At 57.5% G+C, this 57,181-nt stretch carries 53 protein-coding genes and 1 pseudogene; 31 read left to right on the top strand and 23 right to left on the bottom strand.

Annotated features, from left to right (window positions below; genetic code table 11):
• Positions 1-102 precede the first annotated feature (102 nt).
• Positions 103-2,496: a phosphoketolase gene (locus IAE48_RS18885; protein WP_200135259.1), complete on the bottom strand. Its 2,394-nt coding sequence runs from the start codon at positions 2,494-2,496 to the stop codon at positions 103-105.
• 106 nt (positions 2,497-2,602) lie between these two features.
• Between IAE48_RS18885 and IAE48_RS18890 the strand changes: the two genes are divergently transcribed.
• Entirely contained in the window at positions 2,603-4,426 is a 1,824-nt protein-coding gene (locus IAE48_RS18890; protein WP_200135260.1) for a glycoside hydrolase family 15 protein, read from the top strand.
• 9 nt (positions 4,427-4,435) lie between these two features.
• On the opposite strand, the gene IAE48_RS18895 is transcribed toward IAE48_RS18890, so the two are convergent.
• Positions 4,436-5,170, bottom strand: coding sequence for a MerR family transcriptional regulator (locus tag IAE48_RS18895; RefSeq protein ID WP_094419713.1), 735 nt, complete (start codon positions 5,168-5,170; stop codon positions 4,436-4,438).
• A 91-nt stretch (positions 5,171-5,261) separates the two neighbouring features.
• The gene (locus tag IAE48_RS18900; RefSeq protein WP_200135261.1) at positions 5,262-6,482 is read right to left on the bottom strand and encodes a diguanylate phosphodiesterase; all 1,221 of its coding nucleotides are present in this window, start codon (positions 6,480-6,482) and stop codon (positions 5,262-5,264) included.
• A gap of 298 nt (positions 6,483-6,780) precedes the next feature.
• Between IAE48_RS18900 and ycgZ the strand changes: the two genes are divergently transcribed.
• The 4 genes from ycgZ (at position 6,781) to IAE48_RS18920 (ending at position 8,231) form a co-directional block, all read left to right on the top strand.
• Positions 6,781-7,020, top strand: a complete 240-nt coding sequence (gene ycgZ, locus IAE48_RS18905) for a regulatory protein YcgZ (RefSeq protein WP_023478790.1) — start codon at positions 6,781-6,783, stop codon at positions 7,018-7,020.
• Positions 7,021-7,224: 204 nt separating this feature from the next.
• The gene (locus tag IAE48_RS18910; RefSeq protein ID WP_232045435.1) at positions 7,225-7,488 is read left to right on the top strand and encodes a hypothetical protein; all 264 of its coding nucleotides are present in this window, start codon (positions 7,225-7,227) and stop codon (positions 7,486-7,488) included.
• A gap of 37 nt (positions 7,489-7,525) precedes the next feature.
• Positions 7,526-7,801, top strand: a complete 276-nt coding sequence (locus IAE48_RS18915; RefSeq protein WP_023478767.1) for a biofilm development regulator YmgB/AriR family protein — start codon at positions 7,526-7,528, stop codon at positions 7,799-7,801.
• Positions 7,802-7,922: 121 nt separating this feature from the next.
• Entirely contained in the window at positions 7,923-8,231 is a 309-nt protein-coding gene (locus IAE48_RS18920; RefSeq protein WP_200135262.1) for a monooxygenase, read from the top strand.
• A gap of 58 nt (positions 8,232-8,289) precedes the next feature.
• Here the strand turns inward: IAE48_RS18920 and IAE48_RS18925 are convergent, their stop codons facing one another.
• Both IAE48_RS18925 and IAE48_RS18930 read right to left on the bottom strand, forming a co-directional pair.
• Complete coding sequence (locus IAE48_RS18925; protein WP_200135263.1) at positions 8,290-8,811, bottom strand: SMI1/KNR4 family protein; 522 nt, start codon at positions 8,809-8,811, stop codon at positions 8,290-8,292.
• A gap of 57 nt (positions 8,812-8,868) precedes the next feature.
• Positions 8,869-9,348 carry a hypothetical protein gene (locus IAE48_RS18930; protein WP_200135264.1) on the bottom strand — a complete coding sequence of 160 codons (480 nt, stop codon included), beginning with the start codon at positions 9,346-9,348 and terminating at the stop codon, positions 8,869-8,871.
• Positions 9,349-9,605: 257 nt separating this feature from the next.
• Here IAE48_RS18930 and IAE48_RS18935 point away from each other — a divergent pair, with 257 nt between their 5' ends.
• The 3 genes from IAE48_RS18935 (at position 9,606) to IAE48_RS18945 (ending at position 14,487) form a co-directional block, all read left to right on the top strand.
• Positions 9,606-10,220 carry a TetR/AcrR family transcriptional regulator gene (locus tag IAE48_RS18935; RefSeq protein ID WP_200135265.1) on the top strand — a complete coding sequence of 205 codons (615 nt, stop codon included), beginning with the start codon at positions 9,606-9,608 and terminating at the stop codon, positions 10,218-10,220.
• Positions 10,221-10,294: 74 nt separating this feature from the next.
• The gene (locus tag IAE48_RS18940) at positions 10,295-11,404 is read left to right on the top strand and encodes an efflux RND transporter periplasmic adaptor subunit (RefSeq protein ID WP_200135266.1); all 1,110 of its coding nucleotides are present in this window, start codon (positions 10,295-10,297) and stop codon (positions 11,402-11,404) included.
• The gene (locus tag IAE48_RS18945; protein WP_200135267.1) at positions 11,401-14,487 is read left to right on the top strand and encodes an efflux RND transporter permease subunit; all 3,087 of its coding nucleotides are present in this window, start codon (positions 11,401-11,403) and stop codon (positions 14,485-14,487) included. The genes IAE48_RS18940 and IAE48_RS18945 overlap by 4 nt, the downstream gene beginning before the upstream one ends.
• Here IAE48_RS18945 and IAE48_RS18950 read toward each other — a convergent pair.
• Positions 14,484-15,491, bottom strand: a complete 1,008-nt coding sequence (locus IAE48_RS18950) for a LacI family DNA-binding transcriptional regulator (protein ID WP_200135268.1) — start codon at positions 15,489-15,491, stop codon at positions 14,484-14,486. The two genes, IAE48_RS18945 and IAE48_RS18950, sit on opposite strands and share 4 nt — an antisense overlap.
• Before the next feature lie 224 nt (positions 15,492-15,715).
• Here IAE48_RS18950 and IAE48_RS18955 point away from each other — a divergent pair, with 224 nt between their 5' ends.
• From IAE48_RS18955 to IAE48_RS18965, 3 genes are all read left to right on the top strand, one after another.
• Entirely contained in the window at positions 15,716-16,957 is a 1,242-nt protein-coding gene (locus IAE48_RS18955) for an MFS transporter (RefSeq protein WP_200135269.1), read from the top strand.
• Between the two features lie 18 nt (positions 16,958-16,975).
• A complete protein-coding gene (locus IAE48_RS18960; RefSeq protein ID WP_200135270.1) occupies positions 16,976-18,409 on the top strand; it encodes a glycoside hydrolase family 32 protein in 1,434 nt (477 codons plus the stop codon).
• 211 nt (positions 18,410-18,620) lie between these two features.
• Positions 18,621-19,118 (top strand): hypothetical protein, encoded by a 498-nt coding sequence (locus IAE48_RS18965; RefSeq protein ID WP_200135271.1) that lies wholly within the window; start codon positions 18,621-18,623, stop codon positions 19,116-19,118.
• Positions 19,119-19,337: 219 nt separating this feature from the next.
• Here the strand turns inward: IAE48_RS18965 and IAE48_RS18970 are convergent, their stop codons facing one another.
• The 3 genes from IAE48_RS18970 to IAE48_RS18980 form a co-directional block, all read right to left on the bottom strand.
• Positions 19,338-19,961, bottom strand: coding sequence for a glutathione S-transferase family protein (locus tag IAE48_RS18970; protein ID WP_094419725.1), 624 nt, complete (start codon positions 19,959-19,961; stop codon positions 19,338-19,340).
• A gap of 66 nt (positions 19,962-20,027) precedes the next feature.
• Positions 20,028-20,945: a LysR substrate-binding domain-containing protein gene (locus tag IAE48_RS18975; RefSeq protein ID WP_200135272.1), complete on the bottom strand. Its 918-nt coding sequence runs from the start codon at positions 20,943-20,945 to the stop codon at positions 20,028-20,030.
• A 91-nt stretch (positions 20,946-21,036) separates the two neighbouring features.
• Positions 21,037-21,549: a MarR family winged helix-turn-helix transcriptional regulator gene (locus IAE48_RS18980; protein WP_200135273.1), complete on the bottom strand. Its 513-nt coding sequence runs from the start codon at positions 21,547-21,549 to the stop codon at positions 21,037-21,039.
• A gap of 130 nt (positions 21,550-21,679) precedes the next feature.
• Here IAE48_RS18980 and IAE48_RS18985 point away from each other — a divergent pair, with 130 nt between their 5' ends.
• The 4 genes from IAE48_RS18985 (at position 21,680) to IAE48_RS19000 (ending at position 27,046) form a co-directional block, all read left to right on the top strand.
• Positions 21,680-22,861, top strand: a complete 1,182-nt coding sequence (locus tag IAE48_RS18985) for an MFS transporter (RefSeq protein ID WP_200135274.1) — start codon at positions 21,680-21,682, stop codon at positions 22,859-22,861.
• 37 nt (positions 22,862-22,898) lie between these two features.
• Positions 22,899-23,336 (top strand): VOC family protein, encoded by a 438-nt coding sequence (locus IAE48_RS18990; protein ID WP_200135275.1) that lies wholly within the window; start codon positions 22,899-22,901, stop codon positions 23,334-23,336.
• A 547-nt stretch (positions 23,337-23,883) separates the two neighbouring features.
• On the top strand, positions 23,884-25,830 hold the full coding sequence (locus IAE48_RS18995) for a hypothetical protein (protein WP_200135276.1): 1,947 nt from the start codon (positions 23,884-23,886) through the stop codon (positions 25,828-25,830).
• A gap of 178 nt (positions 25,831-26,008) precedes the next feature.
• Positions 26,009-27,046, top strand: coding sequence for a lytic transglycosylase domain-containing protein (locus tag IAE48_RS19000; RefSeq protein ID WP_200135277.1), 1,038 nt, complete (start codon positions 26,009-26,011; stop codon positions 27,044-27,046).
• A gap of 56 nt (positions 27,047-27,102) precedes the next feature.
• Here IAE48_RS19000 and IAE48_RS19005 read toward each other — a convergent pair whose 3' ends face one another.
• Both IAE48_RS19005 and IAE48_RS19010 read right to left on the bottom strand, forming a co-directional pair.
• On the bottom strand, positions 27,103-28,158 hold the full coding sequence (locus IAE48_RS19005; protein WP_200135278.1) for a hypothetical protein: 1,056 nt from the start codon (positions 28,156-28,158) through the stop codon (positions 27,103-27,105).
• A 16-nt stretch (positions 28,159-28,174) separates the two neighbouring features.
• On the bottom strand, positions 28,175-28,870 hold the full coding sequence (locus tag IAE48_RS19010; protein WP_200135279.1) for a hypothetical protein: 696 nt from the start codon (positions 28,868-28,870) through the stop codon (positions 28,175-28,177).
• Positions 28,871-29,333: 463 nt separating this feature from the next.
• On the opposite strand from IAE48_RS19010, the gene IAE48_RS19015 reads away from it, so the two are divergent.
• From IAE48_RS19015 to IAE48_RS19065, 11 genes are all read left to right on the top strand, one after another.
• Positions 29,334-30,326 carry a sigma 54-interacting transcriptional regulator gene (locus IAE48_RS19015; protein ID WP_042711762.1) on the top strand — a complete coding sequence of 331 codons (993 nt, stop codon included), beginning with the start codon at positions 29,334-29,336 and terminating at the stop codon, positions 30,324-30,326.
• A gap of 141 nt (positions 30,327-30,467) precedes the next feature.
• Positions 30,468-30,707, top strand: a complete 240-nt coding sequence (locus IAE48_RS19020; RefSeq protein ID WP_094419734.1) for a hypothetical protein — start codon at positions 30,468-30,470, stop codon at positions 30,705-30,707.
• Between the two features lie 63 nt (positions 30,708-30,770).
• Positions 30,771-31,139 (top strand): EscI/YscI/HrpB family type III secretion system inner rod protein, encoded by a 369-nt coding sequence (locus IAE48_RS19025; protein WP_200135280.1) that lies wholly within the window; start codon positions 30,771-30,773, stop codon positions 31,137-31,139.
• Between the two features lie 5 nt (positions 31,140-31,144).
• Positions 31,145-31,909 (top strand): type III secretion system inner membrane ring lipoprotein SctJ, encoded by a 765-nt coding sequence (gene sctJ / locus IAE48_RS19030; protein WP_128482827.1) that lies wholly within the window; start codon positions 31,145-31,147, stop codon positions 31,907-31,909.
• Between the two features lie 5 nt (positions 31,910-31,914).
• The gene (locus tag IAE48_RS19035) at positions 31,915-32,496 is read left to right on the top strand and encodes a serine kinase (RefSeq protein WP_200135281.1); all 582 of its coding nucleotides are present in this window, start codon (positions 31,915-31,917) and stop codon (positions 32,494-32,496) included.
• Positions 32,483-33,079 (top strand): type III secretion system stator protein SctL, encoded by a 597-nt coding sequence (sctL, locus tag IAE48_RS19040; RefSeq protein ID WP_200135282.1) that lies wholly within the window; start codon positions 32,483-32,485, stop codon positions 33,077-33,079. The genes IAE48_RS19035 and sctL overlap by 14 nt, the downstream gene beginning before the upstream one ends.
• A 76-nt stretch (positions 33,080-33,155) precedes the next feature.
• Complete coding sequence (locus tag IAE48_RS19045; protein WP_042711770.1) at positions 33,156-33,383, top strand: HrpF protein; 228 nt, start codon at positions 33,156-33,158, stop codon at positions 33,381-33,383.
• Positions 33,384-33,407: 24 nt separating this feature from the next.
• Positions 33,408-35,453 carry a type III secretion system outer membrane ring subunit SctC gene (gene sctC / locus IAE48_RS19050; protein WP_200135283.1) on the top strand — a complete coding sequence of 682 codons (2,046 nt, stop codon included), beginning with the start codon at positions 33,408-33,410 and terminating at the stop codon, positions 35,451-35,453.
• A 19-nt stretch (positions 35,454-35,472) separates the two neighbouring features.
• Positions 35,473-35,658, top strand: a complete 186-nt coding sequence (gene hrpT / locus IAE48_RS19055) for an HrpT family type III secretion system protein (RefSeq protein ID WP_094419739.1) — start codon at positions 35,473-35,475, stop codon at positions 35,656-35,658.
• A gap of 62 nt (positions 35,659-35,720) precedes the next feature.
• The gene (locus IAE48_RS19060; protein ID WP_200135284.1) at positions 35,721-41,114 is read left to right on the top strand and encodes an AvrE-family type 3 secretion system effector; all 5,394 of its coding nucleotides are present in this window, start codon (positions 35,721-35,723) and stop codon (positions 41,112-41,114) included.
• Positions 41,115-41,146: 32 nt separating this feature from the next.
• Positions 41,147-41,560, top strand: a complete 414-nt coding sequence (locus IAE48_RS19065) for a type III secretion system chaperone (protein WP_200135285.1) — start codon at positions 41,147-41,149, stop codon at positions 41,558-41,560.
• Positions 41,561-41,578: 18 nt separating this feature from the next.
• On the opposite strand, the gene sctU is transcribed toward IAE48_RS19065, so the two are convergent.
• The 11 genes from sctU to sctW are packed head-to-tail and all read right to left on the bottom strand — an operon-like array spanning position 41,579 to position 51,924.
• Positions 41,579-42,664, bottom strand: a complete 1,086-nt coding sequence (sctU, locus tag IAE48_RS19070; protein WP_124968167.1) for a type III secretion system export apparatus subunit SctU — start codon at positions 42,662-42,664, stop codon at positions 41,579-41,581.
• Positions 42,661-43,476 (bottom strand): type III secretion system export apparatus subunit SctT, encoded by an 816-nt coding sequence (gene sctT / locus IAE48_RS19075; protein ID WP_200135286.1) that lies wholly within the window; start codon positions 43,474-43,476, stop codon positions 42,661-42,663. The genes sctU and sctT overlap by 4 nt, the downstream gene beginning before the upstream one ends.
• The gene (gene sctS / locus IAE48_RS19080) at positions 43,476-43,736 is read right to left on the bottom strand and encodes a type III secretion system export apparatus subunit SctS (protein WP_094419744.1); all 261 of its coding nucleotides are present in this window, start codon (positions 43,734-43,736) and stop codon (positions 43,476-43,478) included. The genes sctT and sctS overlap by 1 nt, the downstream gene beginning before the upstream one ends.
• A 7-nt stretch (positions 43,737-43,743) precedes the next feature.
• Positions 43,744-44,397, bottom strand: a complete 654-nt coding sequence (gene sctR / locus IAE48_RS19085) for a type III secretion system export apparatus subunit SctR (RefSeq protein WP_200135287.1) — start codon at positions 44,395-44,397, stop codon at positions 43,744-43,746.
• A gap of 5 nt (positions 44,398-44,402) precedes the next feature.
• Positions 44,403-45,446: a FliM/FliN family flagellar motor switch protein gene (locus IAE48_RS19090; protein ID WP_200135288.1), complete on the bottom strand. Its 1,044-nt coding sequence runs from the start codon at positions 45,444-45,446 to the stop codon at positions 44,403-44,405.
• Positions 45,443-45,982: a type III secretion system HrpP C-terminal domain-containing protein gene (locus IAE48_RS19095; RefSeq protein WP_200135289.1), complete on the bottom strand. Its 540-nt coding sequence runs from the start codon at positions 45,980-45,982 to the stop codon at positions 45,443-45,445. The genes IAE48_RS19090 and IAE48_RS19095 overlap by 4 nt, the downstream gene beginning before the upstream one ends.
• Positions 45,979-46,443, bottom strand: coding sequence for a type III secretion protein (locus tag IAE48_RS19100; protein ID WP_200135290.1), 465 nt, complete (start codon positions 46,441-46,443; stop codon positions 45,979-45,981). The genes IAE48_RS19095 and IAE48_RS19100 overlap by 4 nt, the downstream gene beginning before the upstream one ends.
• Positions 46,421-47,779 (bottom strand): type III secretion system ATPase SctN, encoded by a 1,359-nt coding sequence (gene sctN / locus IAE48_RS19105; RefSeq protein WP_200135291.1) that lies wholly within the window; start codon positions 47,777-47,779, stop codon positions 46,421-46,423. The genes IAE48_RS19100 and sctN overlap by 23 nt, the downstream gene beginning before the upstream one ends.
• On the bottom strand, positions 47,779-48,645 hold the full coding sequence (locus tag IAE48_RS19110; RefSeq protein ID WP_200135292.1) for an FHA domain-containing protein: 867 nt from the start codon (positions 48,643-48,645) through the stop codon (positions 47,779-47,781). Before IAE48_RS19110 ends, sctN begins: the two co-directional genes overlap by 1 nt.
• A 2-nt stretch (positions 48,646-48,647) precedes the next feature.
• Positions 48,648-50,771, bottom strand: a complete 2,124-nt coding sequence (gene sctV, locus IAE48_RS19115; protein ID WP_200135293.1) for a type III secretion system export apparatus subunit SctV — start codon at positions 50,769-50,771, stop codon at positions 48,648-48,650.
• 10 nt (positions 50,772-50,781) lie between these two features.
• Positions 50,782-51,924, bottom strand: a complete 1,143-nt coding sequence (sctW, locus tag IAE48_RS19120; RefSeq protein WP_200135294.1) for a type III secretion system gatekeeper subunit SctW — start codon at positions 51,922-51,924, stop codon at positions 50,782-50,784.
• A gap of 278 nt (positions 51,925-52,202) precedes the next feature.
• Here sctW and IAE48_RS19125 point away from each other — a divergent pair, with 278 nt between their 5' ends.
• The 3 genes from IAE48_RS19125 (at position 52,203) to IAE48_RS19135 (ending at position 54,988) form a co-directional block, all read left to right on the top strand.
• Complete coding sequence (locus IAE48_RS19125) at positions 52,203-52,748, top strand: RNA polymerase sigma factor (RefSeq protein ID WP_042713537.1); 546 nt, start codon at positions 52,203-52,205, stop codon at positions 52,746-52,748.
• A gap of 123 nt (positions 52,749-52,871) precedes the next feature.
• Positions 52,872-54,350, top strand: a complete 1,479-nt coding sequence (locus IAE48_RS19130) for a PAS domain S-box protein (protein WP_232045438.1) — start codon at positions 52,872-52,874, stop codon at positions 54,348-54,350.
• Complete coding sequence (locus IAE48_RS19135; RefSeq protein ID WP_076769950.1) at positions 54,347-54,988, top strand: response regulator transcription factor; 642 nt, start codon at positions 54,347-54,349, stop codon at positions 54,986-54,988. Before IAE48_RS19130 ends, IAE48_RS19135 begins: the two co-directional genes overlap by 4 nt.
• A gap of 180 nt (positions 54,989-55,168) precedes the next feature.
• Here IAE48_RS19135 and IAE48_RS19140 read toward each other — a convergent pair whose 3' ends face one another.
• Positions 55,169-56,377, bottom strand: a complete 1,209-nt coding sequence (locus IAE48_RS19140) for a hypothetical protein (RefSeq protein WP_232045439.1) — start codon at positions 56,375-56,377, stop codon at positions 55,169-55,171.
• 158 nt (positions 56,378-56,535) lie between these two features.
• Between IAE48_RS19140 and IAE48_RS24375 the strand changes: the two are divergent.
• Together IAE48_RS24375 and IAE48_RS24155 are read left to right on the top strand one after the other, a co-directional pair.
• Positions 56,536-56,816: pseudogene (locus IAE48_RS24375) on the top strand (RHS repeat-associated core domain-containing protein); the annotation flags it as partial.
• Entirely contained in the window at positions 56,796-57,068 is a 273-nt protein-coding gene (locus IAE48_RS24155; protein WP_309228092.1) for an HNH/ENDO VII family nuclease, read from the top strand. The pseudogene IAE48_RS24375 and the gene IAE48_RS24155, both read left to right, overlap by 21 nt.
• Positions 57,069-57,181: the final 113 nt, after the last annotated feature.

Consider the following 57,181-nt stretch of genomic DNA (forward strand, 5'->3'; position numbering starts at 1 on the left):
GGATGGCGGCTTCGCCTTATCCGGCCTACGGTAACGAAGCCGCTGGAACCGTGTAGGCCGGATAAGCGTTTACGCGCCATCCGGCAAGGGCGGTTGCAGAGGTTACTCGGGGGCGCCGCCGTCGCCCTGCGCGGAGGGCCATTTCCAGCCGCGGACTTCGGGTAAATCTTCCCCGTGTTCGCGCACGTAGCGGTGATGCTCGGCGATCTTCTCCGCCAGCTCATCCAGCACGGCGTCCGCTTTGCCTTGCAGGGAGGGGGTGCGCACAATCGCCTCTTGCGCCAGGTGAAAGCGGTCCAGCTCATTCATCACCGTCATATCGAACGGGGTGGTGGTAGTGCCTTCCTCCATAAACCCGCGCACGTGGAAATTGCCATGGTTATTGCGCGGGTAGGTGAGGCGATGGATCAGGCTCGGGTAGCCGTGGAAGGCGAAAATCACCGGTTTATCCGCGGTGAAGATGGCGTCAAACGCCTCGTCGCTCAGGCCGTGCGGGTGCTGCTCTGCCGTTTGCAGCGCCATCAAATCGACAACGTTCACCACCTGAATGCGCAGATCCGGGAAGTAGTCGCGCAGCAGATCGACCGCCGCCAGCGTCTCCATCGTCGGCACATCACCGGCACAGGCCATCACCACATCCGGCGCTTCGCCTTCGGCGACGGTGCCCGCCCAGGGCCAGATGCCCATACCCGCCGCGCAATGTTTCTGCGCCGCTTCAAGATTTAGCCACTGCGGGGCAGGCTGCTTACCGGCGACAATCACGTTAATGCGATCCCAGGTCTTCAGGCAGTGATCCGCTACGCAGAGCAGGGTGTTGGCATCCGGCGGCAGATAGACGCGTACAATATCGGCTTTCTTATTCACCACGTGGTCAATAAAACCGGGATCCTGGTGGCTGTAACCGTTGTGATCCTGGCGCCAGACGTGAGACGAGAGCAGGTAATTAAGGGATGAGATCGGCTCACGCCACGGCAATTTGCGCGTCACCTTCAGCCACTTGGCGTGCTGGTTAAACATTGAATCGACAATATGGATAAAGGCTTCATAGCAGTTAAACAGGCCATGACGCCCGGTGAGCAGATAACCTTCAAGCCAGCCCTGGCACTGATGTTCGCTGAGGATCTCCATCACCCGTCCATCGGCGGCAAGCTGCTCATCGTAGGGTTTGACCGGCTCCTGCCAGGTGCGGCTGGTGACATCAAACACTTTGCTTAAGCGGTTCGAGGCGGTCTCATCCGGGCCAAACAGACGGAAGTTATCGCGGTTGCGCTGGAAGATGCCAGCGAGATAAGCCCCGAGCGCGGCGGTCGATTCCGCCTGCGTCTCGCCGGGTGAGGTGACATCCACGGCGTAATCGGCAATCACTGGCGTGTTCAGCTCGCGGCGCAGACGGCCGCCGTTGGCCCACGGGGTGGCGCCCATACGTTTGTCGCCCTCCGGTGCCAGCGCGGCCAGCTCCGGGCGCAGCCGCCCCTGCTCATCAAACAGATCGTCAGGCTGATAGCTGCGCATCCACTCTTCGAGGATCTGCCGGTGGCCGTCATCTTCCCGGCAGGAGGAGACCGGCACCTGGTGCGCGCGCCAGAAGTCCTCCACTTTTTTACCATCCACCGTTTGCGGCCCGGTCCACCCTTTCGGGCTGCGCATAATAATCATCGGCCAGCGCGGTAAATCTTCAGCGGCTTCACCGCTGCGCGCCTGCTGCTGATAGTGGCGAATACGCTCCAGCGCCTGCTCCAGCGTCTGTGCCATCTGGCGGTGCATCTTCTCTGGCTCATGACCGCTGACAATCAGCGGCTCGTAGCCGTAGCCGCGAAACAGATGGAGCAGATCCTCATCGCTGCTGCGCCCAAGAATGGTCGGGTTAGCGATTTTATAACCGTTGAGATGGAGGATCGGCAGCACCGCGCCATCGCGTGCGGCGTTGAGGAATTTAATACCGAACCAGCTCGACGCCAGTGGGCCGGTCTCCGCTTCGCCGTCGCCAATCACGCAGGCGGCAATCAGCGACGGGTTATCAAACACCGCGCCAAAAGCGTGGGAGAGGGAGTACCCCAGCTCGCCGCCTTCGTTGATCGATCCCGGCGTTTCCGGTGCGGCGTGGCTTGGAATGCCGCCGGGAAAGGAGAACTGGCGAAAGAGGGTCTTCATCCCCTGCGCGTCCTGGCTCACCTGCGGATAGATTTCGCTGTAGCTCCCCTCAAGCCAGGTGTTCGCCACCATGCCCGGCCCGCCGTGCCCGGGGCCGCAGATGTAGATCATATCGAGATCGTGCTGGCGGATCGCCCGGTTGAGATGGGCATAGATAAAGTTCAGCCCCGGCGTGGTGCCCCAGTGGCCAAGCAGGCGCGGTTTGATATGTTCAGGCTTGAGCGGCTCGCGCAGCAGCGGGTTATCCATCAGGTAGATCTGCCCGACAGAGAGGTAGTTGGCCGCGCGCCAGTAGCGGTCGATTAGCTGTAGTTGATCATCGGGAAGTGAGGCGTATTGCGTCATGCGTTTCTCCGCGTCAGTGAAGTGAGTTCCTGTTAAGCCTGGCACAGATGCGGGAACCCTTTGCGTCACCTACGCTTAAAGCGTAACCGCACGCATAAGGATCCGAATGAAAACCGACACTCAGACCACCGCCGTGATTGATAAGCACGGCATTATCGGCAACCTGCGGACCTGCGCGCTGGTGACCGTTGAAGGGGCGATTGATTTTCTCTGCTGGCCCAATCTCGACAGCCCCTCCGTTTTTAGCTCGCTGCTCGATGCTAAACGGGGCGGCTACTTCTCCGTTGCGCCGTTGGGCGAGGGCTGGCGCGCCATTCAGCACTATTTGCCGGATACCAACGTGCTGCAAACCCGCTGGCTCTCGAATGAGACGATGGTGGAGCTGACGGACTTTATCGCCATCAACGAGGATGACGAAGCCAACCCGCTGATCGTGCGGCAAATCACCCTTGTGTATGGCGAGGCGACGATCAAGCTGCACTGCTCGCCGCGCTTCAATTACGCCAGCGACGTGCCGGAGGTGAAGGAGGATAAACGGGTTTATCACTTTAAGGGCAAGAAAGGCGCGGCGCTGACGCTGGCCTCATCCGAAACGTTGCAGGTGAAAAAAGGGCTCGTCGAAGGGGAGTTCAACCTGCGCGAGGGCGAAACGGCGACCTTTGTGCTCGGCGATAACAACCTGAAGCATGCGACGCTAAAACAGGTGGCGGCCCTGCGCCAGCGCACGCTCGCCTACTGGCAAAACTGGGTGGCGCAGAGCAAATACAGCGGCCGCTGGCGCGAAGCGGTAACCCGCTCTTCGCTGGTGCTGAAGCTGCTCACCTCTCAGCGCTACGGCTCGATTGCCGCGGCCGCGACTTTTGGCCTGCCGGAGCTACCCGGCGGTGAGCGTAACTGGGATTACCGCGCCACCTGGCTGCGCGACGCCTCGTTCAGCTGCTATGCACTGATCCGCTTAGGTTATGTCGAGGAGGCAAAGGCCTTCGGCGCGTGGATTGGCAGTTGTATGGAGAACAGTAAGTTCGACCCGAAAAAGTTGCAGGTGATGTACCGCCTCGACAGCGGAACCGATCTCACCGAAGAGGAGTTGCCGCACCTTGCTGGCTATCTCAACTCCAGGCCGGTGCGCAAAGGCAATGAAGCCTATAAACAGCTGCAACTCGATATCTATGGCGAACTGATGGACGCTGTCTATCTGACGACCAAATATGGCGACAACATCTCCCACCGCGCGTGGGGGCATGTTATGCGGTTGGTGGATTATGTCTGCGAAATCTGGGATTCACCCGATGCTGGTATCTGGGAGATGCGCGGCGAGCCGGAGAACTTTCTCTACTCGCGCCTGATGTGCTGGGTGGCGCTTGACCGCGCGCTGCGCCTGGGCGCCAAGCGGTCGCTCTCAATGCCGTTTGCCCGCTGGGAGGCGACGCGGCAGAAGATCCGCGACGATATCTGGAATAATTTCTGGAATGAGAAGCTCGGCCACTTCACCTCAACGCGCAACGGCAGCGATGTCGATGGCTCAATGCTGCTGATGCCGCTGTTTCGCTTTATCGGTGCCAAAGATCCGGACTGGCTGGCAACGCTTGACGCCATCCGCACAAAGTTAATGCGCGATGGCATGGTGCGGCGTTATTTGCAGGAGGAGACCCCGGCGGATTCATTGCAGGGGGAGGAGGGCTATTTTGCGCCATGCTCCTTCTGGTACGTCGAGTGCCTGGCGCGGGCAGATTTTGTCGATGAGGCGCGCATTGAGTTTGAGAAACTGCTGCACTACGCCAACCACCTTGGGCTGTACGCCGAAGAGTTTGATGAGCGCGGCTTCCCGCTCGGCAACTTCCCGCAGGCGTTGACGCATCTGGCGCTGATCAGCGCCGCGTTCTATTTGGATAAAAAGATGTCCGGGAATCAGCAAACCTGGCAGCCGTAAGGCTGCGGTTTACTGCGGGCCGTGAAAGGTGAGGGCGAAGCCCTGCTCCTGCCAGTGGGTAAACTGCTGCGACTGGCGCTGGGTCAGCGCTTTGCCCGTCCAGACCACCAGCTGCTTTCCCGGGAAAAACTCCGGGTGCGGTGAGTCAAGTGGGTCGGCAAGCACATCCAGCGCCCAGCCCTGCTGCGACAGCCGCCAGGCTTCCAGCCACAGGCGCGTACGATCGTCATTGTTCCAGGCGATAAACAGCGCCTCTCTGCTTCCCTGCGGGCGACTAAGCGCCAGCTGGGTGACGGCAAAGTCGATCAGCACGCCGTCAAGCAGGCTTAAGATCACCCGCGCGGTGTTCTGATCCCGCGCCAGCAGCAGGCGCACCGGCATAATCACCTCATCGATAAATTGATCGACGCTGTATTTACGCCCCATATCCAGCACCATGGCGCGCAGCCTGGCCGGGTTGACCTGGCGCAGGGTTGCCAGCAGATCCTCCTGCACCTTCGCCCAGCCTTGCTCATCGGCGGCGGGAGACTCATCCAGTAAGGCTTTTACTTTACTGACCGAGACGCCGCTTTCGATAAAGCGCTTGATCGCCTCAATGCGCAGAATGTCCGCCTCATCAAACTGACGATGGCCGCCCTCGCTGCGCTGGGGCTTTAGCAAACCGTAACGACGTTGCCATGCGCGAAGTGTGACGGGGTTAATTCCGCACCGTTCAGCCACTTCGCCAATACTGTAAAACGCCATGACTTCCTCGTAACCCCGATATACACCCGCAAAGCCTAGTTAAGCCTTGCAGGCTGTACAAGCACTTTGTACAGCTTTACTTAAGGAGCGATTAAGCATCGTCCTGTTTTTCTGGCCAGCAGACCGCTGGAATACCGTTGATATCCGGGCGCGCGAAGAGGTAGCCCTGGAACTGGGAGATACCCGCCGACTCCAGCCACATCCACTCTTCAGCTTTCTCGACACCGACGGCGGAGATCTGAATTTCAAGGGATGTACAACATTTGATGATCGCCTGCACAATCGCCTGGCGTGAGCCGCTCTTATGCACATCCTGAATCAGATCGCGGTTGATTTTGATGCGGTCCGGCTGGAACTGCGCCAGCAGCAGCAGGCCCGCAAAACCGGCGCCAAAGTGGTCAATCGCCACGCGGATCCCGGCACCTTTCAGCAACTTCACCGCTTTGGTGAACTCTTCCAGGCGCGAGATGATTTCGCTCTCGGTGAACTCAACGATGATCTGCTCCGGCACCAGGCCGTTAGCCTCAATCTCGCGCAGGATAAACTCGACCGCGCCGGGCACTTCAACCAGCGTCATCGGCAGCAGGTTGACCGAAAGGGTCTGCGCGCCAATATCCAGCGCGGTGGCCATCGCGAACGCCACTTTCTTACTCTCAAGATCGGCTTTATAGAGGGCATCACCCGTCAGGCCGTCAAAGTAGGCCTGCGGTGCATCGCCAGAAGGGGTACGCAGCAGGGCTTCAATCGCTACCACTTTGCGGGCGAAGGGATCGATCAGCGGCTGAAAGGCAAAGCGGCAGTCGGTGCTGGTGGCGGCAACGGACGCGGGCAGGGTGACGGCGCTACCGTCGGGCACGAACTCCCACTCGTCACCGACCGGGATCTCAAAGTAGTTCTCTTTCTCGCCCTCTTCGACAAAGGTCTGGAAGAACTGCAGCGCGCGGTCGTCATAAATAAGCTGGTATTTCGAGGTGCCTTTATCCAGCACCGTTTGCAGCACCTCTTCACGGTCGTAGGCGCGCAGATCAAACAGCTCCATCCCGGCTTTACCAAAGCGTCGTGACGGCGCGTAGTCGCGCAGCAGCTCCACAACGTTAAAGTGGCGCTCATCATTGCAGATGGCGTCGTAAATCGGATCCAGCGTCTCTTCCGGCCCTTCAAGCAGCTGGAAGAAGTGGGTGCCATTAAACAGCAGAATGCCGGTGACGTTGGCCTGGCTGTTTTTTTGATTGGCTGCTTCAACCATCCCTTCAAGCATCGAAAACGATACGTTGTCGCGAAAATGGCTGCGGTAAATAAGGGTGGTGAGCATAAGCGTTCCGAAAGGGATGAATGAGCGCTCACACTACCAGATGCAATCTGCCTCGTCTTCTTTGATTTAGCAGAGAATTATGCTGTTTATGCCTCTTGTACACGCGGCTTTTCAGCTTGTACAAGCTTGGTCAACCGCGTAAAAATTTTGCTGGTTATAATCACCTGATAAATATAAAGATTGTGAAATATTCATTAGATGGCTAACAAACTTGTACAATTACTATGTACAAATCGCCGTTTTTTGTATAACTTTAACGTTACTTTAACAAGTTAATGGATTATTTGAGGAGTGACATATGCAGCAGAACGGTTATTTTCCGAACACAGCTAATGCCATTACCCGCTATTTCAACAAGGCATCACTCCCGACTCAGCAGCAGACGCTGGGACAGATCGCTGTTGAAATCCTGAGCGAAGGACGCAACCTGAACCGCAAGGCAATTTGTACTAAATTGCTGAGCCGTCTGGAGCAGGCTTCTGGTCCGGAAGAGGAGAGCCACTATCACACGCTGATTGGCCTGCTCTTCGATCGCTAACAGAGTTTGACCAACGGCAATACTTTTGGCTTTTGAGTCAATTCTCGCGGGGTGATGAAGCGCTTCATGCGCGTGCAGAAAAGTTAATCGTCCCCAAGGGAGAATTGGCTTCATGCCGCAATTGCAGTTCGGCAAGTAGCGGCAACCCGAGATGCAGTTATGAATAGTAGTGAAATAGAGCAACTTACAGATGAACTTATCGGAGTGGCAGTATTGTCACTTCTGAAAGATAACTCACCCATCAGCACACGTGCGTTGATCAACCGGCTGCGGTCGATGGAGACCAGCGAGCAGGACGTTCAGCGGCGGCAGATGCTGGGGCGGATTATTGCTGAAATCAGCAACAATAATTTTGCCTCATTGAAGCGCGACAAAGGAAGCGATCGCGATGAGTGGGATGAGCAGAGCAGGGATAACGTTTTCCAGCTGTTTGGCGACAACACCGCCGGCAGTTCGAAAAAACATTAACAGACACGGTTATTATCACTAAAAAACGGGGTAAACGATGAGCCAGGTTTTGCTGGATTCACACGAATATGAAAATTTGCCTGATCTCTCGCTTGCTGAGTATTTTCGCAGCGGCGGCGAGACGCTCGCAGAGGAGTCTGTGGTACTGGGCGCGGCGATTCGTGGTGTTATGGCAGCCGGTGAACGTATTACCCATAAAGCCTTGATCCTGGAGTTGATCAAGATGATCGAGACCACAGAGGATGTGGTGAAAAGCGATATTGTACGCCACACCCTGGAAATCGTTGTACACCATACAACGGACGATATTTAACCGTACTGGCATCACCTGCTCTGACACAAAATCCACGCTCCGGCGTGGATTTTTTTTTGCTATTTCGCCATCGATGAAATAGTGTCGACAGGCTTATTAACATGCCATCACGGAGGATAGTATGGCCAGGAAAGTAGTGCAGATTCACTTCGATTTTAACGGCCCATTTGGCGATGAGATGTCGCAGCAGCTGGTGGAACTTGCCGAATCCATCAATCGGGAGCCGGGCTTTTTATGGAAAGTGTGGACCGAGAACGTGCTCGCTCAGGAAGCGGGAGGGATCTATCTCTTCGACAGCGAAGCGAACGCGCAGCGCTATATGGATAAACATATGGAGCGGTTAAAACAGTTTGGCGCCACCAACATCACCGTCAAACTCTTTGACGTCAATGAACCCCTGACACGGCTGAATCACGGCCAACTGGGGTAACGCTTTTCGCGCGCAGGCAGGCTTGTTGCCCGCGCGCTGTTTTAGCCTCTGCCAGCATTCAAAGGTCATCGAGGCAGATTTCGCCCTGTGTGCAGGTATGCTGGAGGATCATCTGGTAGAAGATGGTGAAATCAGGTGCCACTTTGTAGAGGTTGCCGCACTCTTGCTGTTCAGCAATATCAAATTGCTGGATATCATCTTCACAATGCAGATGCGTTCTGTCCCAGTAGTAAACGCCTTCACGACCCGCTCCATTCATCAACACGAAGTAGTTACCGCCTGGATCGTCGCCAATCAACAACGCGTCCGACAGATAGTCGAGCTCCTCCAGAAACTCATCATTGTTATACTTCAGGTCGTAGTACTTATTGCGCGTATCTATGCCAAACAGCGCTGAAAACGCCACTTCTCCTCGATCAACGCCGTGATAAGGCAGATTGCAGTAGTCGGGACTCTTTACTACCAGTCCGTTTTTCTGTTGCAGAAAATCCAGATAATCTTCGGGCGCGCTAAAGTTGAAGGTCGTCAGCAGTGGCAAGATGGCATTTTTTGCTGCCGGTTTTCCATATGAGAGAGGCATTGTTGCTCCTGGTATAGGTTTGCAATGTTTTATATGAGAGTAGATTCAGACTGCCGGTTAGCGACTGCCATCCATACGTGCTGGTGGTGGATCGGCGGAGACAAGAATGTAGTGTTTACGCGCAACCGGCCGCCAGATGCCGCGCGGATCGCCGACAAAGGGAAACCTGAAAAAGGGCCGCTCGGCGATTTCAACCCGCCATGTGGTATCGCCAATAAAGCTGAATTCAACCGCCTGCGCAAACAGTGTTAAATCTTCAAAGCTACCGGTGGTATACGCCCCGCCGAGCGTCAGGATCTCCTTCACGCCCTGCTGACGATCGATTAAGACAATCAGCAGCGCCTCTTCAAACGGGACATCATCGGTAAGAAGCAGTAACAGCCGGGATTCATCTACCCCGATAGCCGCTTCAATCCACTGCGCAGGCACTGTAAAGCCGGTTGCGCGACCATCAATCACCACCTCATGGGCGGCAGGCCTCGAGGTGGTTGCCGGGTGAATCAGATGCAGAGTGACGTTATGCAGCGGTTTAAACATAGTGGCCCTGAATGTGATTTATCCTGTTATATGCCAGTAAGATGCAAAGCCTGCGTCGGGCGCGGTTTCTTATGCGCAACCGTAACGATTATAATCGAGCATCAAATTGTGAGCTCAGGCTGGTGGCAGCACGCTGCCGGGCGAGAGTACTCCACTCTGACGGAAAAGAGATCGCCGTTGTGCCGAAAGAAATCGTGACTTAATTGTGTTTTGGTCACATTTTGTTGGTCAGGGTGAAATAAGGTGAGCGGAAAAAAATGCCAAAAGAGATGAACATCAATGCAGTACGCGGCCCGTCGGATCACTCGGTTCGCGATCAGGTTGTTGAGGCAGCCACCGAGCACTTCGGCCACTTTGGTTACGAAAAAACCACCGTTTCCGATCTCGCGAAAGCGATTGGTTTTTCCAAAGCCTATATCTATAAATTTTTCGATTCCAAGCAGGCGATAGGCGAAGTGATATGCGCGAACCGCCTGGCGATGATGATGGATATCGTCAACGCCGCTATTGCGGATGCGCCGAGCGCGTCGGAACAACTTCGCCGGCTGTTCAACGCCGTGGTGCAAGCAGGCAGCGATCTCTTCTTTCACGATCGCAAACTGTATGACATTGCTGCCGTTGCCGCGCGTGACAAATGGCCCTCCGCGCAGGCGCACGAGCAGCGTCTGCGCCAGCTCATTGAGCAGATCGTCAAAGCGGGACGCGAGGCAGGAGAGTTTGAGCGTAAAACACCTCTTGATGAAGCCGCGGATGCCATCTACCTGGTGATGCGTCCCTATATCAGCCCTGTTCAGTTGCAGTACAACCTGGAGACGGCACCGGCTGCCGCTGTTTTCCTCTCTTCGCTGATCCTGAGAAGCCTTGCGCCTTGAGTTGTGACTATTGACAAAATTGGTCACTAGTTTAAAAATGCGGTTCCACTCCTCTTCATTGTTTAAGGGAACCCATGCTCAGGCCCAATCCTGCCACCTTAGCTATTTGCCTCTTGCCGCTGGCGATTGTCGCCTGCGGTGACAATGGCAACAGCAACGATCCCCGAACCCAGCCGCCGCTGGTGAGAACAGCCCCTGTCATGAGTGCGGTCGATAACGCCCGCGCGTTTACGGGTACCGTCGTGGCGAGAATTCAAAGCGACCTTGGTTTTCGTGTGCCGGGCAAAGTTCTTGAGCGCCTTGTCGATACCGGCCAGACGGTCACGCGCGGCCAGCCGTTAATGCGTCTCGACCCCGCCGACTTAAGCCTGCAGGCGGTCAGCGCTGCCCAGGCGGTAAGTGCAGCTCAGGCCAGGGTCAGACAGGCGGCGAGTGATGAAGCGCGCTACCGCAGCCTGGTTACCACGGGCGCGGTGTCGGCCTCTGCCTACGATCAGGTCAAAGCGGCCGCAGAGACGGCGCGGGCCGATCTGAAAGCGGCGCAGGCGCAGGCCAGCGTGGCGCAAAATGCGATGCATTATGCCGTGCTGCTGGCGGATGGCGATGGGGTGGTGATGGCGACGCTGGCGGAGCCGGGCCAGGTGGTCAGCGCCGGGCAGGCGGTGGTCAGGCTGGCCCGTTCCGGGCAGCGTGAAGCGATTGTCCAGCTCCCGGAAACCCTACGCCCGTCGCTCGGCAGCCGGGCGCAGGCCACGCTGTATGGGCGTGCTGGTCAGGCTGTCCCGGCGACGTTGCGACTGCTGTCGGATGCGGCGGATCCGCTGACGCGCACCTTCGAGGCAAGGTATGTGCTGCAGGGCGCGCTGGCAAGCGCACCGCTTGGAGCCACCGTCACGCTCAACATTACCGAAGGTTTGTCAGCCAAGCCGTTACTGCAGGTGCCGCTGGCTGCCGTTTATGACGCGGGAAAAGGGCCGGGTGTCTGGGAAGTGTCAGGCAAACCCGCCCGGGTGAGCTGGCAGCCGGTAGAGGTGGTGAATATCACCGATGATGCCGCACGGGTGATGGGAAATTTGCAACCCGGCGAGCCTGTGGTCGCGCTGGGTGCGCATTTGCTGCATGAGGGTGAGGCGGTGCGACAGGCGAAGCAGAGCGACAGCGAAATCGCAGGGAGTCGCCCATGAGCGGCGGCAGTTTTAACCTCTCCGCGATTGCCGTGCGCGAGCGCGCTATTACGCTGTTTCTGATTATCCTCATTACTATCGCCGGGAGTGTCTCCTTCTTCAAAATGGGGCGGGCCGAGGATCCGCCGTTTACCGTCAAGCAGATGACCATTATCTCTGCCTGGCCCGGTGCGACAGCGCAGGAGATGCAGGATCAGGTAGCGGAACCGCTGGAAAAACGGCTGCAGGAGTTGCAATGGTATGACCGGACTGAGACCTATACGCGTCCCGGTCTTGCTTTCACCATGCTCTCCCTTCAGGACAGTACGCCACCTTCCCTGGTTCAGGAGGAGTTCTACCAGGCGCGTAAAAAAGTGGGCGATGAAGCTAAAAACCTGCCTGCCGGGGTAATCGGCCCGCTGGTCAATGATGAGTTCTCGGATGTCACGTTTGCGCTGTTTGCGCTGAAGGCCAAAGGCGAGCCGCAGCGCCTGCTGGTGCGGGATGCCGAGTCGCTGCGCCAGCGGTTGCTCCACGTTCCCGGCATCAAAAAGGTCAATATCATCGGCGAGCAGGCGGAACGCATCTTTATCTCCTTCTCTCACGACCGGCTGGCGACGCTCGGCATCTCCGCGCAGGATATTTTCGCCGCGCTCAACGACCAGAATGTGCTGACGCCGGCTGGCTCCATCGATACCCGCGGGCCGCAGGTCTTTATTCGCCTCGACGGCGCGTTTGATACGCTGGAGAAAATCCGGCAAACGCCGCTGGTGGCGCAGGGACGAACGCTGAAGCTTGCCGATGTCGCCACGGTTGAACGCGGTTATGAGGATCCGGCAACCTTTCTGGTGCGCAATCAGGGGGAACCCGCGCTGCTGCTGGGTGTGGTCATGCGCGAGGGCTGGAACGGCCTGGCGCTGGGCGAGGCGCTTGATAAAGAAGCCGCCAGCATTAATGCCGGGATGCCGCTTGGAATGTCATTGACCAAAGTAACCGATCAGTCAGTGAACATCAGTTCCGCCGTGGATGAGTTCATGATCAAGTTCTTTGTGGCGCTGCTGGTGGTGATGGTGGTCTGCTTCCTTAGCATGGGCTGGCGCGTAGGCGTCGTGGTGGCCGCCGCGGTGCCGCTGACGCTGGCCGTCGTCTTTGTGATCATGGAAGCGACGGGCAAGAACTTCGATCGCATTACGCTCGGCTCGCTGATTCTGGCCCTCGGTTTGCTGGTAGATGACGCCATTATCGCCATCGAGATGATGGTGGTGAAAATGGAGGAGGGCTACGACCGCATCAAGGCTTCCGCCTATGCCTGGAGCCATACCGCCGCGCCCATGCTGGCGGGCACGCTGGTAACGGCTATCGGCTTTATGCCCAACGGTTTTGCCCACTCCACCGCCGGGGAATATACCAGCAATATGTTCTGGATCGTCGGCATTGCATTGATTGCCTCGTGGGTGGTGGCGGTGGTCTTTACGCCCTACCTGGGCGTCAAAATGTTGCCCGCGATAAAACCGATTGAAGGGGGGCATGCGGCGATCTACAACACCCGTCGCTATAACCAGTTCCGTGGGCTGCTGGCACGTGTGATTGCTGCGAAATGGCTGGTGGCAGGCTCGGTGGTTGTACTGTTTACCGTTGCCATTCTGGGGATGGGGCTGGTGAAGAAACAGTTTTTCCCCACCTCCGATCGCCCGGAAGTGCTGGTGGAAGTGCAGATGCCTTACGCCACTTCCATTGCGCAAACCAGCGCCACAACGGCGAAAATCGAGGCGTGGCTCAGGCAGCAGAAAGAGGCGGAAATTGTCACTTCCTATATTGGCCAGGGCTCACCGCGCTTTTATCTGGCGATGGCGCCGGAGCTGCCCGATCCTTCGTTTGCCAAAATTGTGGTTCGCACCGGCAGCCAACAGGCGCGCGAAGCGCTTAAGTTTCGGCTTCGTCACGCCGTGGCGGATGGTCTGGCGCCGGAGGCGCGCGTTCGAGTCACCCAACTAGTGTTTGGACCCTATTCACCCTATCCGGTGGCCTTTCGCGTGATGGGACCGGATCCCCAGGTATTACGTGACATTGCCGATAAAGTGAAAACGGTGATGCAGGCCAGCCCGATGATGAGAACGGTTAATACGGACTGGGGCGCACGGGTGCCGACGCTACACTTCACGCTTGATCAGGATCGCCTGCAAGCGGTGGGGCTGACCTCCAGCGCCGCGGCCCGCCAGCTTCAGTTTCTGCTTACCGGCGTGCCGATTACTTCGGTGCGGGAGAATATCCGTGCCGTGGAGGTCATTGGCCGTGCGGCCGGGGATATTCGGCTTGATCCGGGTAAGATCGCCGGTTTCACGCTGGTCGGCTCGGCCGGTCAGCGCATTCCGCTGTCGCAGGTCGGGGAGGTTGAGGTGCGCATGGAAGAACCGCTGCTGCGCCGCCGCGATCGGGTGCCGACCATTACCGTGCGGGGTGATATTACTGAATCCCTGCAGCCGCCGGATGTCTCCACCGCCATGATGCAGCAACTGCAGCCAGTGATTGCCGCGCTGCCGGACGGGTATCAGATTGAACAGGCGGGCTCGATTGAGGAGTCCGGTAAAGCCACCAAAGCGATGGCACCGCTCTTTCCGATTATGATCGCCATGACGCTGCTGATCATCATTTTGCAGGTACGTTCACTCTCTGCGATGGTGATGGTGTTTATGACCGCGCCGCTGGGGCTAGTCGGCGTGGTACCGACGCTGCTGCTCTTCCATCAACCCTTTGGTATCAATGCGCTGGTGGGGCTGATTGCCTTGTCCGGGATTTTAATGCGTAACACGCTGATTCTGATTGGGCAAATTCACCACAACGAGCGGGAGGGGCTGGCACCGTTTGACGCGGTGATTGAAGCGACGGTACAGCGTGCAAGGCCGGTGCTGCTCACGGCGCTGGCGGCGATCCTTGCCTTTATCCCGCTGACGCATTCGGTCTTCTGGGGAACTCTGGCCTACACGCTGATCGGTGGAACACTCGGGGGTACCATTATCACGCTGGTGTTCCTGCCAGCGATGTATGCCATCTGGTATCGCATTAACCGCCCCGATCCGCATGAAGCGAAGAGGGCAGTGGGTTAACGCCGTTCCAGCATGGAATCACGCAGCAGAAACGGGCTGGCAACCCGCGTGGTCTGCTTATGTTCATTACCATTAATAATATGCAGGGCGCTCAGGCGCCCGATCTCATAATGCGGGAGCTGCACCGTTGCAAGGGAGGGCAGGAACAGCTCGCCGATGCCCACCATATTGTCGTAACCAACCACTGCCACATCCTGCGGAATGTGCAGCCCCTGCGCGAGTAACGTTTGATAGACCATAAACGCAATGCGATCGTTACCGCAGATCACCGAATCGAACTGCGGCTTTTGCGCGTGGATATGCGCCAGCACCTGCGCCGGAATGTCACGGTAATGCTCGTCACCCTGCGCCATATAGAGATGAGTCAGGCCGTCCGGGTTAACCCCGGCTTCACGGCAGGCACGCTCCAGCCCTTTACGCCGACGCGCGGTGGCAAGCAGCGGTTCGGGCAGATGCAGACAAAGGGGCTGGCGATAACCCGCCTCCAGCAGGGCTTTTACCGCGCTGTACTGGCCCTGCTCATCGTCGGGAATATAGCTGGCGACCGGATGGTGCAGGCTTTCGCAGTTGGCGAGCACGCAGGGCAAGGTAAGCAGTTTGGCGGGCAGCGGCACCTGGCGCAGCCCCATGGTGGTGTAGATAATGCCGTCCGGCCGGTGGGAGAGCAGCAGATCAACAATCGCATCCGGGTTGTCGTCGGTGAACATATTCATTACGAAGCTGTTCCAGCCGTGCGCGCGTGCGGTCTCTTCAATCGATAAGGTAATTTCCACCGAGAAGGGTGTTGTCACAGTGTCCAGCGCCAGCACGCCGATGGTTTTCGGCGAGGCGTGCGCACCGCGGATCTTTTTCGCTGAGAGATCCGGGACATAATTGGTCTGCTCAATCGCCGCCTGTACCCGCGCCAGCGTCTCCGGCTTGAGGCGTTGCGGGCTGTTGAGTGCGCGCGAGACCGTCATCAGCGAAACGTTCGCCAGCTTTGCTACATCCTTCAGAGACGCCATATCTGTTACTCCATGCGGGCTTACTCGCGCAATCACTGCGGCCAGAGAGGGCGCTATCGTAACGTATTTATGGTGTCGTCACAGGCGCGGAGTTTGATCTCCCTCTCACTCCTGCTATGTTAACGTTAACTCTTGTGATTAACATCATGAATCTCAGCAGAATTGCAGGAGTGATACAGTATGTTAACGTTATCATCGTTGCATGACTCCAACATGAGACTGTCATGATGAAAACCCATCACGCTCACAGCTACCCACTGCTCAGTGCCTTACTGTTCTTCTTTTTCATCACCTGGTCCGCTTCCGGCTCGCTGCTCTCCATCTGGCTTCATCAGGAGGTGGGGCTGAAAGCGGGGGATACCGGGATCATCTATGCCGTGCTCTCCGTCTCCGCGCTGTTTTCGCAGATCTGTTATGGCTTTATTCAGGACAAGCTGGGCCTGCGCAAAAACCTGCTCTGGTATCTGACCGCCATGCTGGCGCTCTCCGGCCCGGCCTTCTTACTGTTTGGCTATCTGTTACAGATCAACATCCTGCTCGGCAGCGTGTTTGGTGGCATCTATATCGGCTTAACCTTTAACGGCGGCATCGGGGTGCTGGAGTCCTACACCGAGCGCGTCGCGCGCCAGAGCCAGTTTGAGTTTGGTAAAGCACGGATGTGGGGTTCCCTTGGCTGGGCGGTAGCGACCTTTTTTGCCGGCCTGCTGTTTAATATCAACCCGAAACTCAACTTCGCGGTGGCAAGCGTATCCGGGCTGGTCTTCTTTGTGCTGCTGGTGCGCTTAAAAGTCTCCTCTGCGCCGCACGCGATGCAGGAGGCGGTGAGCGGCGGGAAAGTAACACTCGCCGATGCGCTGGGTTTACTGACGCTGCCGCGTTTCTGGGCGCTGGTGCTGTTTGTGATTGGCACCTGTATTTATGGCGTCTACGACCAGCAGTTCCCGGTCTATTTCTCGTCGCAGTTCCCGACGTTGCAGGAAGGCAACGCCATGTATGGCTATCTCAATTCGTTCCAGGTGTTTCTTGAAGCGGCGGGCATGTTCTGCGCGCCGTGGCTGGTGAACAGGATTGGCGCGAAGAACGGCCTGATTTTCGCGGGCATGGTGATGGCAATGCGCATGGTCGCCTCCGGGCTGGTTGAGGGGCCGCTGCTTATCTCCATCACCAAACTGCTGCACGCGGTCGAGTTGCCGATCCTGCTGGTGGCGATCTTTAAGTACAACAGCCTGCACTTCGATAAACGCCTCTCCTCCACGCTCTACCTGGTGGGCTTCGCCTGCACCAGCTCGGTGATCGCCTCGGTGCTGTCGCCGCTGGCGGGCTACAGCTATGAGAAATATGGCTTTGCACAATCCTATTTGATCATGGGGCTGCTGGTCTTCGCCACCACCTTTATCTCCATCTTCCTGTTGCGTTCCGGTAAGTCATCTTCTGACCCGCTGATGCCGCAACCCTCCGCCATTTAACCGAAAAGAGTAGCGACTATGACATATTCACTTGCCGACGCTGAACAGGCGCTTGTGGCCAAACGAGACACGTTAAACCTGCGCTGGTATCCGCGCTACCACCTCGCGGCGCGCGCAGGCTGGATGAACGATCCGAACGGGCTGGTCTGGTTTGATGGCTGGTACCACGCCTTTTATCAGCATCACCCCTATTCAACACAGTGGGGGCCGATGCACTGGGGGCATGCGCGCAGTAAAGATCTGCTGCACTGGGAGCATCTGCCGGTGGCGCTGGCGCCTGAAGGCCCGGCAGACAGAGATGGCTGCTTTTCCGGCTCGGCGGTGGTTGATGGCGACACGCTGGCGCTGATCTACACCGGGCATAAATTTCACGGCGATGCCACGGATGAGGCCAATCTCTATCAGGTGCAGTGCCTGGCCACCAGCCGCGACGGCATCCATTTTGAGCGCCAGGGAATGGTGCTGGATACGCCGCCCGGGCTGCACCACTTTCGCGATCCGAAAGTGTGGCGGGAAGGGGACGAGTGGTACATGGTCGTCGGCGCACGCGACGGCGAAACGGGCCATGTTCGTCTTTACCGCTCCGGCGATCTGCGCGAGTGGCAGGACGCTGGCGTGCTGGATGAGGCGGAAAAAGCGCTCGGCTTTATGTGGGAGTGCCCGGACTTTTTCACCCTCGGCGACAAACGGGTACTGATGTTCTCGCCGCAAGGCATCGCGGCGCAGGGCTACAACAACCGTAATCTCTTCCAGAGCGGCTATATTCTCGGCCAGTGGCAGCCGGGCCAGCCTTTTGTGCGCGAAAGCGAGTTTATCGAGCTGGATCACGGCCATGACTTCTATGCCCCGCAAAGCCTGCTGACGCCTGATGGGCGGCGGATTGTTATTGGCTGGCTGGATATGTGGGAATCGCCGCTGCCGGAGCAGCAGGATGGCTGGGCCGGGATGCTGTCGCTGCCGCGCGAAGTGAGCCTGAGCGCCGACAACCGCGTGCAGATGCGTCCGGCAAGAGAGGTGGAAACCCTGCGCGGCGCGTGGAGGCCGTGGCCGGTTACGTTGCTTGAGGATCAGCAAATCACGCTGCCGGAGAACGGTGAGGCGCTGGAGGTGCTTCTGCGCTGGGAGTGCGCTGACAGCAGCGCGGAGCAGTATGGCGTCAGCCTCGGCGAGGGGCTGCGCGTTTATGTTGATGCGCAAATGCAGCGCCTGGTGCTGGCGCGTCACTATCCGCAGTATGGGCTATGCGGTATGCGCAGCGTGCCGGTTGATATCAACGCATCGCTGGAGCTGCGCCTCTTCTTCGACAGCTCGTCAGTTGAGGTGTTTGTTAATGACGGAGAGGCGTGCCTGAGCAGCCGCATCTATCCTGATGCTGATAAGCGCGCACTCGCGCTGTTTGCGTGGAGCGGTTCGGCACGCGTGACAGAAGCCGGGGCCTGGACGCTGGCGTAACAGACGTTAAAGAGTCCACGGTCGCGTGGGCTCTTTAAGCACGGGCAGTATCGCGTCGTTGTCGCTTTTAAGTGTGAGTAAAACTCACACTAACCGTCACTATTTATCGTTTTATAAACAGACCCGCAGTGAAATACCCTCATCTCAGCCCCGTTATCTCCCGGGCACACACTTTTAATGACACGCAAAAATGAGAATGAAGGGGGCGCAGGTGACGTTGGATCTTTTATTGCAGTTGGTTGATCTTTTATCAGAGCGAAAAAATAACGCTGCTGGCCGGGCGCAGCGTAAAGCGCTAAACGGCGCGCATTTACACGATCTTATTAGCATGCTTTCAGCGGAGAATAGCCGCGCTGAAACGGTATCGGCATTAATACTGCGCCTGCATATTCTTGCCGCAGCCCACAGCGATCCCACCAAAGCCGAGGCGTTGCTGTTGGCGAATCTGGATAATGAGGAGAACAACTTTCCGCTGCTCGATTTATCCCGCTGGCCGCAGGTGCGTTACGCTGTTTCAGGGGAGTTGCAGACCCCGGAGTCTGAAGCCTATTTTCACTCCGTGACCTCTGCCGTGACGGTGTTACGCGCGGCGATAATTGAGGCCGAGCGCGCAAAGGGTGTGCCCGCGTTTTTTATCCTCGATAACGTGCTCAACCTTAATAGCGCGCTGCCGGAGAGATATAAAAAGATGGCTAATATCCTTTACTGATAAACCACCCATAGCGTCCCGGCTGCCGCACTATTTCTGCCGCGTGTTATTTGCTCACTTATTTACTACCCGCCGGGCATACCGTGGTTACAGGTTATTCCGGCAGGTAGGCATAATTTTCGGGTGACATAAGGTAGAGGAAGAAATTAATTACCCAAAAGTCGTGGGGCGCTTATCTTCGTCTCGACACGGTTTATGAAGAGACGAAGATCGGCGGAGTTAAACCATACCGTTATTGCCATGCCGTAAAAAGGCCGGGCGACGGTTCAGCCTTGCGAACCATGCATCGATCGCCGGTACCTCCGGATGGGGCAGCGGCGTCATCTTCCAGCGGTTTACCGAAAGGCCGAGCACGATATCCGCCAGACTAAAGCGCTCGCCCGCCGCCCATGCGCCGGTGCGTTCAAGCTGCTGCTCAACGATTTCAATGCAGCGATTCCACTCGATAATGCCCCGGGCGATAGCATTTTCGTCGTTATAGGCGGGGTTTTTGCGGGCAAGGGCAGGGAAGGCGTAGCGCCAGGCGTTGTTGAACTCCGTCGCCTGCCAGTCCATCCACTGCTCAACGCGGGCGGCGGCCTGCGCTTCACCGGGTAGCAGATCGTCTCGTCCGGCTTTGCGCGCCAGGTAGCGACAAATCGAATTCGACTCCCATAATACGAACCCTTCATCAATCACCACCGGCACCAGCGCGTTGGGGTTCATGGCTCTGAACGCCGCCGTCTCCGTTGAGGCAAAGCCGCTTCCGTACTCTTCCAGCAGATAGTCGATACCGGCCTCTTCGCATGTCCAGAGCACCTTACGCACATTGATGGATGACTTTTTACCAAGGATCTTCAACATACCTATTTTTTCCTTCAGGAGAGGTTAACGGGGACTATCATCACGCTGTTAATGGTGTCATTGAGGTCACTCTTTCTCGCTATCGAGATAGGCGATCTCCAGTGGCGGCAACAGAGGGGTGTGCGCACTTAACCAGTGCAGAAGGCGCTCAACACTCTGGTATCTGCACGAGTTTTTCGGCCAGACAAGGTAGTAGCCATCTCCTGTAGCAACCGCTTCCTTAAAAGGAAGGGCGAGAAGCCCGCTGTTAAGTGCTTCAGCCGTGAGGCTGAGGTCGGATATTGCCACGCCATGGCCGTTGATGGCGGCGATGCACCCCTGTTCAAGGGTGTCGAAGACTTTGCCGAAACTCATATCCATCCCCGGGGAAAAGCCGGTTCTTTTTAACCACCGTCGCCAGTCTCGTCTGTCCGGTGAGGGATGGATAAGATCGCCCGGTACGAGCTTCTGCCGCACGGATTCGACCATCGAGGGGTGACAGACCGGAATGAGCCACTCCTGGAAAAGCAGCCTGCTCTCTGTAGCGTCGCCAAAATAGCCATTGCCAAGCAGAATGGCGCAATCGTACGGCTCGCGCATGAAATCAACGTTGTCGATGTCCATCCAGACGCTGGCGATATCAACTTTGAATTTCCCATGGTTCTCATGAAAGCTCTTCAGCACGTCAAGCAGCCAGCGGATGGTAAGCGTGCTGGGGGCTTTAAGGCGCAGAAGATGGCTGGTACTTTTGAACGCGCGGCAGGCCCATTCAATGCTGTTAAAACTTTCGTTAAGTTGCCCGGCCAGAACGCGGCCGGCTTCACTTACCTCCACCCGTGGGCCCTGCCTGATGAAAAGCTCACATTCGAACCAGAGCTCAAGAGTGCGGACATGTCGGCTGACGGCACCCGGCGTGATATTCAATAGCGCCGCTGCTTTACTGAATGAGTTAAATCGTGCCGCGGCTTCGAATGCACGCAGGGCATACAGCGGAGGTAAGGACATAATTTCCCTTAATAAAAGGTGCGATCACCCGGCTAGCAGCCTGAATCGATAATGCTAAAAAGCACCGTATAAATCAAAAACGCACTGTCGGTTATTGCGTGTTTGTCGCTATCTCTTCTGCAGGAAAGGTGAGCAACACTTGTCTGAGCAGGGAACCAAGCTGTTCGCGTTGAGCGTGGGATAGATTCTCCAGCAGACTATTTTGCGTTGCGGTATGCACCACCAGCGCCTGCTCGATAAGGCGTCGCCCATGCGGCGTCAGGCTGACCCGTGTGCTGCGCTTATCATCAGGATCGCTGATGCGCGCTATAAGCCCCTGTTGTTCGAGATGATTGAGGCGGTTAGTCATTGCGCCGGAGGTGATCAGCAGCGATTTATAGAGCTGTGTTGGCGAAAGTGAGTAGGGCTCACCTGCACGGCGCAGAGTGGCGAGCACATCAAACTCACCCTCGCGAAAGCCGAACGGTGCCATCGCCTGTGCCCGTACTTTTGCCAGATGTTTAAGCAGCCGCAGCATGCGACCAAAAACTTCCATCGATGAGGCATCCAGCTCAGGCATGGCCTTGCCCCACTGACCGACGACAAAATCCACATGGTCCTGCATATATCCCCCCGTGACAGGCAAATTTATCGTGTTGTGCACTGCCTCTTACACCGGTCGCTATTTTATCTTAACGTTAAGATAAACGCTCGCGACGTTTTGTCCGGGTTGTTAACTTCTTAAAGGAACCCTTGTGAAACAGATTACCCCTTCGCCGTTTATCTTCGCGATTATCGCGTTTATTGTCGGGCTGAATCTGCGCCCGATTCTGGCTTCCACAGGACCGCTGTTTAGCGTATTGCAGCGCGAAGCAGGGCTATCGGCCACGCAGTTCAGCCTGCTTACCACTCTGCCGGTTGTGATGATGGGGCTGGCTGCCTTATGTGGCCCCTGGCTTTTAGCCAGACCCGGGGCAGTGCGCGGGATCATGGCAGCCCTGTTCATCCTGCTGCTGGCCTGTTTGCTGCGCGGAGTGAGCACCTCGATGAGCGGCCTGATGGGCACCGCGTTAGTCGGCGGAGCGAGTATCGGCATGATTCAGGCATTGATGCCCGCACTGATTAAAAAGGCGTATGCCCAATCGGCCAGCACGGTGATGTCGCTGTTCAGCACCGGGATTATGGCGGGTGCCGCGATGGCTGCCGCCAGCGCTGAGCCGCTGTTTTCATGGCTTGAACTCAAGCCTACGCTTGCCATGCCGGGGGTAGTCGCACTTGTTGCCCTGCTGCTCTGGATGACGGTCGCCAGGCATCTTCACGGCGAAAAAGCGGTGTATGAAAAGGTGGCGCTCAACCCCTCACGCAGCACACTGTTGTTACTCTTTTTTGGTATCGGAACGGGTGCCTACACGCTGGTATTAGCCTGGCTGCCGCCGCTCTATATTCAGGCAGGGTGGAGCGCGCGCAGCAGTGGATATATGCTGGCCTGGCTGACATTAACCGAAGTGGTCGCGGGTTTTGCGGTTTCAGCGTTGATTCATAAATTCCCCGATCGCCGGGTGCCGCTGATTGCGGTGCTGTTGCTGCTGCTGGCGGGGCTGATGTCTCTTATCTTTGCTCCCGGCTCGATGCCGGTTATCTCGACCCTGCTGCTTGGCGTGGGTATCGGCGCGCTGTTCCCGCTCTCGCTGATTGTGACCTTCGATCACGCCCGCACGCCCGCTGAGGCGGGGACGTTACTGTCGCGAGTGCAGGGTGGAGGTTATATGATTGCCGCACTGATGCCTTTGCTTGCCGGTATCGTTCGTGACAGCAGTGTCTCACTGACGAGCGCGTGGCTGGTGATGAGCGCGGGCGTCGTGGTAATGATTTTCATCGCCATCAACTTTAAGCCGGTCGTGGCGAAGCCGCAGGGGGCACTCGATGCAGAGTGCTGAGGCTGTTTTAACATCAAAACCATCTGAAGGAGTCAGTATGTTGCACGCTATATCCGATCTGGACGTGCTGTTTGTCGCAGGGTTTGGCCCCCTCTCACAACATCCAGCGGTAAGCGCTGGCTTTTATCAACAGGCGCTCGGGCTGCCGCTCAAGCCTATGGCGGGCAATAGCGACTATTTATCCTCAGAAGAGGGGGCGCTAAAAGGGGTGATGCACTTTGCCGTCTGGCCGCTTTCACAGGCGGCACTATCTTGTTTTAGCGCAGACCAGTGGCCAGCCGACCTGCCGATACCGCAGGGGTGGATTGAGTATGAGGTCAGGGATCTTGAGTCAGCGACCCGCAAAATGCGCGATATGGGTTACCGCCTGTTAGTGGAAAATCACACCGAAGCGTGGGGGCAAACCGTGACCCGCCTGCTTAGCCCCGAAGGGCTGCTTACCGGGCTGACAGTCACCCCCTGGCTTCGTGATTAACAAGATGTGAGCAGATTCAGGAGAACAGGCCAGCAACTGCGGGCCTGTTTTAGTGCATATGGCACACTTTTCTCCTTAACCATTATTAGCGGGTAATTTTAATGTTCATCGACAAGAGGCCGCAAAGCCCGTTGCTGATGGCAGAGTGCATCTGGCTGTTTTTTATTAACTGCATCACAAAACATTAAGAAATCTCCGCAAAGTTGAAACCGGGCCCGCTCGCGCACCACTCAACCCTATCGTTGCGGGGTGAGCTGCTCATTTCGCAAGTCATCAACTGACCGGTTGCTGATAACCGGCACAACCTGGCGGAGTGAGAATAATGGAGATAAACAGAAGTCACGGGCGCACACCTACACCTGGGCATGAGGATATTGCCCTGCGTTCACGTACTGCCGCGTCGACCAGCGCCGCTGCGGGCGTAGATCCTACACAAGCAGCCCGGCTACAGGAGATCGCGCGTATTGAGCGCACCCTGGAAACTGAATCTGTCGGTGGAGCAGAGGTTCGCGAACACATGCATGGTGTTGCGGTAAGGCTGGCTGAGATGGGAGAAACTGCAGATGATGTTGCAACAGTTATTCAAAACGCTCGCAAGAATGATAAAGGGACATCCGCATTAGCCGAGGCCGCCATGGGGTTAGCCTATGGGCTTTCTGGCATGCCCGGCGACCTGGCGGGTAAGGCGCTGGCGCAAAAACTGAATCTGGAACCCGGTACGCCGGGACACGATTTTGTTACTGGCCTGACCGGGGGGCTCACGGCGGTCGCTTTTAAGGCCGTCGTCTCCAAACTTGTCGATAACAGCCTCAAAGACGGGAAATGGATGCAGGCTGATAAAGAGGCACTCGAGCCATTTATGCAGGAGGTGATGAAAAGGCACGAATCCACAGGGCATAAAGTGAAAAATGCGGCACTGGGAGGGTCAGGGTATAACATGCGCAACCCGGTGACCGCAGCGATTTCAGCCGGTACGCAGAAACTCGCGGAAAACGCGCCGAGCACGAAACCGGTGGAGATACTCAAAGGGATTGGTAAACCAGGGTATCTCATCAATCAGGGGGCGGGTCTGCTCTTAACAACCGGGGCCGGAGCGGCGAGCGGCGTGGTGCAGAATCAGTTCGACCATTTGCACGGTGCGGAGTATCTGTTTGGCCGCCATGACTGGCAGGAGCGTTACATGGCATTAGCCAGCGGGCGTAAGCATAGCGCTGAAGGTGGCCGGTTTGATGCCCTGAAGAATAACCTCACCACGCCAAAAAATTGGGGTAAAGCCGTGCTCAATCTTGTCGCGCTCTCTCAGCTCGTGGAAGGCTTTGCGTTGGGAGGTGGGCTGGGGCTGGCAAATATGTCAAAAAGCGCAGCGAGTAAGGCTATGGCGTCGTCTATGTCTAAAGGACTGGGCAGTGTTAACGATGTCATGAAAAATTCGACTAACCGCGCCATTCGCGAACTCGCAGGCCAGGGCGCTTACCTTCCGGTGGCGGCGGTGGCCTATTTTTCACAAGGGGCGGCGGCAATCGCCTATGACGCGATGAAAAAAGCGACGAAAAACGCACTTGGGCTAGGTGACGGAAGCAGCACAAGTTCATCATCATCTACCAACACGGATACAACCGACGGCAGCGCCCATTTAACTTCAGGGGAAAGAACTCCGGAAGGCACCTCAGCGTCAGTCTCTGGCACCGAGGCAAGAGCTTCTACAGCATCGCCAGCGCCAGAGGCTGGCACCGAGGCAAGGGCTTCTACAGAATCGCCAGCGACAGAAGCTGGCACCGAGGCAAGAGCCTCTACAGCATCGCCAGCGTCAGAGCCTGGCACTGAGGCAAGGGCTTCTACAGCATCGCCAGCGCCAGAGGCTGGCACTGAGGCAAGAGCCTCTACAGCATCGCCAGCGCCAGAGGCTGGCACTAAGGCAAGGGCTTCGACAGAATCGCCAGCACCAGAGGTTAGCACCGGGGCAAGAGCTTCTACAGAAACGCCAGCGGCAATTGCTGGTACCCGGACGAAAACGCCGTCAGAAGCAAGCAAGCCGGACAGCGCCAGCGTGCATTCCAAAGCCTCTGGCGCGCTGCCTAAGACCCCGTCTGAGTATTTACATGCGTTGCTTGAGGAGATGGATCCCCAGGAATTGTTGCGCGCCTTCCCGGAGCGGGAGGACATCCTGACCCCACGTCCTGAGAGAATAACCCCGGCTATGTTTGCAGCCATTATTGAACATCTTGAGGCTGAAGCCGAGAAGATGAGCGAGCGTATCGCCGAGATGATCCCGCTGCCGGACTCCTTACCGACATCATCTGCGTCATCAGTGGCATCCGGGCCATCGGCGTCATCAGAAGCCGCAGCGCCAGCAGGATCGCCAGAGCCTGAAGCAGCGAAATCATCAGAAGCCGCAGCGCCAGCGGGATCGCCAGAGCCTGAAGCTGCGAAATCACCAGAAGCCACAGCGCCAGCAGGATCGCCAGCGCCTGAAGAGGCGAAAAAAGCCTCCTGATGCGCCCTCTTAAAAGCCGCAGCGATGCGGCTTTTTTTTCGCCTTAATTTTCGCTGTAGCACGCTCTGACCGGAACCCGCGCCGCGCGCTGTCCACTCAATCATACCCCGGTAAAACCGGGAGGGATGCGTCGGCTTGTCTGGCGCTAATGATTACGCTTAGTTGAGAGGACAGAAGGATGAATATCTCGTCAGGTTCGGTTTTCGCGCCGCTACAGCCGCAAATGCCTGATTTCAGCGCGCTCGATGAAAAAAACGTTGCCTCGTTCAGCCCGACAGATTTTGCTGGTGGCAGCCAGGCAATTAACTTTGGCAATGATGCCATGAGCGGCACGGATTTCAGTAGCCTCACCGCCACGCCCGGCAGTGAGAGCAGTATGGATCCAATGCAGATGCAGGGGCTAATGCAGCAACTGGGCCCGCAAATACAAGCACTACTGCAACTGCTGATGATGTTGCAGCAGCTCTTCTCCGGTCAGCAGCAAAATAACAGCGCAGGCGCAGGCGCGGGTAGCGGCGGCGGGGCAGGGATGCCGGGCGCCTCAGCAGAAGAGGGAGCTGCGCCCGCCGCACCGGGGAACGCCGCTGTGCAGCAGCCTATTAATCAGCCTGCCGCCGCCTCTGCGCAACAGCCGGGCAGTGCGGCACAACCGGGTTCCCCCTCCAGCGCTGCACTGAACACGCCTGCCCAGCAGACACCGGCATCCGGCGGCGTTCCGCTGATAAAAGGGGAGTCGGGACTGCATTTGCCCGCACCGCTACTCGATCATGAGAAGGCGATAATGCATGCCGCGAAAGAGACCGACCAACCGCCTGAAGTGCTGGCGGGGCAAATCTGGCAGGAGTCACGCGGGAAAATCGATGCGACCACCGTTAACGGCGGCAATGGGCTTTCCGACAGCGGCCTGATGCAGGTCAATTCGAACACTTTCGCCGATCTGCAAAGCAGATATCCGCATCTGCTGGCATCCGATGCCAGCCCCTCCAACCCTAAAGACAGCATTATGGCCGGCGCGCTCTATTTGAAAGAGCAGCGGCAGGCGTTTGGCGGCGATCTCGGTGCCGGGCTGCGGGCCTACAATTCAGGGCCGGGGAATGTGAATGTCAACGATCTGACGGATATCTCGAAAACCGGTACCGGTGATGGGACCTATGTCGGGAAAGTGCTCAATTTTGCCGATATTATCTCCAGCGGCAAAGGTACGTTACCTGCATAGCAGGTAAAAAAAGTCCCTGTACCGGGTACAGGGACTCACAACAGCAAGGTAATAAATCAGGCAAACGGCGGCGGTTCGTTCTTCCCTTTCCCTCCGGCATTCTCCACCGCAATCTGCACGGTGTCGGTAGCGGCCGTAATGCCCCAGCCAATCGGCCCACGCGCCACGCTCATTCCACCCTCAGCCAGACCTTTCAGGCCACCGGTGAAGACTTCGCCCAGATTACGGGCCTCGCCAATGTTGTTAAAGAAAGGCGCAGCAACAGATTTGAGAATCGGGATATTCGACAATATCTTGCCGAACTCGCCCATCCCCCACTGGAAGTTGTCTTTATTGGTCCCATCCTTTCTTACGTGCGTATCATTGGTTTGCGGCAGCTGTTTATTCTCCGGCAGCATTTTCAGCCCCTGTTCGGCGATATCCTTCAGTACGCCCGCCTCGGTACCGTGTCGGGCGTCGCCATCCTTGGTGATGCCCTCTATTTTATCGTTAGCAGAGATCTCCGTTCGCTCGCTGCCATCGCGGGCATTGAGGCCTTTGATGCTGTTTAACACGCAGGCCATGTTATACGCCGCATCAGCACGACTCTTCGGATCTTTATTGGCATCCGTCCAGTCACCAAAGCGCTCTTTTAGCTGCTCGCGCTTGATATCTTTCTGATTGCCGAGATTTTTCAGCACCGGGTTTTCATCAATGATCTGCTCGGCGCTGCGGTTATCATCCGGCGGACGGCCCTTCAGGTTATCTTCCGTTGGCCTGACGCTGAGATCCTTCTCGCTGGTCCGCACGCCATCGCCCGCTGCCTGCGGCGTCTCTTCACCTGCGGTTTCGCTGGCAAATAACGCCGCGGGCATCGTTTCCCCTTCGGCGGCGGGATCAACAAGCGCACCCAGTCCAACCTGCTTTAACAGCTGATCGAACTGTTGGGTCGGATCGCCCAGGCCCGCCAGCGGCGTTCCGCTAGTGCCGGAGTAGCAGATCGGGAGATCGTTACCCAGACCCGGCAAAGAAGATCCGGGCAGGGGAGTGGTTAATGGCAGGTTACCCGGCAGTTGCCCGCCGGGTGAAAAAGCGGGGGTGATCCCCCCCGCGCCAGGTACTTGCATAACCATATAAGCCCCCCCTGAATTAGAGCTGCGTATTTTTCTGGGAAGATTGCCCCTGACCGCCGCCCAACAGACCCTGCAACAGTGACGTCAGCCCCAACAGCGACAGCAGGTTTTGCATCATCCCACCCTGTTGACCGCCACCGTCAGCCGCTCCCTGAGCAGGAGCCTGCGGTGCGTTCCCGCTCTGTTCGCCGCTGTCTGCCCCCCTGCCTTTGTCGAGCCCCATCATCTGCTGCAGCAGTTGCTGGAGCATCTGCATCAGCTGCTCAAGCGGGTTACTGCTCTTATTCGCACCCTGAGACGGTGCCGGGGTCGTTGGCTGTTCCGGCTGCTGCGCCTTATTACCGCCGCCCAACAGCTGTTGCAGGCCTAACAGCATCATAAGCTGCTGCATTAAGCCGCCGCCCGGCAGTGAGTTGCTGCCGCTCGCCGGCGCGTTTGCACCGTTTGACTGACCGTTGCTTTGGCTACCGCCGAGGCCGCCAAGCCCGGTCAACGACGCGAGCGTGCTCAGGCCGCCAAAGGCGTTACTGGCAAAAGAGAGCGGGCCCATTTTCGAATTATTGAGGAAAGATAACGGCGAGGACTTGCCTGGCTGATCGGGCAGGTCTGGTTTGCCTGACGGCGTGCCCCCCGGTTTGCCTGGCATATTCGCCGGCGGGAAATCGGCTCGGTTTGCGTTTGTTGCTCCACCACCAAATCCTGGAATCTTCATAAATGTGTTCCTCAGAGTTAATAAGTCAGCGATCGGTTGGGCAGCAGCAGTAGCGGTAACATTTTGCAAACCTAATTCATGCTGTTTGCACAATTTTACCTTTCGGGCTGATGCTGCCTCGCACTGTGAGTGGCGATTGTTCCAGGGTAGTTCCGCTTAAAAATCTCTGTTTGTGATGCGCATTCCGAGTTTTAAAACTTATCGCCGCAGCCGTTTTATACTCAATTAATTGTTTTCAAATCTCTTTTTTTAAAGCAGGTAAGGAAATCCTTACCTGCTGAGCGGCTATCCCTACGAAATAATAATCCTGGACTGATAGCGGGGATTTCCTGATTGAGTGAGAGTGAGGCCGCTGTAAATTTGTAATTCTTTACATCAGGCTCAACTTCCAAAAAATCCACAAGCGCTGAATTACCCGCGCGTCCCGTGCAAGGCGCGCTTACGTGAAGCTAATGGAGAATGTATGGTTCGTCTTACCAGGACAGAGTTAATCCAGGGGACTGCAGATGAGGGGAGTGAGGATAACGTTTTACGCCAGGTTGACTCCCGCCCACGCGCGGCGGCGGGTTATCCGGAACCTGTGACCGATATCCATACCCATCTGTATAAGATTTTAAATACGATTGCACCGTTAAAAATTGATGTCCTCATCGAGGGGGAAACGGGTACCGGGAAAGATGCACTGGCCCGGCGGTTGTACCAGCTTTCCGGCTGTCGCGGCCCGATGGTGCCGGTTAACTGTGCGGCCATCCCGGAGACACTGGCCGAAAGCGAGCTGTTCGGGGTGATGGCCGGGGCGTTTACCGGCGCGAGCACCTCCCGCGCGGGCTATATTGAGAGCGCCAATCATGGCGTGCTGTTTCTGGATGAAATAGACAGTATGCCGCTCACGGTGCAGGCCAAGCTGTTGCGGGTACTGGAAAACCGGGCGGTGGAGCGACTCGGCAGCACCAAAAGTATTGAACTCGATCTGCGCGTGGTCGCCGCCTCGCAAATTCCACTCTCGCAGCTGGTGGCGCAGGGGCGTTTTCGCCGCGATCTCTTCTTTCGCCTCGACACGATTAAACTTGCCACGCCAACCGTGCGGTCGCGGCCGGAGCTGATCCTGCCGATGTTTCGCCGCTTCACCCAGGAAGCCGCGATGCGCCTGAATCAGCCGCTGCCGCCGGGGTCGCCCGTGCTGGATGAAACCCTGCTGCTGCATAGCTGGCCGGGGAATATCCGCGAACTGAAAGCGGCGGCGGAACGCTTTGTGCTGGGCTTACCGCCGCTGTGCTGTGAGATAAAACAGGAGGGGCGCGGGCTACTGAAAGAGCGGCTGCGGCGCATTGAGCGCAGCCTGATCCACGACTGCCTGAAACGGCACGGTAATCGTATTGATGACGTTATTCTTGAGTTAGGTATTCCCAGGCGCACCCTCTATCACCGCCTGAAGCTGTTAAAACTTACCGCCTGACATGTCGCCCGCCCCTCTCGTGGTGGGCCAGAAGGCCTCTTCTGCATAAATTTTTTCTTTGCGATGGAACCAGGTGGCTTCGTTTATCACTTAATGAACGCAACACCCAAATACAACCCATCATTAACGCGAGGAATTACTATGTCAGGTGCTAGCTTACTTGCCAACGGGATCACCAACGCCGCCTCTGCTTACACTCAGGTTGCCGGTGCCTATAGTGGTGCGAAATATATGGTCCGTTCGCAGCAGGCGATGGACAAAATGCAGGAAAACCAGGCCGATAAAATGGATCGCGATGTAGAGTTCCAGCGCATTAACGGCATCGCCGAAAGTAATGCGCAGGCCGCATCCGCCGCAGCCCAGGTCAAAATTCAGTACTAATCGACTCCGGCAGGGAGACGTTATTGACGACTCCCTGCTCACTCACCTACAGGAGTTTTGCTGATGAAAGTCTCTCAATCTCCCTCGCTTACCTCCGAACCGGTACCGTCAGTCGACATCTACGATGAAGCACCGTCGGCGGAAGATATTCAGTGGTTTAATGCAAAGCTTAATGGCGCCGCGCCGGAAAGCAGCAAGGCGGCCTCTTCGGAGCCGAGCGTGGTCGGCAATATTCTGCAATCCCTTAGCGGCAACCAGCGTGCGCAAAAAGATGCCTTTCACGATCTCAGGGTCGCGTCGCGATCCTCCAGTGCGGAAGATTTCTCCCGCGCTAATGCGCAGCTGTCCAATTACTACATTGAGAGCCTGATGAACGCCAAAGTGATCGCCAAAACCGTTCAGTCAGTCGACAAACTCAGCAACCTGCAGTGAAGCTTATGAATGGCTCTGTCATTAAATGCCTCTGCGCCCTGTGGCTGGCGCTGCTGCTTACCGGCTGCGGTGACCAGACCCAGTTGCACAGCGGGCTTTCGGAAAACGACGCCAACGATGTGGTGGCAGAACTAAGCCGCTTTAAGATCGAAGCGGAAAAACAGGTCTCCAAAGAGGGCGTGAGCGTCAGCGTCGCGCGCGGTGATATCGAGCGGGCGGTGAATATCCTCAATGCCGCCGGGCTACCGCATCAGGCGCGGACCAACCTCGGCGCGGTGTTTCAGAAAAGCGGCGTTATCTCCAGCCCGCTGGAGGAGCGCGCCCGCTATATCTATGCCCTGTCGCAGGAGGTAGAAGCGACACTGTCACAAATTGATGGCGTAGTGGTGGCGCGCGTGCATGTGGTGCTGCCGGAGCGTATTGCCCCCGGCGAGCCGGTACAGCCCGCTTCCGCCTCGGTCTTTATCAAGTATCACGAAAACCTCGACCCGGACAGTATCGAGCCGCGCATTCGCCGGCTGGTGGCAACCAGTATTCCGGGGCTCGGCGGGCGTGATGACCGCGACCTGGCGATTGTCTTTGTCCCGGCGAAAGCCTGGCAAGACAGAGTGGAAATGGTGCAACTGGGGCCGTTTCAGCTGACCCCGGAGCGTTACGGCATGGTCAAAATAGTGGCAACCTGCTTTGGGGTGCTGCTGCTGTTACTGGTGGCGAACGCCTTTATTCGTCAGGCACTGAATCGTAAGCGCCAGGCGGCAGAGGCGAAGTGACGCATATGCAGAGCGCTGCGCCCGACGAGCAACTCGCCCTGCGCTGGCTACGCTGGTGGCACGCTGACTTTTGGTTGCAGGCAGATGAAAGCTGGCGTACCCAGCCGCTGGCCCGCCTATCTGCACCTTTACAGAGGCACTATCTGCGCCAGCATGCCGCGTGCTGGCAGCGCACGCTGGGGGTGCCCGGCGAACTGGTGGAGCCAGAGCCAATGGTGCTGGCGATCGGCGACTTAAGCTGCGAGCAGCGCGCGCAACTGCTGGTTCTGGTAGCGGAAATTTGCGCCGGATCCATGCCGCTACCGGCTGAGTTAAAGATCTGGTTACGGCGTGTGGCAAAAGGGATGCGCACCGAGTGCTGGCTGCCCGCCGGGCTTTTCACCGCCGGCGGCAGCGCCGACAGCCTCTGCCTGCTGCAAGCGTTATTCCCGGCCATCTGGCCGCGCCTGCGGCTGCTCTTTCCTGCAAGCGATGCGCCTCTCAAACCGGCGCTCTCACTGCCTATTCATCGTCTGCGTCCTTTATGGGAAGCGGCGCTCTGGCAGGTGCAACAACATTCGGAAGCGACGCGCGATGTGGAAACTTAAAAGCCTGCGCCTGCCGGACGGTAGCGCGCCAGCAGGTAATTTGCTACGCCGCGAGGAGATTGCGCTCGGGCTTGAAGCGGCCGCCATTATTGCGTTGGCTCATAAAGAGGCGCAGACGATCCGCGAGCAGGCACGCGCCGAGGCGCAAGCTGAAAGGGAGGCCTGCCAGCGCGAATGGGAAGCCGCGTTCTGGCAGCAGGCGCAGACACTGCTTACTGGCTGGCAGCAACAGCGCGCAGCCGAAGAGGCGCAGCTGGTGGTGCTTGCCGGGAAGATCGTCAACGAGGCGCTGCAACACCTGCTTGATGAGGTGGACGATGAGCGCCGTTTTCACGCGTTGCTCAAACAGCTGTTGCTTAACCATCCGCGCCAGCAGCAGGCGACGCTCTATTGCGCAAGCCTACAGGAGCAGGAGATCCACAGCTGGCTCGCCGCGCAGCCGCAACTTAGCTGGACACTGTGCGCCGACCCGATGCTTGCGCCAGACCATTTGCGGCTCATCACCGACGCAGGCGAGCTGATGGTTGACTGGCAAACACTGCGCCAGCAGCTCGCACCCGCGCGTGCAGAAGAGGAGGCATAAAAAAAAGCAAAATATGTGGAACTGCTTCGCTTGCCGCACCACTTAAAAGTGGTGCCTAACAAGAGGAGTGAACAACATGAGTTCAAACGATCTGTTCCAGCGTCAGTTATCTACCAACTCCGCCCGCAAACATCATGAAGCCTATCAGTTTGCCCGCGATATCTCGGGCGAATCCTTCAGTCTTGCGGATATGTATGCCTTCCAGAACCGGCTGCAGGATATGTCCAACGCCAGCTGGGCAAGTTCGCAATATACCCAGTTTAAGTTTGGTATCCGTAAAGCGATTATCGACGCTATTAACTAAGCCCCTGTCAGCAAGGAGTCAGGCGTGTTTACGTTTTCTTTTCCGGGCCGCCTGCTGGCGGCCATTACCCTGCTGGTGCTGAGTATGGGCATCACTAACGCCCGTATGCCCGATGAGTGGAAAAACGGTGCGTATGCCTATTCGGCAGATAACACCCCGCTTAGCATTATTCTTGAAGATTTTGCCACCAGCTTTGGTGTCGAGATCAATCTTGGCACGCTGGGCGACAGCAATGTCACCGGTAAACTGCGCGCAGAGAGCCCGGAAGCGTTTCTTAATCGCCTGGCGCTTGAGTATCGCTTTCAGTGGTTTGTTTACAACAACACGCTCTACGTCAGCCCGCAGGCTGCGCAAACCTCCCAGCGTATTGAGATTTCGCCGGAAGCGGCGCCGGATCTGAAAGAGGCGCTGCGCGGCGTCGGCCTGCTGGAGCCACGCTTCGGCTGGGGCGAACTGCCGGATGAGGGCGTGGTGCTGGTGACCGGCCCGCCGGAGTATGTACGCCAGATAACTGAATTTGCCCGTAAATCGGAGAGCAAACCGCAAGCCGAGGAGAGTAAAGATATGATGGCATTCCCGCTGCGCTACGCGGCCGTGGCGGATCGCACCATTCGCTATCGCGATCAGGAGCTGCTGGTGCCGGGGGTAGCTACCATTCTGAATGAACTGCTGGGCCAGGCCAGCAGCGCCTCTGCCGGGGGCAGCTCATCAGGCCAGGGGGATGATGAGCAGGTATCACGTGAACAGTCGCAAACGATTTTAAATGAGCTGATTAATCGCAATATGCCGGTCTCGGGGCGTAAAAAAGCACCGGTCAGCAAGCTGGCGGGAAAAGTGTCGGCGGATGTGCGTAACAACCTGCTGCTGGTGCGGGACGATCCGAAAACCCGCGGCTCCTACCAGGCGTTAATTAACTCCATTGATGTCCCGCAAAAGCTAATTGAGATCGATGCGGTGATTGTCGATATTGACCGTAGCGCGCTGAAGCGCTTCTCCAGTAGCCTGGGCGGTCAGTTCGGCAGTGTCGCCAGCGGCGCCAATATGCTCTCCGGTGCCAGCACGCTGTTTGTCACCGATTTCCAGCGCTTCTTTGCCAGTATCGAAGCAATGGAGGGGGAAGGGACGGCAACGATTATCGCCAACCCAACCATCCTGACGCTGGAGAATCAGCCTGCGGTGATTGATTTCAGCGATACCGCCTTTATTCGCGCCATTGGCGAGCGGGTAGCAGATATTCAGTCTGTTACCGCCGGGACTAGCCTGCGGGTGACGCCACGCGCCATCAGCACCTCACAAAAATCGGCTATCCAGCTCATTGTTGATGTGGAAGATGGCAAGCTCAATAAAGATGACGATGGTGACGCACAAGGCACCCATAACGCTGCGGTCAGCACCCAGGCGCTGGTGGAAGCGCGCCGCTCACTGGTTCTGGGCGGGTTCCACTCCAAAGAGACGGGCGATCGTGAGCGACGCATCCCGATCCTTGGCAGCATTCCGCTGATTGGCAAGCTCTTTACCTCCACGCGCTACGAAACCTCCCAGCGTGAGCGGCTGTTTATCATTACGCCGCATTTGATTGGCGACCAGGTCGATCCCTCGCGCTATATCGCTGCCGAGTCGCGCGAACAGCTTAATAACGCGATGGATGAAGTGAGTAACCGGCATAAATACACCGACATTCGCGGCATGGTGGAAGGCGCGATGCGCGACCTGGCGCTGAACCGTGTGCCGACGGGGATGACCAGCGGCGGCACCGGCCAGACGCTATCGGCCTTATGCCGTATTCCGGGCGCGTTCCAGAGCGATTTCCGCCGCCATCAGTGGTACGGCAACAGCAGCGTGCAGATAACCGTTGGGGTGATCACCAACAACACCACGCAGACGCAGCGGTTTGATGAGAGTGTCTGCCGCAGCGATCGCACGCTGGCGGTGGCGGTCTGGCCGCGCGGGGAACTGCCGCCGGGAGGATCGGCGGAGGTGTTTGTCGCTTTTGACAGCAATGCTCCGGCACGCCCGTCGCGCGCTTCGCTGCTCTCGGCATCTGGCGGCGCACCGGCAAAAAACTTCTGATGAGTGATAAGGAAAAAGCATGTTACTGCGAATGATGTTACTTGCCGCCGCCGCGCTTATGCTGAGCGCCTGCGCGCGGCCACAGGCCGGGTGTAACGACGTAAGCTGCCGCCCGTCGTCCGATCTGCATAAGCTCACCATCTGGTGGCAACCGCAACTGCGTAATGGCCCGAACGACTACACGCAGATAGCGGTCGATAACTAACCGCGTTTCGGCAGTCTCAGACCCCGGGCGATCGCCGGGGCCGTATTTGAGCGAGGATCATCATGGCTATTCACCTCCCTTTTCTGGGAAGCCTGCGTGCGGCGCAATCTGTGTCGCACGCCAGCACAGGTAACGCGATTCCGTTACGTCAGTTTTCCCGCCGCCCGCAGCAGACCGCGGGCGGCTCGCTGGATCAGGAGGTGGCCAGCCAGGCCGCGCCAACCCTGCGCCAGCAGGCAGCCGAAGCCCGCCAGCGTATGGGAAGCCTGCGCCAGAGCCTCAGCCGCCTGCGGGAAACGCGCCACCCTCAACCCATACCCGGCGCGTCGAACAGCACCCGCCCGCCGGAGGTTAACAACAGCGCACCGGTGGCCGCGAGCAGGCGCCACAGTGAAGCCGCACCCGACGAACCGCCGTTACGCCCGATGCGCGAGCCGGAACCCTGGCCGTCCCGCCGCCGCCATCTGCTTTCCCCCATCGAAGAGGAGCGCTACGCCGCGCTGCAAGAGAGCCAGCGTAATACCCAGCAACAGCGGGCATACCGCGCGGGGGAAGAAAATGCAGCCACGCGGCGAGGTGGCCTGCAACCGCAGTTTGCCCGGCTTGCGCTTGCGGATAACGGCAGCTTAAGCGTTATTGAGAGCGCGTCGGAGCCGCTCACCGCGCTGCTCAACGAAACCATCGCTCACCCCCGGCATCGCTGGCTGGCGCATCAGGCCAGCGACGATAATTGCCAGCATCTCCTGCTGGACCCTGGTGGCAGGCTCTTTACGCTACAAGGATCGCCGGTGGCGTTTATCGGCCTGACCAGCAGCCGTCCGCTGCCCGGCTGGCAGCATCAGAACCCGCAGCAGCGTCTTGCGGCGCTACCGGATGAGGCGACCCAGGCGCTGATGACCGGCATCTTTCGCCACGACCGCAAAATCACCGGCGGTGATGAAGCAGGCGGCACTCCGGCAGGTGAGGCTGTTTCAGAGCAACTGCGCGAGCACAACGGGCGGCTTTACCGGCTAAACGAAGCCGCCATGCGCTGGGAGCAGGTCGATAAAGATGAAGAGAAAAGCTACAGCAAGTTAAGCAAGCAGCCTGACGGCATGCTGTATGCCATTTACGATAAGAAGACCCTGCATAATCTCTCCAGCGGCGAGAAGTCGGCAAAAACTGGCAAAATCACCGCCTATTGTGTGAGCGCGCAGGGTTCTGCACTGCTGCTGCTCAGCGATGAGAAAACCGCCGAACAGTCGGTGATGTTGCTCAACACCCTCAGCGCGAAAAAAGAGCAGCAGCAGAAAATCACCCTCAAAACCGAGAACGCGGAAGGCGACAAGCAGGCTTTTCACGCCACCGGCGTTGCGCTGCATAACGATCATCTCTATGCGCTGGACAGCGAAGGGGTGCTCTGGCGCGCGGCATTACCGCAAGGGCAGGAGGCCAGCGAGATTGTTATGCAGCCTGATATCAAGCAGGCCGCGCTGTCGGAGCAACTGGGCGCAGGGGTGATGTTCAGCAGCCTGCTCTCCCATCAGGATGGAGAGCTGATGGCGGTGGTGAAAAGCGGTGCTGACCAGAAACACCTCTGCGCGCGCAATGCGCAGGGCCAGTTTGCGGCGCGCTGGAATCTTAGCGAGAGCCTGGTGCTGGATCATCACGACGGTTTAATTCAGCCGCGCCCCTTAGCCCATGAGAGCATCGACCTTGGCCGCGCCGGGCAACTGCTGATGCATGAAGGCAAACTCTATGCGTGGGATAAAAACGCCGGGCGCTGGGAGGCAAGCCAGGAGAAGGCGGATAGCATCAAGCGGGCGCAGGATGGCAGCGGCTGGGTGATCCGTGACGGGCTGCCTTCGCGCGTTAAGATAAGCCAGAAGAGCGACAAAATTGACGGTGCGCACCACCGTTTCGCCCTGCGGCAGTTAAAAGCCAGCCTGAGCGTCGAGCTGCCGCTGCCGGGATTCGATGAGCATAATAAAGCGCGCGCCATTGCGCCGCTGGATGGCGAGCACTGTGCGGCGATCAGCGAAACCAACACCCTGCAATATCACCGCACGCAGGCCGGAACCCGGCAGGCGCATAAGATGATGCAAACCCTGACCAAAGCGGGGATCGCCAACTGGCTGCCGCACACCCGCGCCACGCTGCCTGCGAACGGCGAGGGCAACACCCTTACGGATATCACCACCGATCAGAAGCGTAATCTCTATGTTCTCGACTCACAGGGCAGGCTGTGGACGATGCCGGAAGCGGAGTGGCGCGCATCCCCCGGGAGCCGCCCGGATGCGCGCTGGCAGCCGGTGACGCTTCCCCCCGACCTGGGGCCAGTAGAGCGGTTGCATAACAGCTCCAGCGGCGCGCTGATGGTGGCGGACAGAGGCGGGCGCAGCGCCATTTTGCAACTCGCCGGTATGCCGATGGAAAGGGCAGACGAGCAGCAAGAGGGCGCAAATCAGCCGCCGATCGCGCTGGAGGCGAGCTGGCAAGTACAGGGGGAGTTTGACCCGACGGCACTGCCCGTCAGCACGCCCCGGCAGGAGCCGCTAAAAGCGATGGAGCGGCTGGATGAAGCCTCGAAAAGTGTCAACCTTCGCGGCATGACGCTCAAGTATGAAACCAGCATCGCCGGAATGACCGGCCGTGACGGTAACCATGTCAACAGCCGCCTGCGCGACCGGCTTGGCGCGCACTTAATTAATACCCGGCTAACCACGCCAAGACCCCTGAAAACTGCCTGGTACGCCACGCGCCATAACTGGCAGGGGCGTGACGGGCTGCGTCCGCTCTATGCGCAACAGGCGCAGCTCTATCAGCGGCTTAAAACCTTACAGGCAGCGCCTGGCGCGACGCCGCAGGAGAGTTTAGCGGCGCGGCTCGCCGCGCTCGATACCCGCCATTTTGATCGGCAGTTTATCGGCCATCTGCAAAACCTTATCGACACGGTTGCCGACAGCGTGCAGCACCACGGCACGCTGCTCGGGCAGCATATGGGCGCGTTACGTGGGGACGGGCGTGAAAAAGAGGAGTTCAACCCCTCGCGGATCAAGTCCGCCACCCAGGCGCTCAACCCCTACAGTGATGATGAGAATCTGCTGAAACAGCTGGATGCGGTCTACCGACGCTATCCGCTGCGCGAGGGCAGCCGCACACCGGTAAGCCACTTGCAGGCAAGCGGCGTGGTGGCCCGGCACCAGAAGGCGCAGCCGCCGCTGGGGCGCAGGCGCGATCCCCATGATGAGATGGGGCTGGTGAAATCCCGCCTGATCCTTGATGGATTAATGATGTCTGCCCTGCACGAGGTCGTGGATCAGATGGCTGACTGTAACGCTAATCCGCAGGCCAGCCTGTCGCAGGTTGCGGCGATTAAAGAGCGGGTGCGTTTTTTGCGTGACGAGGAGTATGGCGAAAACCTGGTGCAGAAGGCCACCAGCCAGGGTTTTCTAAATAATAGCCAGCTGGAAGCCTGCTATGACGCCATCAAATCCTTTATTAATGCGCTGAGTAAGCCGCACCACGGCCTGAATATGACCACCCGCACGGTGCTAAAAACCCCCGACCAGCAGCAGATGGCAGCGCAACTTCTCAACACGCTCAAAGCGCTGGAGCCAGGGGAGAACTTTGCCTTTGGGCGTAACTATGGCGGCATGGTGACCCTGTCGGTGATCCCTGGCGGGGAGGTGATCGGTATTCCGGGCGTGCGCGGCAACCTCGATCGCGCCTACAGCGCCAGCTTCTCCCGCAACGATGGGGGGATTAATGTCACCTTTAGCCGTAACGGCGGCGGCACCGGCACGGTGTTTGGCGCCGTAGGCTGGAACCCGTTGAGCCAGCTTGCCGAGAGCAGCAGCAAGGAGCCTGGCGGCAACCGCAGCATCGCCCCTTCGGTGCGGCTGGGGGGGCTGGTGGCCATCGCCATGCAGCGCCAGTTGCAAAACAGCGTCAGCTTTACGCTGAGCGAAGCGGAGCTTCAACCCTTTATCGCGCAGCTTACCGGCGGAGAACTCAACCCCGGCGAGCTGCTGGAGAAGGGCGTCAGCCACAAAGTGAAGCAGGGCACCACCCTTAATTTTACTGTTGACGCCACGGCGATGGCGATGGCTGGCGGCGCTCTGCGCTTTCCCGTCGGTGGCGGTGACGGCAAGAAAAACAGCGCCACGGTGCGCGCCGGGGGTATGGCGCAACTGGGGGCGAATATCCTCAATGCGCAACGTGAGCGCTCGACCGCCCATAGCGCGACGGGCAGCACGCTCGGCCGCAGCGATAACCGCCTGCGGATGTTTAACACCGCCAGCGCCGGGGTCGGCCTGAATGGCGGGGTGGGCATCACCGCCAGGCCGGCGTCGAACCTGCGCATCCCGCTGTTTGGCGTCAACAGCACCACCATTCAGGCCAGCATCGATAACCGCACCAAACACAGTATGAGTATCGATATCGCCCGGGCTGAGCCCGTTCACCCGCGCCAGCTGGAGAAGCTGATAGAGCAGGCAGGCAGCAACTTTGACGATCCGCAAACCAATAAGCTGTTGCAGGAGATAAAGGATGCCGACAAACCGCCAGAAAAAGCAAAAAGCGAGCTTTCGGCCGGGCTAAACGCACTGCAAAAAGCGAGCCTGAGCGCGCGCAAGGCGCACGCAGGCACCTTACGTCCGCTTTCGAAAACCGAACGCAACACGCTTGAGACGTTGGATAAAGTGGACGGTGCGGCAAAGGCAAAAGAGAACAGCGCTCCGTTCAGCACCTTTTTGCAGGATGAACCGCAGGCAACGGCCAATAAGCTCGATAAACTGCTGACCCATCTGCTGGCACTGACGCCCACCAACAATGGTCAGTACGGCGTGATTAACAGCGCCCGGGCGCTGGATCTACAACGCCAGGCGTATGGGCTGCACTGCCATCAGCTCAACAGCGCCGAGTATCAGAGCACTTATAACAATCTGCGCAAAGTCGACAGCAATAATCTGATGCATGTGGTGCATAGCCTGTTTGCCAGCGAGCTGCCGGAGAGCGCCGCCGAGGCGATTAGCCGTTTTATGGAGGAGAAGCCGCTGCTTAAAGAGGCGATCCGCGAGCTGCAAAAAAACCGCAACACCCAGGCGGTAGTGACCCTTGAGCTACACGATGATCGGCGCTATGCGCTTCAGCAAATGTGGCTGCGCCATGAAACCCAGCCGGAGGAGGTCGCAGCGCTGCTGCGCGATCGGCATAGCCTGCGGGTCAAATCGATTGCTTTTAGCGAAACCGACAGCAAACAAGAGGGGATCTCCGTCCCGCTGTTTGTCGCCGGAAGCAGTAGCGCCGCCAGCGTCAGCGTCACTCGTAACCTCGGGAAAATTAACTTTAACTATGGTGCAAACCAACTGTCACCTCTCAGCTTTACCCTTGAGGGCGAAATCGCCCACGCCAGCCAGACGCTGGTGGATGCGTTGACGAATGCCGAAATTCAGGAGAAGCGTGGGCGGTTGTAAGCCCTTGTTAAATCTCACTTTTACAGGAGGTTATGATGACGCAGCAACGACAGCTACAAGGGCTTCTAAATGATTTTGGTCGCCGCCAGGGCATCTCTCTGACGCTGGTCAACGGCGTGTGCGCATTGCAGGATGAGCAGGGCCAGGAGGCGGCAGTGCTGGAGCTGCCAGCGGGAAGCGATACGCTACTGCTCCATTGCCAGCTCTTTGCCGCCACCCAGCTTGCAGAGCAACTCACCACCTGGCGGCTGTTAATGAAGCTCAACTTCGAGATGCATGCGATGCGCGGGTGCTGGCTGGCGCTGGATGAAGAGGAGCAGGTGCGGCTCTGTTATCAGCAACCGCTGGCCGCTTTAACCCCGGCTACCTTTAGCGCGTTAATGCTCGCCTTTATGCAGCAAGCCCGGGAAGCGCGGGCGTTACTGCCGGAGATTGTGGCTGCCTGATAAGCGCAGATCCGCGCACTACTCTTCGCGGATCTCTATCACCTCATCCAGGTAGTGATCTTCCAGCTCCCGCAGCAGGCGATAGACGTGAGCCACGGCATTTAACGTTTCGCGCGGGATATAGGCACCTTCGCGGGTGGTGCGCCACAGCGTGCGGGTCAGCCAGATAAAGCGGATCACCGGTCGCTTTTTACGCTGCGCCTCTTCAATCAACGCCCGCGCCTCTTCATCACACGCCTTAAACAGCAGACGCGGCAGCGGCGTTTCATCCGGGCGGTAGTAGAGGCCGACGGCGAAATGGGTCGGGTTAACCAGCAGCACATCCGCCTCTTCGACGTTGATCTCGCGGGCGGGAACCGGCTCTTCATTCAGGATCTCCTGCGCCACCTGGCGGCGGTGGCCTTTCATATGCGGATCGCCTTCGCTCTGCTTGAACTCGTTTTTCAGATCTTCATGGCTCATACGCTGCTGTTTCAGGAAGAAGTAGCGCTGAATACCAAAATCGAAGAGGCTTATCACCAGCATTACCATCAGCACCCGGCGCGACACCTTCATAAACAGCGCCATAACTCCTTGCCAGAAACCATTGAGATCGCCAAGCGCCAGCTGGGCAAGGCCGCCGAGGTCCGGCAGGATCGCTTGCCATACCACCAGGCCTATCACCACCGCTTTAACGATGCTGGTCAGAAGCTGGGTAAACTGACGGGCGGAAAACATATTCTTCAGGTGATTAACCGGGTTAAGCGCATCCAGTTTCGGTGCCAGCGCTTCGCTGGAGAAGAGCGGGCCGAACTGCACCCAGCCGCCCACCACGCGCAGCAGCATGGCAATGGCGCAGGCGAGACCGACCAGCACCAGCATAACGGTGACGCTGTCACTTATTACCTCTTCCAGCGCGTGATCAAACGGGTCGCGCAGGCGGGATAACGGCAGCAGCATCATCGCCTGCAACCGCTGCATACTCGAGTCGACCATGGCAAAAATGGTCTCAAGGATGCCGATAGAGATAAGCAGCTTAGGGATATCCTGGCTCTGGCTGACCTGGCCTTTTTTGCGCGACTCTTTCAGTTTTTGCGGTGTGGCGTCTTCGGTTTTTTCGCTCATGGCGCGCTCCCGGCGGAAGGGGTGAAGATCTGCGGCAGGATATGGATAAGATCGCGCAGCTCATACAGCCGCGCATTTCCCAGATGGTCCAGCAGCGGCAGATAGAGGATAAAAAAGAGCATGCCGAGCAGGCATTTCAGCGGGATCGTCAGCGCCGTCGCCTGGAGCTGCGGGCTATAGAGGCTCATAATCCCGATGGCAAAATCGAGTAGCAGCATCAGCGCCACCGGCGGCCCGGCGTAGAGCACCATATCGCTGAAGACTTTCCCCACCAGCGTCAGCCAGACGTGAAAACCTGCCTCTTTGGGAAAGGGCATCCACTGGGTGGCGGACCACAGATGGTAGCTGTCCCAGATCACCTGGGTGATGGTGGATAATCCCAGCCCGGTCACCAGCAGCAATATCAGCACCTGCTGCATTAACTTGCCGAGCGGCGTCACATCCGGCCCCAGTTGGGGATTGATCTGCCCACCCATTAAGGCGCCGCGCTGGTTATCGAATAACGCACCGACAGACTCATAGAGCCAGAAAGGCAGCGCCAGCAACAACCCGAGCATCGTGCCTATCAACAACTCTTTCAGCACCAGCCCTGCCAGCGTCATCATTGTCGGCTCAAGCAGATCAATCTGCTCTTTAATACCCGGCGCGATAAACAGCGCCAGCGCCACGGCAATGGCGGTGCGCAGCATCCCTTTGATGACGCTAAAGGAGAAGATTGGCGTCAGTAGCAGGCAGGGGAAGATGCGCGCCATACCAAGGGATAGCGCGAGGATCCCATTGAAGGTGTCGGTAAGCGGGTAACCTGTCAACATCAGGCGTCGACCGTTGCCATCATGGCAAACGCCGCCTGCGCCAGCTCCATCAGCTCAACGCCGACCCAGCGCCCGGTGAGTGCCAGCGTCAGGCCGACCGCCATCAGCTTGATGCAAAACGGCAGGGTCTGATCCTGCAACTGCATCGCCGCCTGCACCAGCGAAATGATCACCCCGGAGATCACCGCCACCAGCAGCGGTGGCGCGGAGAGAATAACCACCAGCAGTAACCCCTGGCGAAACAGCGTCAGAATATCCATGCGGGCCTCATAAATAGCTGTAGAACAGACCGTCGAGCAGCCGCGTCCAGCCGCTGATGAGCACAAACAGCAGGATTTTCAGCGGCAGCGACACGGTCATCGGCGAGACCATCTGCATCCCGAGCGCCAGCAGGATATTGGAGACGATCAGGTCCACGACAATAAAAGGAATGAAGATCAGAAAGCCGATTTTGAAGCCGTTTTGCAGCTCCGACAGCACGAACGCCGGGATGATAAGCAGCATATTTTCCGGGGTGACCGACTCGGCCATGCGCTTTGGCCACATACGCTGGGCGTTTTCCTGCAGATGGATAACGATGTCCGGGTCGGTATTTTTGCGCATAAACATTTTCAGCGGTTCGATACCGTTAGCGGTGGTGTATTCCAGCCGCTCCATACTGCTGAAATCGACCGGGATCGCTTTCAGCCGGTCGGTCATATCGCTAAACACCGGCGCCATAATAAAGAGCGTCGCCGCCAGCGCGATGCCATTAAGCGCCATGGTTGGCGGTACCTGCTGCACGCCCATCGCGTTGCGCGTCAATTGCAGCACCATGGTGATTTTCAAAAAGCTGGTGCAGATAATGAGCATCATCGGCAGCAGCGCCAGCGCGCCGAGAAACAGCGCCAGCATAATTGGGTTTAGCGGCCCCATCTCCATCGGAATCACCTGTTCACATCCACGACGCTCGCCACGCCCGGCAGCATATGGGTAATTTGCAGCCCCAGACGCCCTTCGACATCGACCAGTTCGCCTTTCGCCAGCGGAAACTCGCCGTGGCAGAGCAGCGCTTCACCGGGCACCACGTTATCGACGGTGACCGTCGAGCCGACATCGAGGCGATTTAACTCACCGAGCGTCAGTCTGAGATGGCCGCAGCGCACGGTTAACGCCAGCGGCAGCGCATCAAAAGGCGAGGCCGAAGGCGTCGTGGTTTCAGCCAGGTTTTCATCCGGGTGTGGGGTGTCGGCAGGCAGATTATCTTCGGGGGTCACATTCACGTAAGTATTCTCCAGACGGGTAATAAGAAAACGGGCAGGATGCCCCTCCTCGAACAGCAATTCGCCCTCAAGGTGTAATTGCGCAAGGCGAAGCTCGCCGCGACCGGTCGGGGAAAAATACGAGGTAGCAGGGAAAACCACATCATCGGGGCGAAGTGTGCGTAACTGCGCGGGGGCAAACGACACCACGCCCAGAACTATCGGCAGCGATAACGGCAGGTCGCTGCAAAGCGGCGCAGGCAGCGAAATCCAGCCTGGCTGGTTTAACAGCGCCGCAAGGGTGGCGGGCGCAAGGTATAACTCACTTTGCGCCTGCGACTCACCGAGCGTGACGCTCATCGCAAGCCAGATACCGTCAAGGGGCGCGCAGGAGGCCTCTTGCGGCGTCAGGTCGCCAAACAGCGCGCGCAGCGCCGGGCTGAGGTGCTGGTTAAAGAGCGGCCAGTACCACTCGGCGCACGCGCCAGGCTCCGGCAGCAGCGGGCAGGCGGAAAAGAGGCTCAGCAGCGCTTCGCTACCTGCCAGAGATAACAGCCCGGCCTTGCAGGAGAAGCGCTGCGTCGGCGGTCGATCGCCGGGGGGAGTAAGCCGGAGCTGAAGCTCACCCGCTTCCCCCTCAAGGGTAAAGGGATAGCCAACACCGTGGCCGATACGCCGACGCAGGCTGGCCTCCTCGCGCGGCAGAGTGCGCAGGGTTAAGGGTTTCATTCCCGCCCTCCGCGCTGCTCAAAGCGCAGGCGCACGGCACAGGCCATCCGGCGGCGCAGCGACTCCCGGCAACGCTCCTGATGGGCAGCTATCATATTCATCGCCGCTGGCGCAAAACGAAGGCTGATATCCCAGCCCGCAGCAAAAGGGCTCAGGCGGGCATCCACTTCGCCTAACAGGGGCAGCAGCAGCGTCATCGAGACCGGCCCGGCTGGCTGCTTCTCTACCATGGCGCACAGCGAGGGCTCCAGCTGTTGCCAGGCTCTGGCCGGTGAGGCGGGAGGCTCATGCTCATGGCTTAACTGCGGCCCAAAAGAGGCGCTGCCTTCCCACGGTGTGATAAGCGGTTGCGGCACGTCGCTGGTGGGAAACAACAGCGCGTCAAACAGCGAGCTCTCTTCGCGAAACGGCTCGGCGCGGGATTTACGCTCGGGGTTAGCGGCGTCTGACGATGCGGTTTGCGGCGAACGGCGCTGCACCTCCGGGCGGGCAGGCGGCGCGGGGTTATTTTGCTGGGTGTGGGGTAAAGCTGTCATCGTAATGCCTCGCTATGCTCCATCAGGTATTCCAGTTTTTCCACATCACGCAGGCGCGCCTGGGTTTGCTGCTGCGCGTGCTGCACCTGCTGCTGTTGCGTGACATGCTGTGTGCGGCACTGTTGCAACTGATTACGTTGCCCGCTCACTGCGTCGCTGGCCTGGCGCTCCTCCGTCAATCCTTCGACCAGACGCTCCTGTTTTTGCAGCCCCGCCTGGTGGTGTTCGGCAAAGCTCTCGCGCAGCTGTTGATAGTGCTGTTGTGCGGCTGCGAGCTGTTGTTCCGCTTCGGCTGACTGACGCTGCGTTTCGCGCAAAGCCTGCTCCGCTTGCCGTTGCAGGCGTTCACTGCGGCGTAAGCGCTGGCGGCGAATCGGCAGCAGCAGCGAGAAGGCCTGCTGCAATTCAGCACTGCCATCGTCAGTAATGATGTCGTTATCAGGTAGCGGATGACGGCGCATGCTGGCTCACCTCCGATAAGTGGTGCAGGGTGTCGTCATACTCTGTGGGGGCGTGCATTGCCTGTTGCAGATAACCGTTAATCGCCTCCTGAGCCGCTACCGCCGCATCGGTCATCGCATCGTGGCCCGGCTGGTACTCCCCAAGGCGAATTAACATCTCAACCTGCTGCCAGGCGGACATCATGCGCCGCAGCTGCGTGGCGTTGCGGATATGCTCGCGCGTGGCGACGTTGCTCATGGTGCGGCTGAGGCTTGCCAGCACATCGATAGCCGGGTAATGCCCGCGCTCCGCCAGGCGGCGGGTCAGCACAATGTGGCCATCAATCAGGGAGCGCACTTCATCGGCGACCGGATCGTTCATGGAGTCAGCTTCAATCAGCACCGAGTAGAGGGCGGTGATGGCCCCGCGCGAGGTTTGCCCGGCGCGCTCCAGCAGGGTCGGTAACAGGGTATAAACCGAAGGGGGGAGACCGCCGCGCCCCGGCGGCTCGCCGAGGGCAAGGCCGATTTCACGCTGGGCGCGGGCAAAGCGCGTCAGGGAGTCGAGGATCAACAGCACGCTTTTGCCCTTATCGCGCCAGGCTTCGGCGATGGCGGTAGCGGTAAACGCGGCCCTGGCCCGCTCCATACTGCTGCGATCGGAGGTGGCGCAGATCAGCACCGTACGGCTGCGCAGCGCCTCGTCCAGTTCGTGGTCGAGAAACTCCCGCAACTCGCGCCCGCGCTCGCCAATCAACCCAAAGACGATGACATCGCAGGGGGTGTTACGGGCGATCTCCGCCAGCAGGGTGGTTTTCCCGCATCCCGCACCGGCAAAGATCCCGACCCGCTGGCCGACGCCGAGAGTCAGCGGGCCGTCAATCGCGCGAATACCGGTTGGCAGCGGCGTATCGATGCGCGGACGATCGGTGGGTGCCGGGGCATCGCCCAGCACGCCAACCGCATTCTCCACCGTACCGGGCAGGGCGAAGGCGCCAGGCCGGCCTGCATCAAGCGGGCGGCCAAAGCCATCCAGCACACAGCCGAGCAGGGCGTCAGAGACCACAATAGAGTGCGGCAGGCGCAGCGGCACCACGCGCGCGCCCCGGGCAATGCCGTCGAGCTGCCCGAGGGCGGAGAGCAGCGTGTGCTGCGGGTTAAAGCCAACGACTTCAGCCAGCACGCTCTGCCCGTCATCCCGGGCGATCTGGCAGAGATCGCCAATCCGCGCCTTGGGCAGGCTGCTTTCAAGCAATATGCCGTTAATCCCGGTGATGCGGCCAAAACTTTCGACCGGCGAAAAGCTTGCCAGCCGCCGCCGCTGCTGTTGATACCACTCCTCCAGCGCTACCGTCATTACCAGCTCACCTTAATGTTATCGCGACCGTTAAACTCAATCTGATCGCTGGTGATCGATACCAGCCGCAGGTGGTCCACTTCATCGCCGACAAACAGGCGCTGCCCGTCGTCGGTGACGATATTGGCGCGGCTACCGGTGGTTATTTGCACAATCCGAAAGGGCAGGCTGACCTTCAGCAGTTTGACCTGGTTATCCAGCGGGGTAGCGCTGGTGTAGGTGGCGTTAAAGCGCTCCAGCATTCGGTTATAGATCTGCATCTGCGACTTACTGAGGCGGCCCGTCAGGCGCAGCCGCTGGTTGTGCATATCCAGCTTCACCACCTTTGCCAGATCGCGTTCGCGCAACATTTTCTGTAATGGTGCCTGCAACTCTGCGGGCGTGCTCTGTGGTGTCGAGGAGGCAACCTGGGTCTGGGCAACGGTGGGCTGCAAAACCCAACTGGTTACCGTCAGGGTGAGCAGCAACATCAGGCTCCATGCCAGCGTGCGGATGCCGCGGGTGAAAAACCCTTTACTGGCGGCGACGGGGGGCGCGGCCTGTGGCGGTGCTTCCGTGGATCCTTCTGGCGCTGGCGGTGTGGCAGGGGGCAGGCAGGCGGCCCACGGCGTGTCGATACGCGCCACGCACAGCCAGACGTCAGCGACCTGAAAAGGCGCTTCAATATTGACAGTAAAAGCGTCGCCGCTCTCAGGCTGTGCCAGCCACTGGCTCTCTTCCCGGCGCAGCTCGCAGGCGCGGGCAGCAACGCGCGCATCGCTAAGCATCAGATCGGCCTCGTCGGCCTGGCCAATCAGCCATTTATCGCCGAAGAGGGGTAACGCGGCGCCCAAATGCAGGCCAGACAGCACGCGCAGTTCGAACATGATCAACTCTCCCACGTGGTAAGCGAGTAAGCGGCCGGATCAAGCTCTATACGCCCCAGCACATTTACTGCGAGATTAGGTTGTAGCTCTGCAAACGAGAGCACCGGCACATAGTGAAACTCTTCCTGGATAAGCCCGCGCATTGGGCTGCGCAGATCCTGTGCCACCAGCAGCACGGCGCTTTCCGGCGTGTCGACCGGGAAGGCGTTAGCGACGACCGAGAGAATGGCGGTGATCTGCTCATGGGTGAGGGCAAAGAAGAGGTCGTTTTGCGTCTGGCGCAGCGAGTCGCGTAACTGCTCTTCCAGCTCCGGTGTCAGCAGCCAGACATGCAGACCGTCCGGGCGGGCATACTGGTAACAGAGATGATTTTTTAGTGAGATGCGCACCTGGTCAGTCAGCAAACAGATGTCGCGCTCATGCTGCCCATGCTCAATCAGCGCTTCGGCAATGGCCCGCACCGAACGCAGCGGAATACGCTCGGAAACCAGTTTTTGCAGGACGCTGGAGAAGCGAGAAATGGGCATCACGCGCTGTAACTCCTGCGACAGCTCCGGCTGCTCCGCTTCCAGCCAGCTGACCAGCGCGCGGGTCTCCTGTAGCCCGATAAAGTGCGGGCTGCTGGCGTGGATCGCGTTCTCCATGCGCTTGACCAGCATTTCCCGCGCCGTCCAGCGCTCGACCTCTTCGTTTTGCAGCAGCGGATGATCTGCCGCCAGCCAGATAAGATCGCCCTCCTGACGCCGCTCATCGCCCTCAACCACGCTCTCCCTGTCGGCTGATGGGATCTCATCCAGCCAGCGGCGTTTCACGGCCCGGTGGGTCACGTTAAATGTGCCGATCACTTTCGGGATCTCATACACCGAGAAGCGAAACTCATCCTCCGTCTGCTGGTCGAGAAATTCGATATCGAAGGCGGGCAGGGTAAAGCCGAAGTGGTAAACGATGCGGTTACGCAGGCGGCGAATATCCTGCACCAGCTCCAGCATCTCCGGATGGCCGCGCCATGATGAGGGGAAATTGATCAGGTAAGGGCGCGTAGGGTTGAACTGGCGCAAATCCTCCTTGCCGTTCAGCTCCGGCGGGATGACCTCATTCTCCATTTGTGGCTGCGCCAGGCGCAGGGTCTTCCTGACGCGCCAGATCTGAAAACTGCCGCTAATCATCGTCAGCGCCGCCAGCAGCAGAAAAATTGCCGTTGGCATACCGGGCAGCAGGGCAAAACCCACCATCCCCATTGAGGAGAGCAGCCAGGCTTTCGGCTGGCTGGTTAACTGCTCGGCAATCTCGCGGCCAATATTGTTATCGACCGTCTGTTCATTGTCTGATGAGACGCGGGTGATCAGCATCCCGGCGGTGAGCGAGATCAGCAGCGCCGGGATCTGCGCAATCAGCCCGTCACCGATGGTCAAAATCGAGTAGATATGCATCGCTTCACCGGCAGGCATACCCAGTTGCAGCACGCCAATACTGATGCCGCCAATCAGGTTGATCACCACAATCACCAGCCCGGCGATGGCGTCGCCTTTGACAAACTTCATTGCGCCATCCATCGCCCCGAACAACTGGCTCTCTTTTGCCAGCTCATTACGGCGATTTTTGGCCTGCACCACATCAATCAAACCGGCGCGCAGATCGCTGTCGATGGACATCTGCTTACCGGGCATCGCATCAAGGGTAAAGCGCGCCGCCACTTCGGCTACCCTTTCGGAACCTTTGGTAATCACCAGGAAGTTCACCACGGTGAGGATCAGGAACATCACCATCCCGACCGCAAGGTTGCCGCCCACCACGAAGTTACCGAACGCCGCCACCACATGGCCCGCGTCCTGCTGAATCAAGATCTGCCGGGTGGTGGAGATGGAGAGCGCCAGGCGAAACATGGTGGTCAGCAGCAGCACGGCGGGAAAGGTGGAGAACGCCAGCGGTTTCGGCAGATACATCGCCAGCACCACCAGCAGAGAGGAGAGGCAGATATTTAACGCAATCAGCGCATCAATTAATGGCAGCGGTAAGGGAATGATCAGCATAAACACCAGCGCCATGGCAAAAGCGGCCCCAACCACTTCGGAGCGTTGCATGGCGCTGATGGCGATTCGATTTAAGATCTGAAACAGGGTATTCATCTTGGGTGCCTCACGACGCGGCGTTCCGGTTGCGGCGCTGCTGTTGCTGTTCAGTTTTAGTGACGTCCGTAATCATGCCGCGCAGCAATTTCAACGCGTTGTTACGGTTCTCCTGGGCGGGCCACAGCGAGGCAGGCACGCCGTGCAGCAGCGGGAAAAGCGAACTAAAAAAGAGCGGCAGATGCTGCTTGCTCTGGCCGACAATCTCCTCCGCCAGACCGGTGAAATCACTCTGGTAGGCGCCGTTGTGGCTGATTTGTAGCATCCGGCGCGCCAGCGTCAGGCTGTTCATGGCAACCGCGGGCAGTTTGCTGCGCATGCGCTGCAAAAAGGTATTGCTGTCGCTCAGGGTCTGGCTTATCCCGGCGGCATCGCGCAGCCCGCGGTGAATTCGGCCGAGGGTGATCACGCTAATCGAGGGGGCAAGGGCGGCGATATCATCCGCCAGCGCGCGCTGCAGGGTACGCAGCGTCGGTAACAGATGGCGTGAGCCGATAAGCTCCAGCAGCATATCCAGCATCATGGGGGCGGACTGCTGGTGGACGATGCCGTCGTAATAGAGGTTGCGCAGGGACTGTTTACGCTGCGGGTCGCTGGTATACCCGGCGATGGCTGACGCGGTGTTGTTGCCTGCGCGGATGGTCTGGCCGTGGGTCTGCTCAAGCTTATCTAGCTGCGCTGCGGCCCGTCCGACCAGTTCTCCGTCGCCTTCCTCCGCTGCCCGCTCGCCGAGCATCCGCAGCAGCAGGGCGGTGCGCGCCGGATCGCCGCCGGTCTTCTCCAGCAGCGTGTCGCTATCCGGCGGCGGGTTCTGACGCAGGGCGTTACGCAGCCACTCCATCTGCTCAAGGGCGTGTTGTTCATCGCCGCCATCGAGCAGGCAGAAGAGTTCATTCAGCTCGCCAACTTTGCTGAGCGCATGCTTGCCACGCAGCTGGTTACGTAACGCATTACGGCGCTCCTGCGCCTTTTGCTTACGCTCCATCTTTTCACTGAACGCCGCGCCAATCTCTTCCATCGCGTCATTTAATGACTCTGCCCGCACGCGGACATTATCCGGCACGTTGGTTTTGCCTGCCGCTTGTGGCGTGTTTTTATGCAGGGCTTTTAGCGAGTGCGCCAGCGCCGGTATTGCATGTTGTATCTTGAGCATCGCCAGCCATCCTCAGTGGTCATTACCCTCTTTCTGTGTCAAAGCGCGCCTGTCGGTTCCCTGAAAAGCAGCAAAAAAAAATGAGAATAATTTCATTGGGTAACCAATGCAATTTTTTGCATAACGCAGCGGTCTGGGGAGGTAAAAACTGGCTCGGAAAACTCTGTATTAGAAATTAATTTCTTTTATAAACAGATGGTTATTTCTTGAAAGGCGGGTGGCATATCTCTTGCTAAGTAGCAGCGCACTCATTTGCTACCTATCAGAGAGACAAGAAAATGATCAATTCAACGCTCGTGTCCACTGTCGTAGAGTCACCGTTCGCGATGAACGTGAACTGGGATGAGATCTTCGTTACGCATAATAAGAAGCTCTTAAACTTCATTCGTAAACGTATCGCCAGCCAGGAGGATGCTGATGACATCTTGCAAATGACCTGCCTGGAAGTGTTGTGTAACCGGCATAAGTTCCGTGGCGCGTCGCGCCCGGAGACCTGGGTGTTTGGTATTGCCGTTAATTTGATCCGTAACTACTACAAATCGAAACAGAGCCACTATCTGTTCGACAGGCTGGATGATGAAATTACTGCCGATCTGCTGCTGGATGACGATCCCAGCGATTTAACGGAAAACAGGCAGCTCCTTAGTCATACGCTGGCATCCATCGAAATATTATCGAAAGACGTTAAGGTTATGCTCTCAATCCTGGTGGAGGAGGAGGGCAGCTATCAGGATATTGCGCAGCAGTTAGCTATCCCGGTCGGGACCGTGCGCTCGCGGCTTTCACGGGCGCGGGAGACGCTAAAAGGGAGAATTTATGCCTGAATCCTGGTTTGCTGAAAACGGCAAATTAGCTGCTAAGATTATTAGCTCATTAATATTTAGCGGGTTATGACTGTCATGCCGTCGGGACGCTATTCTCTGCGGCATGATATATCCGTGGAGGGAATGATGCTTTTACAGGGTGTAACCGGGCAGGTTGATAATCATGAGGTTAATATCAGCGGCTTATCCAACATTGCCTTAGACAAAATCCATGATGCCATTTATTTGATAGACAGCCAGCTGCGTATCAAATATGTCAACGAAAAAGCCTGCCAGTTGACGGGATATTCCCGCGAGGCATTTTCGCAACTCAGCTTTGATATTATTGATAAAGAACTGCGCGACAGTGATGTGTTTGCCCTGTGGTGGAAACTCAGTACCCGTCCTGAAGGGATAACATTTACGTCGCAGCATACCGGGCGGAATAATGTTTTTCCCGTCGAGGCGAGCTGTAGCGGATATAACCAGGAGGGTGAGCTACATATATTATGTATTGTTCGCGATATGCATGAAATTCGCCGGCAGAAAGAGCAGCAGCTACTGCGGGAAAAACAGCTGCACCGGGTGGTGGAAAATTCTCCCGACCTCATTTTACGGTTTGATTTGCAGACCCGCTGTGTTTACGCCAACCTGGCGGTGCGTAACTGGTTTAACCTGAGCGAAAACGATATCAGCCGCGTGCCGCTGACCGAAAGCGTGCCGCGCGGGGGCGTCGGGCTGAGCCTGTTTAAGCTGGTTTCGCGCACCATGGTGGATGAAAACAGTGCCGAAGATGAGCTGGTGGTAAAGCGCAACGGGGAGAAACGTACCCTGCATGTGCGCTGCGTCCCGGAATATGATCTGCGCGGCGAGATAATGAGCGTGCTGGCGGTGGGGCGAGATATTACCGCTATCCGTAAGACCGAAGAGGAGCTGCGGCAGCTAACGCATAATCTGGAGCGGGCGCGGGAAGCGGAAAAAAAACAGCTGGCGCGTGATATTCATGATGAGCTGGGCCAGCATTTAACCGCGTTGCGTACCGGGTTGTCGCTGCTGGCGATGCGTAAAGATCAGTCTGCCGACGAACAGCAGGCGGAGATCGGGCAGTTGATGGGGCGTCTGGACAGCACCATTCAGGTGGTACGGGATGTCTCAACCCGTCTGCGGCCCAACGTGCTCAATCTCGGGTTGATTCCGGCACTGGAGTGGTTGCGCGATCAGTTTATAAAAAACAACGGTATCCGCTGCATTTTGCTGGCGCCCGACGAGCATACCGTGGTGCTGGATGATGCGACGCTGACGGCGGCATTTCGCGTGGTTCAGGAGTCCCTTACCAATGTCGCCCGCCATGCCAGCGCCAGCAATGTCTATATCTTTGTCAAACTCCAGCCGGATGCGCTGCTTATCGAAGTTGTCGATAACGGCAAAGGCTTTCATCTGCAACGTGTGAAGAGAGGAACCTGCGGGCTGCACGGGATCGAGGAGCGCGGACGCATGCTAAACGGCGAGGCGACCATCAATAGCACACCCGGTAAAGGAACACGGGTTAAACTGAAGTTCCCTCTCTCTGTGAGCGTTAAATCAGCACCATCCTGTTCGAAAACCAGGAGGATAGATCGATGAGTGAACGCATACGTCTGATGATTGCCGACGATCATGCCATCATGCGCGAGGGCCTGAAGCAAATTTTTGCACTCGATGACACTATCGAAGTGGTATGTGAAGCGCCGGATAGCGGCCAGGTACTGGAGCGCTTGCGCCAGCACGACGTCGATCTGCTGCTGCTGGATATTTCGATGCCGGGCATGAGCGGGGAAGATCTGATCACCCGCCTGATACCGCTCTATCCCCAATTGCGTATTCTGGTATTGAGTATGTTTAACGAACCGCAAATTGCCCGGCGGGTGTTAAATAATGGCGCGCTGGGCTATATCACCAAAGATAAGTCGCCAGAGATTTTACTCAAAGCGATCCGCACCGTGGCGCAGGGATCACGCTATATCGATCACGATCTGGCGCAGGAAATTATCTTTTCCGACTACCAGAGTAATAATCGTGCGCCGCATGAGAGCCTGACGATGCGCGAACGGCAAATAATGATTATGCTGGCCCACGGCGAGTCGATTAATGCGATAGCCGATGCGCTCTCCATCAGTAATAAAACCGTCAGCACCTATAAATCACGCATGATGAAGCGGATGAAATTCACCAATAACGCCCATATCGTCAAATATTCCCTGCGGCATAACCTGGTGCAATAAGATCTTTCGCCAACGCCTGACGGGGGGCAATTATATTGCTACATGCCCGACCTCATTTTTAGCGGTGCAGTAGTGAGATTGAAGATAGGGTATGAAAACAAAAATCCACGCAGTTGCGTGGATTTTATCGTTTTGTGATGCGTATGAGCTTCAGCAAAACCTCATAAGACAACATAATCGTCAAGCGTTATCGTTTTTTAAATTTTCCTTTTTGTCCCGAGATAATTTCTCAAGCGTTAATAATTCCTGGCTTTTGACTTTGCGGCAAAGAGAAACTGCGTCCTGAAGCTTCCCTCGAACTTTGTCATCAAACTCGGTATCAAGCACCTGATATCGGAGGCTGTTTTTGTATGACGCGATGACGTTAACTGGGCAGATGAGCTGTATATCACCAAGAGCATAAATTTTCACTGCCTTCAGCAAATAGTATTTGTCATCAGAGGATCTTTCCTCTTGCCATGTAGGGTCTCTGAAATACTCTGCGGGATAAGAAGCTGTGGGTACACCATATACATGGGGGCGCAGATCCATGATGCCTGATGTATTAAGAAACATTGTCAATATGATAGCAGGTACCATATGAACTAATGTACAGATTACAAACATTATCGCGGCCATAACCCCACTCACCACGCCCATCTGACGTAACAAACTTGTGCGGGTTCTTAGCCTGAGGTAAACAGTACCAGGAATCAGTGAAAAGATAATCAGAAATATGGATAAGACGATAACAGTCACCGCCTGTCTGACCTGGCCTGTACCTTCCGGAAATTCGAGAGTTCTGAGAAAGAGCTCCAGAGGGAAAACATACAGGCATGCAGTCACCGCACACAGGGCAGGTTGCAGGATATGCGCGAAAATGACTGTGCCTGCTTTTTTCCTGTTACGCTCGCCGGCAATTTTCCTGCGAGTCATCCCGAGATTGAACCATAAAGAAAGTAAAATGCTGATCAGCCAGATAATACCCATCTGAACGTAATTGTTCTGTGTGACATCCTTTCCTGTGTAAAGCGAAAGAAAAATATAGCCGTAAAATATCAGCACGGAAAATAACGAAGTGAGCAGTATAATTCTGATATTGTTCTCGGTTTGTTCTTCCGCCAGACTACTGTCGACCTGATTATATGAAAAAAAAAGCCCAGTCAGCATCGAAGGCAGAAAGAACACCACACAAAAGAGGATTAAACTGATACAGGCAAAGACCATCAGATAACTGAATAATGAAGAAAAAGAGAGGCTCTCAAAAAAAAGGCCTGGCTGCCCTATCCGCGCTAAATGCGCCCATATGAAAAGTGCCGCAATAAACGTTGAGACTAACGCCGGGGTAAGGAATGATAAAAGCCAGATCCGCAGTTTTCGCAGTGTCTTTTTATAGTCTTCATTGTCCATGTTTTTACTCCTGATTATTTTTTTGAACTCACCTGACGTCCGGTTTCCTGAAGTCAGAGCGAACAGCCACACCTAGTTCTACCAGATGTAGCGAGCAGGTCTTTCTCTGCTGTCAGACCCGCATATATCTGCATGTGTTACAGAAACAATGTTATTCCATAACGGACGCTGACGACCAGACCGTTCGGCGCGGGCAGTTCAGCATAAGGGGCAAAACGGAGCTCGAACTCAGCGTACCATAGTGGTAGGTGCCGCAGAACCTGTGTTTCCGTGGCAGTATCTCGACCGCGAAAGCGGGCTGCACTACAACCTGTTCCGCTACTACGACCCGGTGACCGGGCGTTATACGCAGGTGGATCCGATTGGGTTAGCGGGCGGGCTGAATATCTACAGCTATGTGGGTGATCCGCTGGTGTGGGTGGATCCGTTGGGGTTAAGTTGCTGGAAACCAAAAAAGGTAGAAGGAAGAAAAGTTTACCAGAGGGATAATTTATTTGATCCTAATTACGTTGATGCTGATGGTTTGACTAATATTCAGAGGATGCATGCTGGAAACGCGCCTATAGGCCATGATGGTTTAGAATTGAACTTACACCATCTCGCCCAAGACGAACTCGGGGCTATGGTTGAAATATTAAGCAGTCATCGCAGCAAGAATGACACCGTGTTGCATATGTATTCTAACCAGTGAGATAAAACTTGGGTTGGTCCTGGTGGTATCCTTCGAACCTATAGTAGTGCACCGCCTTCTATGAATAAACGGCCATTTAATCGCTGGAAGAAAAAATATTGGAAAGCTGAGCG

Origin of the sequence: Kosakonia sp. S57 (genome assembly GCF_016516575.1) — a bacterium.
Lineage (GTDB): Bacteria > Pseudomonadota > Gammaproteobacteria > Enterobacterales > Enterobacteriaceae > Kosakonia > Kosakonia cowanii.

Coding starts and splice junctions, on each gene's coding strand:
- IAE48_RS19140 (WP_232045439.1), bottom strand. CDS start 56,377: ATGGACAATGAAGACTATAAAAAGACACTGCGAAAACTGCGGATCTGG.
- IAE48_RS19100 (WP_200135290.1), bottom strand. CDS start 46,443: ATGCGCCGTCATCCGCTACCTGATAACGACATCATTACTGACGATGGC.
- IAE48_RS19130 (WP_232045438.1), top strand. CDS start 52,872: ATGATGCTTTTACAGGGTGTAACCGGGCAGGTTGATAATCATGAGGTT.
- IAE48_RS18955 (WP_200135269.1), top strand. CDS start 15,716: ATGATGAAAACCCATCACGCTCACAGCTACCCACTGCTCAGTGCCTTA.
- IAE48_RS19135 (WP_076769950.1), top strand. CDS start 54,347: ATGAGTGAACGCATACGTCTGATGATTGCCGACGATCATGCCATCATG.
- IAE48_RS19020 (WP_094419734.1), top strand. CDS start 30,468: ATGTCAGGTGCTAGCTTACTTGCCAACGGGATCACCAACGCCGCCTCT.
- IAE48_RS18930 (WP_200135264.1), bottom strand. CDS start 9,348: ATGTTTAAACCGCTGCATAACGTCACTCTGCATCTGATTCACCCGGCA.
- IAE48_RS18900 (WP_200135261.1), bottom strand. CDS start 6,482: ATGCTCACCACCCTTATTTACCGCAGCCATTTTCGCGACAACGTATCG.
- IAE48_RS18960 (WP_200135270.1), top strand. CDS start 16,976: ATGACATATTCACTTGCCGACGCTGAACAGGCGCTTGTGGCCAAACGA.
- IAE48_RS18895 (WP_094419713.1), bottom strand. CDS start 5,170: ATGGCGTTTTACAGTATTGGCGAAGTGGCTGAACGGTGCGGAATTAAC.
- sctT (WP_200135286.1), bottom strand. CDS start 43,476: ATGTTGACAGGTTACCCGCTTACCGACACCTTCAATGGGATCCTCGCG.
- sctR (WP_200135287.1), bottom strand. CDS start 44,397: ATGGAGATGGGGCCGCTAAACCCAATTATGCTGGCGCTGTTTCTCGGC.
- IAE48_RS18945 (WP_200135267.1), top strand. CDS start 11,401: ATGAGCGGCGGCAGTTTTAACCTCTCCGCGATTGCCGTGCGCGAGCGC.
- sctJ (WP_128482827.1), top strand. CDS start 31,145: ATGAATGGCTCTGTCATTAAATGCCTCTGCGCCCTGTGGCTGGCGCTG.
- IAE48_RS19005 (WP_200135278.1), bottom strand. CDS start 28,158: ATGGTTATGCAAGTACCTGGCGCGGGGGGGATCACCCCCGCTTTTTCA.
- sctL (WP_200135282.1), top strand. CDS start 32,483: ATGTGGAAACTTAAAAGCCTGCGCCTGCCGGACGGTAGCGCGCCAGCA.
- IAE48_RS18980 (WP_200135273.1), bottom strand. CDS start 21,549: ATGCAGGACCATGTGGATTTTGTCGTCGGTCAGTGGGGCAAGGCCATG.
- IAE48_RS18995 (WP_200135276.1), top strand. CDS start 23,884: ATGGGAGAAACTGCAGATGATGTTGCAACAGTTATTCAAAACGCTCGC.
- IAE48_RS18925 (WP_200135263.1), bottom strand. CDS start 8,811: ATGCCTCTCTCATATGGAAAACCGGCAGCAAAAAATGCCATCTTGCCA.
- IAE48_RS18970 (WP_094419725.1), bottom strand. CDS start 19,961: ATGTTGAAGATCCTTGGTAAAAAGTCATCCATCAATGTGCGTAAGGTG.
- sctV (WP_200135293.1), bottom strand. CDS start 50,771: ATGAATACCCTGTTTCAGATCTTAAATCGAATCGCCATCAGCGCCATG.
- IAE48_RS19015 (WP_042711762.1), top strand. CDS start 29,334: ATGGTTCGTCTTACCAGGACAGAGTTAATCCAGGGGACTGCAGATGAG.
- IAE48_RS19060 (WP_200135284.1), top strand. CDS start 35,721: ATGGCTATTCACCTCCCTTTTCTGGGAAGCCTGCGTGCGGCGCAATCT.
- IAE48_RS18920 (WP_200135262.1), top strand. CDS start 7,923: ATGGCCAGGAAAGTAGTGCAGATTCACTTCGATTTTAACGGCCCATTT.
- IAE48_RS18885 (WP_200135259.1), bottom strand. CDS start 2,496: ATGACGCAATACGCCTCACTTCCCGATGATCAACTACAGCTAATCGAC.
- IAE48_RS19110 (WP_200135292.1), bottom strand. CDS start 48,645: ATGTTCGAACTGCGCGTGCTGTCTGGCCTGCATTTGGGCGCCGCGTTA.
- sctS (WP_094419744.1), bottom strand. CDS start 43,736: ATGGATATTCTGACGCTGTTTCGCCAGGGGTTACTGCTGGTGGTTATT.
- IAE48_RS19025 (WP_200135280.1), top strand. CDS start 30,771: ATGAAAGTCTCTCAATCTCCCTCGCTTACCTCCGAACCGGTACCGTCA.
- sctU (WP_124968167.1), bottom strand. CDS start 42,664: ATGAGCGAAAAAACCGAAGACGCCACACCGCAAAAACTGAAAGAGTCG.
- IAE48_RS19010 (WP_200135279.1), bottom strand. CDS start 28,870: ATGAAGATTCCAGGATTTGGTGGTGGAGCAACAAACGCAAACCGAGCC.
- IAE48_RS19045 (WP_042711770.1), top strand. CDS start 33,156: ATGAGTTCAAACGATCTGTTCCAGCGTCAGTTATCTACCAACTCCGCC.
- IAE48_RS18950 (WP_200135268.1), bottom strand. CDS start 15,491: ATGGCGTCTCTGAAGGATGTAGCAAAGCTGGCGAACGTTTCGCTGATG.
- IAE48_RS18940 (WP_200135266.1), top strand. CDS start 10,295: ATGCTCAGGCCCAATCCTGCCACCTTAGCTATTTGCCTCTTGCCGCTG.
- IAE48_RS18975 (WP_200135272.1), bottom strand. CDS start 20,945: ATGTCCTTACCTCCGCTGTATGCCCTGCGTGCATTCGAAGCCGCGGCA.
- IAE48_RS19125 (WP_042713537.1), top strand. CDS start 52,203: ATGATCAATTCAACGCTCGTGTCCACTGTCGTAGAGTCACCGTTCGCG.
- IAE48_RS19065 (WP_200135285.1), top strand. CDS start 41,147: ATGATGACGCAGCAACGACAGCTACAAGGGCTTCTAAATGATTTTGGT.
- IAE48_RS18990 (WP_200135275.1), top strand. CDS start 22,899: ATGTTGCACGCTATATCCGATCTGGACGTGCTGTTTGTCGCAGGGTTT.
- IAE48_RS19035 (WP_200135281.1), top strand. CDS start 31,915: ATGCAGAGCGCTGCGCCCGACGAGCAACTCGCCCTGCGCTGGCTACGC.
- IAE48_RS18890 (WP_200135260.1), top strand. CDS start 2,603: ATGAAAACCGACACTCAGACCACCGCCGTGATTGATAAGCACGGCATT.
- sctN (WP_200135291.1), bottom strand. CDS start 47,779: ATGACGGTAGCGCTGGAGGAGTGGTATCAACAGCAGCGGCGGCGGCTG.
- IAE48_RS19090 (WP_200135288.1), bottom strand. CDS start 45,446: ATGAAACCCTTAACCCTGCGCACTCTGCCGCGCGAGGAGGCCAGCCTG.
- ycgZ (WP_023478790.1), top strand. CDS start 6,781: ATGCAGCAGAACGGTTATTTTCCGAACACAGCTAATGCCATTACCCGC.
- sctW (WP_200135294.1), bottom strand. CDS start 51,924: ATGCTCAAGATACAACATGCAATACCGGCGCTGGCGCACTCGCTAAAA.
- IAE48_RS19000 (WP_200135277.1), top strand. CDS start 26,009: ATGAATATCTCGTCAGGTTCGGTTTTCGCGCCGCTACAGCCGCAAATG.
- IAE48_RS18935 (WP_200135265.1), top strand. CDS start 9,606: ATGCCAAAAGAGATGAACATCAATGCAGTACGCGGCCCGTCGGATCAC.
- hrpT (WP_094419739.1), top strand. CDS start 35,473: ATGTTACTGCGAATGATGTTACTTGCCGCCGCCGCGCTTATGCTGAGC.
- IAE48_RS19095 (WP_200135289.1), bottom strand. CDS start 45,982: ATGACAGCTTTACCCCACACCCAGCAAAATAACCCCGCGCCGCCTGCC.
- IAE48_RS18915 (WP_023478767.1), top strand. CDS start 7,526: ATGAGCCAGGTTTTGCTGGATTCACACGAATATGAAAATTTGCCTGAT.